Origin of the sequence: Pseudonocardia sp. NPDC049154 (assembly GCF_040648315.1) — a bacterium.
GTDB lineage: Bacteria > Actinomycetota > Actinomycetes > Mycobacteriales > Pseudonocardiaceae > Pseudonocardia.
In genome coordinates this window covers 1-57671 of sequence record NZ_JBEZDN010000003.1, presented here as the reverse complement: position 1 = coordinate 57671, position 57671 = coordinate 1, and the positions used below count along the sequence as shown (strand labels likewise).

Genomic DNA, 57671 nt, shown 5'->3' with positions numbered 1-57671 from the left:
GCGGACCCAGCGACTGCTCGAGGCCGAGGGCGTGCCGGCGAGCGCGCTCAAGGCCGTCGCGCAGGCCAGCTACTACCACGCGAACCGCACGCCGTGGGCCGTGGGCAAGGACCTGGTGCTCACCGACGAGCTCTACGACTCCTCGCGGCTGATCGCCGAGCCGATCCGGCTGTTCGACTCCTCCCGGGAGAACGACGCCGCCGCGGCCATCGTCTTCACCTCGGCCGAGCGTGCCCGGCACCTCACCGACAAGCCCGTGTACCTGCTCGGCGCCGCCTACGGTGCGCAGGGCCGCTGGGGCGAGATGGACGAGAACCACGAGCCGTACCACGCGTCGTCGCAGGCCGCCCCCGCCCGACGGGTCTGGGAGCGCACCGGTCTGACCGCCGCGGACGTCGACGTCGTGCAGCTCTACGTCAACTTCACCGGCCCGCCCGTCTCGGCGCTGATCGACCTCGGCTTCTGCACCCCGGAGACCGCGGGCGAGGTGCTCACCTTCGACAACCTCATCGCCCCCTCGGGCCGGCTGCCGATCAACACCAGCGGCGGCGACCTCGCCGAGGGCTTCCTGCACGGGATGGGCAACGCCGTCGAGGCCGTCCGTCAGCTGCGCGGGGAGTCGCCCAACCCCGTCCCCGGGGCGAAGGTCTGCCTGGTCTCCGGCGGCCCGATCTCCGAGCTCAGCAGCGTCGCGCTCTTCTCCACCGAGCAGGGCTGACCGATCCCGAACAGGAGCACGGCATGACCGTCACCGACGACCGCACGTCCGTCCTGCCCACCCGCCTCGTGATCGGCGACGCCCGCCTCGACAGCGCGTCCGGCGGTACCTACGAGCACGTCAACCCGGCGACCGGGGCAGCGCAGGCCGTAGTCCCGATGGCCGGCACCGCGGAGATCGACGCGGCCGTGGCCGCCGCCCGCGAGGCCCTGCCCGGCTGGCGGGCGTGGAACCCGGTCGACCGCCGCCGCGTGCTCACCCGCTTCGCGGAGCTGATCCGCGAACACGTCGACGAGCTGGCCACCATCGCCTCGCTGGAGATGGGCGGCCCGCGGGCCTACACGCCGTTCTCCGTGCACTACGGAGCGGACTGGATCGAGGAGGCCGCCGGCTGGGCCGACCGGCTCGCCGGCGACACCGTGCCGCTCACCGGTCGCGGCGTGTTCGAGTACACCGCCGTGGAGCCGGTCGGGGTGGTCGCCGGGCTGGCCACGTGGAACGGGTCGACCGGCGCGTACGGCATGACGATCGGCGCGCCGCTCGCGGCCGGGTGCACCGTCGTGGCCAAGCCGTCCGAGCTGGCACCGTTCGGCGCGATCCGGACCACCGAGCTCGCGCTCGAGGCGGGGTTGCCGCCCGGCGTGCTCAACGTCGTCACGGCGGGTGTCGAGGCGTCGTCGCACCTCGTGGCGCACGCGGGCATCGACAAGATCACCTTCACCGGCAGCCCGGCCACCGCCCGCCGGATCGCCGCGGCGGCTGCCGAGCGCCTGACCCCGTGCGTGTTCGAGCTCGGCGGCAAGTCGGCGAGCCTGGTGTTCGCCGACGCCGACCTCGACCGGGCGGTGACCTCGGCCCTGACCCTCACCGCCAACGCGGGCCAGGTCTGCACGCTCGGCTCCCGGCTGCTCGTGCACCGCTCCGTTCGCGACGAGTTCGTCGCACGGCTGACCACGGCCCTGGCCGGTGTCCGGCAGGGCGACCCGTTCACCGAGGGCGTGTCGTTGGGCCCGGTGATCAACCAGGCCGCGGTCGACCGGATCGTCGGGATGATCGACCGCTCCCGCACCTACGGGACCGTTCTGGCCGGTGGGCAGCGGGCGGGCGGCGAGCTCGCCGACGGCTACTTCGTCGACCCGACCGTCGTGGAGCTCCCGGACAACACCGTCGAGCTGGCCCGCGAGGAGGTCTTCGGGCCCGTCGTCGGGGTACAGACCTTCGACGAGGAGGACGAAGCCGTCGCCCTGGCCAACGACAGCGCCTACGGCCTGGCGGGTTATGTGTTCACCGCCGACGTCGGCCGGGCGCTGCGCGTTGCCGGTGCCCTGGACACCGGCAACGTCGGCGTCAACGGTGGCGGCGCCCCGGCGGGTCCGCACATCGGGTTCGGCGGCCGCAAGCAGAGCGGCTACGGCGTCCAGGGCGGCCTCGGCGGCGTCCGGGAGTTCGTGGCCGCCAAGACCGTGCAGGTGCTCCTGTGAGAGCAGAAGGGGGACGAGCGATGAAGCCGACGACCGGTGCGAGGCTAGGCAGCAGCGGGTGCACCACCCAGGTGATCGTGGTGCGGCCGCCCTCCGAGGACGTCGAGTTGACCTGTGGCGGCGTGCCGATGGTGCCGTTGCCCGTCGAGGCGGGCGACCCGACCGGGGAGGACGGGCCCGGCTCGCTCACCGGCAAGCGGTACGTGCACCCCGCCACCGGCATGGAGCTGCTGTGCACCAAGGCCGGAGCGGGGCAGCTGCGGGTGGGTGACGAGGTGCTGGGGATCAAGCAGGCGAAGAGCCTGCCGTCGTCCGACTGATCACCCCGGATCTGCATCACCGTAATACTTGCAAAGATAAACAGGTCATGTGAGACTCTGGCCCGGCGTGACCGCCGGCACACGGGAGGCCGTGCGCTCCGGACGGCCCCGACCCACCGACGGGACGCGGCAGGTGCCCGCCCAGAAGGAACTGCGGCACAGGAGGAGCAGCAATGCGTTTGGCGAACAAGGTCGCGGTGATCACCGGCGCCGGCTCGGGCCTGGGCCGGGTGTCCTCCCGGCTCTTCGCGCAGGAGGGCGCGAAGGTCGTGATCACGGACATCTCCGAGGAGCGCGCGAACGAGACCCTCAAGCAGGTGCTCTCCGACGGCAACGAGGCGATCGCCGTGAAGGCGGACGTCACCGTCGAGGCCGAGGTCGAGGCCGCCGTGCAGGCCGCCGTCGACACCTACGGGCGGCTCGACGTGATGTTCGCGAACGCGGGCATCCCGGCCAAGGACTTCGGGCTCACCCCGTTCGAGGACATCACCGAGGCCGAGTGGGACGAGACGAACGACGTCGTCCTCAAGGGCGTGTTCTTCGCGGTCAAGCACGCGGTGCGGGCGATGAAGAAGAACCCGGGCGGCCCCGAGGGCGGCTCGATCATCTGCACCTCGTCGGCCGCCTCGCTGGTCGGCTACCCCGGCTTCCCGCAGTACGGGGCGGCCAAGGGCGGGATCAACGCGATGGTGCGGATCTGCGCGGCCTGGGAGATCGGCCGCTACGGGATCCGGATCAACGCCATCTGCCCGACCCACGGCATGTCCGCCAACTTCATCCTCCCCGGCGACGCGCCGGTGCTGGAGAAGTCGCACGAGGAGATGGCGGGGGAGTGGGTCCCCGAGCACTCGCCGATCCCGCTCAAGCTGAGCCGCCCGCCGCGCATCCTCGACAACGCCTACCCCGCGCTGTTCCTGGCCTCGGACGAGTCGATGTACATCTCCGGCGTCAGCCTCCCGACCGCGGACGGCGGGACGCTCGCCCAGGTCGCCATCCCCTTCGGCGACAACTGGCGGGAGAACCTGAACGAGAACGCCCGCAAGGGCAACTTCAACGGCTGAGCGCGCCCACCACCACCTGCGGGAGTCACCGATGACCGAGAAGACCCTGGACGAGGTCAAGGCGGAGCGCCGCCACGACTACGACGTCTACCCCGGCGGCACCATCCAGCAGAAGCTGGACGAGATCGCCGAGCTCCGCGAGAAGTGCCCCGTCTCCTTCTCGGAGAAGGGCGGGTTCTGGGTGGCCACCACCTACGACGACATCTCGAGCATCCTGCGGCGCAACAACCGCGGCTTCGTCAGCTTCCCGAACATCCCGGACGGGAAGGTGGCGTTCGGGCAGAAGCAGCAGATCCCGATCGAGCTCGACGGCGACGTGCACCGGAAGTACCGCAAGCTGCTCGACCCGCTCTTCTCCCCGGCCCGGGTGCAGGAGATGGAGAAGCAGATCCGTGACGTCGCCAACGGGCTCATCGACGGGTTCGTGGCGACCGGGAAGTGCGACGTGGTGCCGCAGTTCGCCTTCCCGTTCCCGGGCACGGTCTTCCTGTCCATCATGGGCTGGCCGCTCGAGGATGCCGAGCGGATGAACGACTGGGTGAACATCTTCCTCCACGGCGTGCCCGGCGGCACCGAGGAGGAGACGATGCAGGCCCGGATCAAGGCGAGCGAGGAGTCCCGCGCCTACATCCAGGCCATCGTGGAGGACCGGCGGGCCAACCCTCGGGACGACATCACGAGCGTGATCGTCAACCAGGGGCTCGAGGGTGAGCCGATCTCGGACAGCGACCTCTCGGACTTGTTCGTGCTGCTGCTCATGGCGGGCCTGGACACCGTGCAGAGCGTGATCGGGCAGAGCATCGCCTACCTGGCCACCCACCCCGAGCAGTGGGAGGCGATGTTCGCGACGCCCGACGCGCTCGCCCCGGCGATCGAGGAGCTGCTGCGCTGGACCTCGCCCGCCATGCCCACCCGGAACGTCGCCGCCGCCTCGGCGCAGGTGGCGGACCTCGAGCTGCCGGAGGGCGAGCGGGTGTTCTGCCCCCTCGCCGCGGCGAACCGGGACCCGAAGTACTACCCGGACCCGGACACCGTGGACTTCACCCGGGAGTCGAAGCCCCACCTGTCCTTCAGCCTGGGTGCGCACCGGTGCGTCGGGGTGCACCTCGCCCGGCTGGAGCTGCGGATCGCGTTCGAGGAGCTGCACCGGCGGATCCCGTCCTTCCGGCTGCAGGAGGGCTGCACGCCGACGGAGCACCTGGGACTGACCTGGGCGATCGAGGACGTGCGGATCGAGTTCGAGCCGCGCCCGGCCTGACCACCGTGACGTCCCGCGCCTGAGCAGTACCCGCACGTCGAGAGGAACCCATGAGCCCGTCCCCGTCGACCGAGGAGGTCAGGTCGTTCGGCCTGCTGCAGCTGTGGGACGCCGTCGCCGACGGCGTCCCGGAGCGGGAGTGCGTCGTCCAGAGCGATCGCCGGCTCACCTGGGCGCAGGTGCGCGAGCGGACGACGAGGCTCGGGTGGTTCCTCACCGGCTGCGGGTTCGGGCCGCGGGCCGGGGTGACCGAGGACTGGCGGTCGCCGAACGACACGGTCGGGCTGCTGCTGCGCAACAGCCCGGAGTACCTGGAGGGCAGCATCGGGTGCTACCGCGCCCGGTGCGCCCCCTTCAACGTCAACTACCGGTACAAGGCCGAGGAGCTGGCCTATCTGCTCCGCGACGCCCGACCGGCGGCGATGGTGCTGCACCGCGAGTTCGGGCCGGTGCTGGAGCAGGCCCTCGCGCTGGCCGAGGACCTGCGGCCCGTGCTCCTGGTCGTCGAGGACGGCTCGGACGCGGTGCTTCCCGCCGGTGCGCAGGCCTACGAGGAGGCGCTCGCCGGTGCGCAGCCGCCGCCCGGGCCGGTCGTGCCCTCCCCGGACGACGTGCACGTGCTCTACACGGGCGGCACCACCGGGATGCCGAAGGGCGTGATCTGGCGGCTGCGCGAGCTCGCCGGCCGGCCCTGCGGGATCGCCGTGGAGTCGCTGGAGGCAGCCACCCGCGATGCTCCCCGTCGCGGGTGGCTGCGCGCCTTCGTCGCCCCACCGCTGATGCACGGCGCCGCCGCCTGGTTCTCCTACGGCGCCTGGTCGCGTGGCGGCACGCTCGTGCTGAGCGAGGACCACAGCTTCGACGCCGAGCGGGCGCTCGAGCTGTGCCGGCGGGAGAAGGTGACCTGGATGGCGATCATCGGAGACCCGTTCGCGCAGCCGCTGGTGAAGGCGCTGCGCGCGGGCGCCGAGCCGCCGCCGTTGTCCTACGTCTTCTCCAGCGGGGCCGCGCTGTCCCCGTCCGCCTGGTCCGAGTTGGACGCCTACTTCCCCGGGTTGAAGCTGGTCAACACGCTGGGCTCGTCGGAGACCGGGCCGCAGGCGATGCAGACCAGCAGCGCTCAGCCGGCGTTCAAGGCCGGGCCGCAGACCTTCGTGGTGTCCGACGACCACACCCGGCTGCTCTCCGCCGGGAACCCGGGCATCGGCTGGCTCTCCAACGCCGGCGAGCTCCCCCGCGGGTACCTCAACGACGAGGTGCGCACCGCGGCGACCTACAAGGTCGTCGAGGGCCTCCGGCTGTCCATCTCGGGCGACCGCGCGAGCGTCGACGACACCGGCGAGATCCGCTTCCTCGGCCGCGAGGCGACCGTCATCAACTCCGGCGGCGAGAAGATCTACGGCGAGGAGGTCGAGGGCGTGCTGCGCGCGCTGCCCGAGATCGCCGACGCGATCGTGTTCGGCCGCCCGAGCGAGCGCTGGGGCCAGGAGGTCGTCGCGTTGCTCGTCGCTGCGGGGCCCGAGCTGGACCGGGACACGCTCCGCGCCCGCTGCGGCGACGCGCTGGCCGGGTACAAGATCCCGAAGGCGGTGGCCTACGTGCCGGCGATCCGCCGCCACGACAACGGCAAGGCCGACTACGCCTGGGCGGGCGAGGCCTTCGCTTCGCTGGTCGCGGAGGTGAGCGCGTGACCGTGCTGGAGGGCGTCCGGATCGTCGAGCTGGCGTCGGGGATCGCCGGCCCCGTCGCGTGCCGGCTGCTCGCCGAGGCCGGCGCGGACGCCGTGAAGGTCGAGCCCGCGGGCGGGGACCCCGACCGCGAGGCGCGGCCGGTCGCGTTCGCGACCTGGAACCGGAGCAAGCGGTCGGTGGTCGGCGACCTGGAGCCGTTGCTGGCACGAGCGGACGTGCTGGTCCACGATCTCCCGGCCGGGACCGCCCGTGCCCGCGGCCTCGACCCGGAGACCCTGGCCGCGCGGCACCCGGGACTGATCGTGGCGACCGTGCCGAGCTACCCGGCTGGGCACCCGCTCGCCGACATCGCCGCGACGGACGCGATGGTGCAGGCCGAGCAGGGCTTCTTCGACGAGCAGCAGGGCAACCGACCCGGCCCGGTCTACATCCGGCTGCCCTTCCCGAGCTGGAGCGCCGCGTACCTGACCGCCGCGGGCGTCGTGGCGCGGCTGGTGCAGCGGGCCCGGACGGGTGCGGTGCTGCCCGTCGGGACCAGCGTGTTCCAGGGCGGGCTGGCCCCCGCGGCGTTGTACTGGCAGCGCTGGGAGCGACTGCCGGCCGGCCTCGACAAGCACACCCTGCCGAAGATCTGGCCCGACGCCGCCCTGTCGATCTTCGGGTGCGCGGACGGGCGGTATGTGCAGCTCGCCGGCGCGGTCGGCGGATGGATCGAGTCCCCGCCGGTGCTGGAAGCCCTGGCGCTGGCCGACCTCGTCGACCTGTCCGAGGTCGGGGTGACCCCGGAGAACTGGGAGACGTGGGACGGCGTGTTCCGCACCCGGACCAGCGACGAGTGGCGCGACGAGCTGGGCGAGGCCGACGTGCCGTGCATCGTCGTCCGTGAGCTGGGCGAGTGCTTCACCGACGAGCAGGTGCGGGTCAACGGCTACGTGGCCGAGGTCGACGACCCTGTCGTCGGGCGGGCGTTGCAGGCCGGCCCGCCGATCGAGACCAGCGCGCCGAGCCGGATCACCGGCCCGGCCCCCGCCGCGGGCTCGACCGAACTCGCGGAGGTGCTGGCCGGGTGGAACCCACGTCCTCAGGAGAGGGCCGCCCCGCCGGCCGACCCGCGGCCGCTCGCGGGCCTGCGGGTGCTCGACTTCGGGTCGGTCGTCGCCGGCCCCTTCGGCGCCCAGTGCCTCGGAGACCTCGGCGCCGACGTCGTGAAGGTGGAGCCGCCCGCGGGGGACCGCGGGCGCGGGCTCACCCAGTTCGCCGGCTGTCACCGGGCCAAGCGGTCGCTGGCGATCGACCTCAAGGCGCCCGACGCGCGCGAGGCCCTCGAGCAGCTGATCCGGTCCAGCGACGTCGTGCTGCACAACATGCGGCTCGGCCCCGCCGCCCGGCTCGGGCTCGACGGTCCCGGCCTGCGCGCGGTGAACCCGGCCATCGTGTTCAGCCACGTCAGCGCCTACGGCCCGCGCGGGCCGATGGCGCCGCTGCCGGGCTACGACCCCACCGCGCAGGCACTGACCGGCTGGGAGCACGCCAACGCCGGCGAGGGCCGCCCGCCGATCTGGCTGCGCAACTCGGTGTTCGACGTGCAGTCCGGCATGATCGCCGCCCTAGGCGCCCTGCTCGGCCTCTACCAGCGCGAAACCACCGGCACGCCCGGGGACGCGGGGACCTCCCTGCTGGCCGCGGGGATCACCGCGGCCTCCGAGGTCGCCGTCACCCTACCGGACGGAGCGATCACGTCGGCGCCGGTGCTCGACGCCGACCAGACCGGGTTCGACGCCGCGCACCGGATCTACCGCTGCGCGGACGGCTGGCTGCTGGTCGACGCGGCCGACGATCGGCAGATCGACGCGTTCGTCGTGCACCTCGGACCCGATGCGGCGGGAGCGCTGGCCGCTCGGCCCGTCGACGACGCGGTGGCGGACCTGGCGGCCGCCGGCGTGCGCTGCTGCCGGGTGGCCGAGGAGCGGCTCGACGCCTTCATGGACTCGGCGGTGCACGCCGGTCTCGGGGTCGCGCGCACCCTGCAGACCCGCGGCTACGGCCGGCTCGACCTCGTGGCCGGCTTCTGGGACGTCCCTGCCGCCGCCGGTGAGAGCGTGCCCGACCTGGGCGAACACACCCGCGAGCTGCTCGCGGAACTGGGCTACGACGACGCGACGATCGAGGGCCTCGCGGAGGGCGGCGTGGTCCGCCTGGCGGCCGTGCCCGTCACGTCGGGAGGAAGGGCATGAGCGAGCGTCCGACGATCGAGTTCGACCACCACACCCCGGAGTTCGGGCAGGACGCCCCGGCGAGGTTCGCCGAGCTGCGCGCCACGTGCCCGATGGGGTTCACCGAGGCGCACGACGGCTACTGGGTCGCCTCGACCTACGAGAACGCCCGGCGCATCCTCTCCGACCCCGAGAACTTCACCGTCGAGAAGAGCCCCGACGGCCTGCGCGGCGGCAAGCTCATCCCGACCGCCCCGCATGCCCCCGCGATCATCCCGGGCAGCCTCGACGGGCCCGCTCACGACCGCCTGCGCAAGCCGCTGCGCAACCTGTTCGCCAAGCGCAACATCGAGCAGAAGGTCGCGCCGATCGCGCGCGCGGCCGCCGACCGGCTGCTCGACGAGCTCGCGGACAAGCCCGAGTTCGACGTCGCGCAGGAGTTCAGCTTCCGGCTCACCGTGGCCACCATCAGCGAGTTCGTCGGGCTGGCGAGCGGCGAGATCGGCGACCCCGAGAAGGTCGTGCTGATGCTCGAGGACGCCTTCGCCATCGACCCCGAGGCCGGCGGGGACCGCGACGCCCTCGCCGCGCGGACCGCGGACAAGTTCACCGAGGTCCGCGAGCTCGTCGGGCAGGTCGTGCGGGCCCGGAAGGCCGAGCCGAAGGACGACCTGATCACCGCGATGGTCGACCCGACGACGGGGCTGACCGAGGACGAGGTGATCGACCTCGCGCTGTCGATGCTGCTCGGCGGCGTGCGGACGACCGCGGCGTCGATGGACAACATCGTGCTGTACCTGGCCGAGCACCCGGATCTGCGCCGTGAGCTGGTCGAGGACCCGGCGAAGATCCCCGACGCGGTGGAGGAGCTGACCAGGCTCGCCGCCGTCACCCCGCTCGTCGCCCGCACGGCGGTGACCGACCAGGACTTCGGCGACGTGCACGTCAAGGCCGGAGACCGGGTCGCGGCGCTGATCTGCTCGGCCAACCGGGACGAGGAGCGCTTCCCGGAGGCCGAGCAGGTCAAGCTGGGCCGCAAGGACGGCCTGCACCTCGCCTTCGGCGTCGGCATGCACTACTGCCTCGGGATCTGGCTGGCGCACATGGAACTGCGGGTCGCCGTCGAGGCCGTGCTGCGGCGGATCCCGGACTACCAGGTCGTCGCCGACCGGGTGCGCCGCTACGGCCTGGTCGGGGTCAACAACGGCTTCTCCGCCCTCCCGGTGCGCCCGCACCCCTGAGAGTCCGCTCCCGGAACGACCACGCGCCGCCGACCCCGGGGAGGTCGGCGGCGCGTCGTCGTTCTCGGGTTCAGTTCGCCAGAGTGAACAGCCGTCGCTCGCCCTCGGCCACGACGCGGCCGGTGCGCCCGATCGGGTCGGACTCCGGGTCGACCAGGGCGTTCAGGGTCGCCTGGTCCGACTTGGACACCCGCACCCCGGTGCGCGTCCCGGCCGGCGATCGGCCGATGACGTAGCCGCGGGCCGGGTTGCCCTCCCGGTCGAACTCCACCGTGAAGGTCTCGATCTCCAGCGGGCCGGTGAGGGTGTCGTCGACGGCGACCGGGCCGTGCTCGTCCGTGGTGGCCGTGGACCAGCGGAACTCGGGAACGGGCTCGCGGTCCAGGACCACGGCCGCGTGCTTCGTGAGGTACTCGCCGTTGGCGTACACCAGGCCGCTACCACCGCCCTCGCGCAGCCGCCGGACGACCGCGACCAGGGCGTGCGCGGAGTAGTTGTTGTGCGCCCCGCCGAACGAGGTCAGCCCGCCGGTCGCGGACAGCTCCCTGTCCCGGCCCAGCCCGAGGTGGAGCGCGCCGAGCTTCGGCACGATCGGGAAGCAGCTGTAGAGGTCGACGACGTCGAGCGCCTCCGCCGTGGTGCCGGCCGACCCGAGGACGGCGTCGAGGCTGCGCTCCAGGCCGGGGGAGCGCCCGTACGACTCGCGCTCCAGGACGTCCTCGCAGTCCTCGTCGACTGCCGCGGCCCGCAGGTACACCCGCTTGTCCGCGGGCACCCCGAGCCGGTCGGCCGCGGCCGGGCCGGCCAGGATCACGGCGGCGGCCTGGTCGACGCGGTTCAGCGCGTTCATCCGCAGCGGGTACGGGAAGCAGATCATCCGGTTCTTCGGGCCCACCTCGGCGATCTGGTCCGCGGTGAGCGCCTCGGTGTTCCACGCCGCCTCGTTGCCCACGGCGACCTCGCTGAAGCGCGAGTACATCTCCGCCGACCAGGCCTGTGACTCGGCGAAGCCCTGCCCGAGGTCGTGCCGCAGCCGGTTCTCCCACAGCGGGTAGATCCGGATCGGGCCGACCAGCCCGAGGTCCCACATGCGCTCGGTGCCCCCGGTCGCCCGCGTGAACGTGCCGGGGCCGCCGGGGGAGTGGCTCCAGTGCTCGGCCTTCTCCGGCTCCTTCACCGCGCCGAGCAGCTCCACCGAGGACTGTGCCTCGCCGCCGCACACCACGGCCAGCTCCGCCTCGCCGGTCGCGACGGACCGGGCCAGCTCGGTGAGCACCGCGACCGGCTGGTGCCCGCCCACCTCCGACACCGAGGTCTTCGCCCGCCGCGCGCCGACGGCCTCGGCGACCGCCGCGCCGGCGTCGTCGTAGTTCCAGGAGACGACCTGGACCACGCCGAGGGCGTCGACCTCGCCGAGCGCACCCTCGGGGAGGCCGGCGTCCGCGGCGGCCGCGAAGACCGCCCGCCGGATCAGCTCGACCGGTTCGAGGGCCTGCGCGGGGTCCTTCCCGCGGTTGTTCCGCAGCTGCCCGACGCCGATGACGACGACCGGACCACCGCTGCCCGCGCCGCTCATCGTCCCGTCCAGAGCGGGGCGCGCTTCTCCACGAAGGCCTTCATGCCCTCGGCGAAGTCCTCCGTCTCGCCCGCCGCGCGGACCACGGCCCGGTTGCGCTCCCAGGCCTCGTCCTCGTCGACCAGGTGCGTCGCCTCGAGCATCAGCTGCCGGGAGAGCTGCACCGCGACGGGTGCGTTCACCGTGATCCGCGCGGCCAGGGCGCGGGCGGCCTCGAGCGCCTTCCCGGACTCGGCCAGCTCGTTGACCAGCCCCAGCTCGGCGGCCCGCTCGGCCGGGTAGGCGTCGCCGGTCAGGGCCCACTCCATGGCGACGGCGAAGGGGATCCGCCGGCCGAGCCGGAACAACCCGCCCGCCCCGGCCACGACCGCCCGCTTGACCTCGGGGATGCCGAAGGTCGAGCCGCGCGAGGCCACCACGAGGTCGCAGGCGAGCGCCAGCTCGGTGCCGCCGGCCAGGGCGTACCCGTCGACGGCGGCGATGAAGGGCTTGCGCCGCTCCCGGCGGACGAACCCGGCGAAGCCGCCCCGCTTGGTGTGCAGCGTCTTGACCCGGCCCTTGCCGATCTCCTTGAGGTCGCCGCCCGCGGAGAACACCGGGGGGACGCCGGTGAGGATGCCGACCCAGATGCGGTCGTCCGCCTCGATGGCGTCGACGGCCTCCTCGATCCCCTGCGCGACCTCGGCGTTGACCGCATTGCGCGCCTCCGGGCGGTCGATCGTGATCACCGCCAGGTGGTTCTCGGGTTCGGGCTCGAATCGGACTCCCACGCGCTTCCTCCTACTCGTGCGGTGAACCGGGCAGCAGCGGTCAGATGTCGAGGACCAGCCGCGGGCACGCGGCCCGGGACACGCAGATCATCATCGTGTCGTTGGCGGCCTGCTCCTCGGGCGTCAGGAGCGAGTCCCGGTGCTCCGGCGTGCCCTCGACGACGACCGTCTCGCAGGTCCCGCAGGTCCCCTCGCCGCACGACGACGGCGCGTCGACCCCCGCCTCGGTGACCACGTCGAGGATCGACCGGTCCGGCGGCACGGTCAGGGTCAGGCCGGACTGCACGAGCTCGACCTCGAACGACTCGGCCTCGACCGGTCCGAGCGTCTTCGGCGTGAAGCGCTCGAGGTGCAGGGCGCCGACGGGCCACGGGTCCGTCAAGGCCGTGACGGCGTCGAGCAGCGGCTCCGGGCCGCAGACGTAGAGCAGCGTGTCGGCGCGCGGCTCGGCGAGCAGCGCGGGGAGGTCGAGCAGGCCGTGGGTGTCCTGCGGGGTCACGGTCACGCGGCCCCCGCCGAGCAGCGCGAGCTCCTCGCGGAAGGCCATGCTCGACAGCGTCCGGCCGCCGTAGAGCAGCGTCCACTCCGCGCCCGCGCGCTCCGCCTGCCCGATCATCGGCACGATCGGCGTGACGCCGATGCCGCCGGCCACGAAGACGTAGCGGGGCGAGGGTTCCAGCGCGAAGTGGTTGCGCGGGCCGCGGGCGCGCACCTCGGCGCCGACGTGCAGCTTGTCGTGCACGAAGCGGGAGCCGCCGCGGCTCTCCGGCTCCAGGAGCACGCCGATCCGCCAGACGTCGTGCCGATCGGGGTCGCCGCACAACGAGTACTGACGCGACAGGTCGGGGGTCAGCTGCAGGTCGACGTGGGCGCCGGGCTCCCAGGCGGGGAGGTCGGTGCCGTCGGCGGCACGGAGGTCGAGGACGATCACACCGTCGGCCGCGTCGACCCGGCCGGCGACGACCAGGTCGACGTCCACCTCGTCATGGGTGCTGCGCACGAACTCCTCCTCGGCGGCCAGCGGGGGTGCGGCAACGTCGTTTGACGGGCCGGAACCGCGATCCTAGCATCTGCACAATCTTTACCAGTATTCGTTGAGGTGTGGAGGCGTGGTCATGGCGGACAGCGGACGGGGAGATCTGCGGGACCGGGTCGCCTTCATCACCGGCGCCGCCCGCGGGCAGGGGCGCGCGCACGCGTTGACCCTCGCCCGTGAGGGTGCGGCGATCGTGGCCGTGGACATCTGTGCCCCCATCCCGACGGTGCCGTACGCCCTCGCGACCGAGGAGGACCTGGCGGAGACCGCCCGGCTGGTCGAGGCGGCCGGCGGTCGTTGTCTGACCGCCCGCGCGGACGTCCGCAACCGCGAGGAGCTGGTCGCGGCCGTCGGGAAGGCGACGGCGACGTTCGGGCGGCTCGACGTCGTCGTCGCCAACGCCGGTGTGGCGCAGGGCCTGCCGGAGGCCGAGGCGGCCACGATCGACGAGATCTGGGCCGACTACATCGCCGTCAACCTCACCGGAGCCTGGAACACCCTGCAGGCGACCCGGGACGCCCTCGTCGAGGGTGGCCGGGGCGGTTCGATCGTCATCATCAGCTCGACGTCCGGCCTGAAGGGCACCTCGCGGGGTGACGTCCGGGCGGACGCGTACACCGCGGCCAAGCACGGCCTCGTCGGGCTGATGCGCGCCTGGGCCAACGAGCTCGGGCCCCACGGCATCCGGGTCAACACGATCCACCCGACCGCCGTCGGCACCCCGATGGTGGAGAACCCCGCGATGGGGGCCTGGGTCGAGGCGAACAGGCACCGCGTGGCGGGCGGCTTCAACGACGCCATGCACCGGGGGCGGATCGGTCTGCAGGACGTGTCGGAGGCCGTGCTGTGGCTGGCCTCGGACCGCTCGGGCGCCGTGACCGGCGTGACCCTTCCGGTGGACAACGGCTTCGTCATCGCCTGAGCAATGACCATAATACTTGTAAAGATTACTTGTTCATGTCACGCTGCTGGGGTCTGACGACGGAGGTGTGACGGTGGAGTTCTCCGACTCCGAGAGCAGCGCAGCGCTGCGTGCGGAACTGCGGACCCTCGTGCGTGAGCACGTGCCGCCGACGTTCCTGGGTGCCTTCACCCGTGATCCGAAGGATCTGGAGACCGCCCAGGCGTTCTGCCGGATGCTGGCGGAGAAGGGACAGCTCACGCCGGCGTGGCCGGTGGAGTACGGCGGTTCGGCCTCCTCGCAGTGGGAGCAGGCCGTGATGCGCGAGGAGATGTGGGGCCACTTCGAGCCCCGTGGCGCGCAGTACATGGGCGTCAACTGGGTCGGGCCGGCGATCATGCGGTTCGGCACGGACGAGCAGAAGCGCGAGCACCTCGGCCGGATCGGCGCGGGCACGGTCATCTGGTGCCAGGGCTTCTCCGAGCCGGAGGCGGGGTCGGACCTCGCGTCACTGCGGACCGCTGCGGTCCCGCAGGAGGGCGGCGGCTGGCGCATCGAGGGGCAGAAGGTCTGGACCTCCTACGCCACGATGGCCGACTGGTGCTTCCTGCTCGCCCGCACCAACCGGGACGCCCCGAAGCACAAGGGCATCACCGTGTTCCTGGTGCCGATGGACCGCCCCGGGATCAAGGTCGTCCCGATCGAGGCGATGGTCGGCCCGCACCACCTCAACGAGGTGTTCTTCGAGGGCGTGCCGGTCACCGAGGCGGACGTCCTCGGCGAGGTCGACGCCGGCTGGTCGATCGTGCGCGAGGCGTTGGCCTTCGAGCGGGTCGGCATCGCCCGCTACGCCCGCTGCGACCGCTTGCTCAACCTGGCGCCCGCCGCGCTGGGTGACCGCTGGGAGACCCTGCCCGAGGAGCTCAAGGAGCGCTGGGCGACCGCGCTGATCCACGTCCGCCAGGCGCGGCTGCTGGCCTACCGCGTCGTCGAGAAGATCGAGGCGGGCGCCGTGGACCCGGCGGACACGGCGTCGTACCGGATCGCGGTGACCCAGACCGACCAGGAGGTCGCCGAGGTCCTGATGGACATGCTCGAGGAGCGGGCGGTGGGGGCGGCGGACCGTTCCGACCTGTTCGCCCGCGCCGTCGACGACCACTGGCGCTACGCGCAGGCCGCGACCGTGGCGTCCGGGAGCATCGAGGTGCAGCGGCTGCTGCTCTCCCGGTCGCTGCTGAAGACGAAGTGAGCGGGGAGAACGCTGCGATGAAGACGGAGCTCACCGACGACGCCCTGGAGCTCGGGCGCGTCATGGACACCGCGTTGGCCAAGGCCGGTGGCGCCGATCTCGCTCGGGCCGCCGAGGCCGGCACCGGGATCGACGAGGTCACGACGATCCTCGACCAGCTGGGCCTGTGGGACCTGCGGCCCCGCGAGTCGGCGGAGGACGGCGAGGCCGCCGCGGCCGCGTGCCGGTCGGCCGGCCGGGTCGCGCTGCCGTACCCGGTGGCCGAGCGGCTGGCGGCGGACCCCGACGCCGGGTTCGACGCGGTCACCGTCGCCACCGGCCCGGTCGCGCGGGTCAACCTGATCGGCCTCGCGCCCGAGCTGAGCTGGGTCGTCTCCGACGGCCGCGCCCGCCGCGCCCCGGTCGTCACGGCCGGTCCGGCGCTGGGCACCAAGCTCGGTCCGCTGGTCAGCGAGGTCGAGCTCGGGACCTGGGAGTCCGACGACTCCGCGCCGCTGGCCCTGCTACTGCCGTGCTGGACGCTGCTCGGGATGCTCGAGTCCGCGCTCGACAAGACCCGGCAACACATGCTGGACCGCAAGCAGTTCGACCAGCCGATCGCCTCCTTCCAGGCGCTGCAGTTCCGGCTGGCGGACACCACGACCACGCTGCAGGGCTTCCAGGAGCTGGCCAAGTACACGCTCTGGTCGGTGCTGAGCGGGCAGGCGGGGGCGGCCGTCGACGTGCTCGCCTGCCGGGTGTCGGCGCTGGAGACGGCCGAGACCGTCTTCCGCACCGCCCACCAGATGCACGGCGCGATGGGCTTCTGCGACGAGGTCGACCTGAGCTGGCTCTCCCGGCACAGCCAGGCGATCCGCCGGCTGCCGTGGGGGCTGTCGCAGACCCGCAAGCGGCTGCTCGACGGCATGGCCACGGTGCCCTTCGCCGGCCTGTACGGCGACGGCCTGGTCGGGGCCCGGGACCACGCGCCGCTCTGATCACCGCTCACGAGGGAAGACCGAGTCCGTGAACCTCACTCTCCTGCTCGAGATGGCCGCGGACGCCGCAGGCGACCGCGTGGCGGTCGGTCGCGCCGCGGACGGCGTCACCTACGCCGAGCTGCGCGACCGGGCCGCCCGCGTCGCCGGCTTCCTGCACAGCCGCGGCGCGACCCGGCTGGTGCAGGCGGGCCAGAACAGCGACGCCCTTCCGGTGCTGCTGTTCGGCAGCGCACTGGCCGGCGCCACCTTCACGTCGGTGAACTACCGGCTCACCGACGAGCAGCTGCGCGCGGCGCTGCAGCGGTGCAGCCCGGCCGTCGTCGTCCCGGACGACCGGACGGGCCCGCGGGTCGCCGGCATCGACGGCCTGGACGCCTGCCCCGGGCTGCTGTCGCCCGGGGACCTCGGCCCCGCCGAGGTCGATCCCGACCCCGCCGACGACGGCGAGGGCGTGGCGATCGCGCTGTTCACCAGCGGGACCAGCGGCCCGCCGAAGACGGTCCTGCTGCGCCACCGCAACCTCACGTCCTACGTCCTGGGCTCCACCGAGTTCCTGGGCGCGGAGGAGGACGAGGCGGCGCTGGTCAGCGTGCCGCCGTACCACATCGCCGGGATGGCGTCGGTGCTGTCGAACGTCTACCTCGGCCGGCGGATCGTGTACCTGCCGCAGTTCGACGCCGCCACCTGGGTCGAGTTCGCGAGGACCGAGGCGGTCACCCACGCCATGATCGTGCCGACGATGCTCGGCCGGATCCTCGACGTCGTCGAGGAGACCGGGGTGGACCTCCCGGCGCTACGGCAACTCTCCTACGGCGGCGGGCGCATGCCGTTGCCGGTGGTGCGCCGCGCGATGGAGCTGCTGCCGCAGGTCGGGTTCGTCAACGCCTACGGCCTCACCGAGACCAGCTCGACCGTGGCGCTGCTCGGCCCCGACGACCACCGCGTCGCCTTCGCCAGCGACGATCCCGTCGTGGCGGCCCGGCTCGGTTCGGTCGGGCGGGCGCTGCCCGGCGTCGAGCTGCAGATCCGGGACGTCGACGGCACGGTGCTCGGGCCCGGCGAGGTCGGCGAGATCGTGGTGCGCGGCGAGCAGATCGCCGGCGAGTACGAGGGGAAGGACGCCAAGGATCCCGCGGGCTGGTTCCCCACCAACGACCACGGCCGGCTCGACGCCGACGGGTACCTCTTCATCGAGGGCCGCGCCGACGACGTCATCGTCCGGGGTGGGGAGAACCTCAGCCCCGGCGAGATCGAGGACGTCCTGCTGCAGCACCCGGACGTCGAGGAGGTCGCCGTGGTCGGCGCTCCCGACGTGGAGTGGGGCGAGACCGTCGCGGCGTTCGTGGTGCCGCGGGACGGCCGTGAGGTGGAGCCGGACGAGCTGCGGGACTTCGTCCGCGCCAGGCTGCGGTCGTCGAAGACGCCGGCGCTGATCGAGTTCCGTGAGGCCTTGCCCTACAGCGAGACCGGCAAGCTCCTGCGCCGGGAACTGCGTCGCGGGTTCGCGACCACGTGACCGCGACCGCCTGAGAACGACGACGGGCCGCCCGGATCTGCCGGGCGGCCCCGTCGCGCGTCGGTGGGCCTCAGTGCGCGGTCCAGCCGCCGTCGACGACGAGGGTCTGGCCGGTGACGTAGCTGCTGGCGTCGCTGCAGAGGTAGAGGAGGGCGCCGTCGAAGTCCGAGACCTGCCCGTGGCGGGGCAGGATCGTGTTGCTCAGGATCCACTCCTGCACGCGGCGCTTGTGGATCACCTCGCTGGTCATCTCGCTCTCGAAGAATCCGGGGACCAGCGCGTTGACCCGCACCCCGTGCGGGCTCCATTGCGCGGCCCACTCGCGGGTGATCGCCTCCAGCCCGCCCTTCGACGCCGCGTACGTGGCCTGCGGGAACCACGCGATGCCGGCCCGCGCGACGATCGACGTGACGTTGACGATCACGCCCGCGCCCCGTTCCTTCATCGACGGGTAGATCCGCTGCGCCAGGGTGATCGGGGCGACGAGGTTGACCGCCAGCGTCTGCGCGATCTGCTCGGGCGTCTCGTCCTCCGCCTTGGCCCCGCCGGCGATGTACGCGGCGTTGTTGACCAGCACGTCGATCGGGCCGAGTCGCTCGACGGCGGTATCGACGAGGCCCGGGAGCTCCTCGACGCGGGCCAGGTCGAACGGCAGTGGCACGCAGCCGTCGTTCTCCTTGGCGATCTCCTCCAGCAGCTCCGGGCGGCGGCCGACGATGCCGACCGTGGCGCCGGCGGTGGCGAGGGTCTCGGCGAAGCGCCGGCCCAACCCGGCTGTGGCGCCGGTCAGCAGGACCGTGCGCCCCCCGAGGGAGAACAGTTCGGCGGCGGTCGTCATGGGCGTGCTCCTCAGGACGGCGACTGGCGTTATCCTTACATATCTTGTAAAGATAGCGGAGTAAAGCGACCCCTCGGCGAGGAGAGGCAGCGCGCATGCCCGACACATCGGTCTACGACACGGTCCTCGTGGACCGGGCGGACGACGGTGTCGCCACCGTCACGATCAACCGCCCCGAAGTGCTCAACGCCTTCAACGAGCAGATGCGCCGCGACTTCGCCCGGCTGTGGGCCGAGCTGCGCGCCGATCCTGCCGTGCGGGCGATCGTGCTGACCAGCGCCGGGGAGCGTGCCTTCTCCACCGGCCTGGACACCACGGAGCGTACGTCCGGCTCCGACTCGCCCTGGCTGGACACCGTGCAGCCGTGGGCCGAGTCGGAGGATCCGGGCCGCGAGCTCGGTCCCAAGTCGAACGAGGTGTGGAAACCGGTCGTCGCGGCCGTGCGCGGAATGTGCGCGGGCGGGGCGTTCTACTGGATCGGCGAGTGCGACATCGTGCTCGCCACACCGGAGAGCACCTTCTTCGACCCGCACGTCACCTACGGCATGGTCGCCGCGCTGGAGCCGATCAGCCTGAGCTACCGCATGCGGTACTCGGACGTGGTGCGGATGGCGGTCATGGGCCTGCACGAGCGCGTGACGGCCGAGACGGCGCGCGAATCGGGCTTGGTCAGCGAGGTCGTCGAGGCGGAGAGCCTGCTCGACCGGGCCCACGAGCTCGCCGCGACGATCGCGGGGCAGCCGCCGGCCGCCGTGCAGGGCACGGTCAAGGCCCTGTGGAGGTCTCGTGACCTCGGCCGGGAGCAGGCCATGGCGTCCGCGCTGATGTACACGCAGATCGGCAACCCGATCGGGGTCGACGGACTGGACTGGGCCGCGGCCAAGCCGAAGAAGTGGACCGCCCGATGAGCGAGTGCCGGCGAGCGAATCACGGGCACAGCGCCTGCGCGCAGCGCCGACCGAGCGTCAGCGAGGGCGAGCGATGAGCGCCGCGACGCTGGTCCCCACCACGGCGCCGGACACCGAGGAGGAGGCCGACCTCCGCGCGACCGCCCGCGACATCGCGCGCCGCTGCCGCGACACGGCGGGGGAGGACCACACCGCCTGCTGGGCGGCGCTCCACGGCGCCGGCTTCACCCAGCTCCGCGAGGCGGACGAGGACGGCTCGCCCCTCGCGACCGCGACCATGACCGCGATCGTGGTCGAAGAACTGGCGGGCGCGGTCTGCGGCGCGCCGCTGGTCGGCGCGCTGCTCGCGGGCGAGCTGGCGCGGCTCGGCGGGGTCTCCCCGGACGCGCCCGCCACCGTGCTGCTCGCCGAGGACCTGGCCGGGCTCGCCGACGACGGCGCCGGTCTCGCCTGGGACGCCGGGGCACCCCTCCGGCACGCACTCGCGCTGTCCGGGGACGGCCTGCTCGTCGTCGATCTCGGCGAGCCGACGGGGACCCAGGACCTGTCGCGGTTCGTCGCCCGCTCCTCCGGTGCAGCGCGCCGCCTCGGTGCCGCGCCCTCGGCGGACGCGCTGGAACGCTTCGCCTCCTTCGCGCGCCTGCTGCTCGCCGCAGACCTCCTCGGCACGGCCGGGCGGGTGTTCGCCGACGCGGTCGAGTACGCCAAGCAGCGGATCCAGTTCGGCGTGCCGATCGGGTCGTTCCAGTCAGTGCAGCACCTCTGCGGACGGGCGTACGCCGAGGTCGAGGCGTTGCGCAGCGCGGTGATCACCGCGGCCTGGGCGCTCGACGCGGGCGCGGAGCACCGGGAGACCTCGCTGGTCGCCAAGTCCTACGCCGCGCGGGCCGGGGTCGAGATCGTCGAGCACGCGGTGCAGGTGTTCGGCGGCGTCGCGATCACCTGGGAGTTCCCGGCGCACCGGCACCTGCGCCGCGCGTTGCTCGACGCCGAGGTGTTCGGCGGCGCCGAGGCCACCGCGGACGCGCTCCTCGCCCTCGTCGACCAGGAGGCCACCGATGGACCTGAGTGAGAGCCCCGAGCTGGTCGCCTTCCGCGACGGCCTGCGGAAGTGGCTGCGCGACAACGTCATCGAGCAGGGGCCGGACGAGCCGCGCGGGCTGTTCCTCAAGCGCTGGCACCAGGTCCTGTTCGCCGGCGGCTGGGTCGGGCTGTCCTGGCCGACCGAGTACGGCGGCCGCGGGCTGAGCAACGTCTACGACGTCGCGCTCAACGAGGAGATCGGCGCCCTCGGCGCACCCGACGCCCCACGCATCGGGTACATGGGGCGTGCGTTCCTGCAGTGGGGCACCCAGGAGCAGCGCGATCGCTACCTTCCGCGGCTGCTGAGTGGCGAGGACTACTGGTGTCAGGGCTTCAGCGAGCCGAACGCGGGCTCGGACCTGGCCAACCTCTCCACGCGCGCCGAGCGGACCGAGACCGGCTACCGGATCACCGGGCAGAAGGTCTGGACCAGCTACGCCGAGCACTGCGACTTCTGCATCCTGCTGGCCCGGACCGGGGAGCCGGGCGGGCGACACAAGGGCGTCTCGGCGTTCGTCGTGCCGATGCGCTCGACCGGGATCGAGGTCCGGCCGATCGTCGCCACCACCGGCGAGTCGGAGTTCTGCGAGATGTTCTTCGACGGCGTCGAGGTGCCCGAGGAGAACCGGCTCGGCGCCGAGGGCGACGGCTGGCCCATCGCGATGATGACCGTGGCCTACGAGCGGGGCGCCGCCGACGTCGGCTACCTCTCCAAGTTCGGTGCGGCGCTGGGCGAGCTCCGCGCCCTGCTCGGTGACCGGCTACGGACGGACGCCGCAGTGCGCCGGCGGGTGGCGGATCTCGAGGTCCGGTTCCGGATCCTCACCACGCACGTCCGGCGCCGGCTCGCCGAGCGCGACCTGGCCGACACCCTGCCCGGGCCGGAGATGTCGGTGGACAAGCTGCTCATGACGGAGGTCGACCAGGCGCTGCACCGCGCGGCGATCGACCTGCTCGGGGCGTCGGCCGTGCTGCCGGCGGAGTCCGACGCGGCGGGGGAGTGGATGCGCCGCTACCTCTACTCGCGGGCCGCGTCGATCTACGGCGGTTCCGAGCAGATCCAGCTGAACCTGCTGGCCCAGCGGGTCCTCGGGCTGCCCCGCTGAGCTGGCCTACGGGGGAGCGTCCGGCGGGCCCGCCGCCGGGGTCCTCCGCCGCGGGGCCGGGTCAGAGTGCGCTGGCCCAGCTCCGCGCCGGGTGTGTCTCCAGCTCGTGCAGGCGGGCGATCTCGGACTGTCGCGCCGTCTCGTCCCGCAGCCCGCGCACGGCGCGGGCCGACGAGGCGTCGACGACGCGGTCGCCGAACTGGGAGAGCATGTTCTGCTGCGAGGCCTCGAGGTGCGCGCGGGCGTACCGCTCGGCGCCCGCCGCGTCGGCGTCTAAGATCTTGTCGGCGATCCTCCGGTGCGCGGCGAGCACCTGCTTCTGTGCGTCGACGGTCGGGTACCGGCCGAGGTCGGTCGCCTCGTGCGCCCAGGTCTCCTCCTGCGTCGACCAGATCGCGACTAGGCTGCGCACGATGATCCGGGTCGTGGCGACCGGGGTCTGGGCCACCACGAGGTCGTGGAACTGGCGGGCGCGGTGGGTGAACGCCGGCCCGTCGCCGATGACCTCCTCGGTGAGCCGGAGGTTGCCCTCGACCAGCGGACGGAGGGCCTCCCGTGCCCCCTCGTCGGTGGCGCAGGTGGCCGCGCAGGCCGGCTCGAACATGAGGATCGAGCTGCCGAGGTCGCGCAGGTGCACCTGGTCGCCCTGCAGCGCCACCCCGATGGAGTGCGACACCGAGCCGCCGTCGGGCATGTGGATGAGCGCACCGCCGGCCTTCCCGCGGCGGACGGTGATCAGGCCCTCGCCCTCGAGGATCCGCAGCGCCTCCCGCAACGGCGGGGCACTGACCCCGAACATCGCGACGAGATCGTCCTGCTTCGGCAGCAGGCCGCTGGTGTGCACGCCGTTCAGGATCTGCTCGCGCAACTCCGAGGCGATGAGCTCGGCGAGCCGCGGCTGCACTCGAGCGCGCCGGGACAGACCCGGGGTTTCTGCCATGCTGGATCCCATCCGTCGGCCGCGAAGTCGATTCCTCGATAAGTTTACACTGATGAGCAGCGGACGGGCCGTGAACAGCGGGTTCCGACCCGGCGGGTCTTGTCCTCCGTTCTGGTGATCCACAGTGGAGTGTCGGACCGAGCCCACGTAGCGAGCGCTCCTCCGTGTCGAGCGCTCCGGCTGCTGCGGTCCGAGACCGTGTCTGATCCTGATGTTCGACGTCAGCGAGGCCGGGTGGCGATCAAGGCTGCGGACGTGGTGTGTGCTCGCAGGTAGTCGTGGAGCCGTAGAGCTCGAGTGCGGCGTTGCGATCGCCCTCGGTCGTCGCGAGGTAGACGGCGAAGCGCGGGGAGGACAGCCAGTCCTCGACCCAGCCGTCAGCCGTCATGCCTGACCTCCCACGAGCGCAGGTGCTACCCTGATGAGCGAATAGCCCCGGATGGCCCCTGACCTCTTTGGTCATGTCACCGGGGCTTTGATCTTTGCACGGGCCGGGACTGCAGCGACCCTGACGACAGTGGGTCGCCGGTTCGCGGCGACCTCCTCGCGGGAGGGGTCTCCGGTGTTGCGGAGGTCCGTCCCCAGGCGCGAGGCCGTAGAGCCACTCGTGGTGCAAAGCCGTGTTCGTGGTGCGAGTTGTGGAGGCTGTAGTAGTCGGCGCTGTTGTTGCGTCCCGTCCATGGCCCCGAGCAGCGCGGCCATCCGGGCGGGCAGCATCCGGCGCAGCTTCAGCAAGGCAGACAGGGCCGCCTGGTCGTCGCCGAGCACGCGGGACCGGGCGGCCTCCCGCAGCGCGACGGCGAGGGCGAAGGCGTCCTCGTCGTCGAGGACGAGGTGGATCGCCCGGCCGCCCCCGCCGAGCCGGTGCCCGCCGAACCGCCCGGATCGGACTCCACCGAGTACCCGATCTCGCGGAGGCGCGCGATGTCGCGGCGCACGGTCCGCTCGGTGACCTCCATCCGCGCCGCCGGCTCGGCCGCCGACCAGGACGGCCGCGAGGCCAGCAGCGAGACGACCTGGAGCAGACGGGAGGACGTGCCGGTCACACCCGTGGCTGCCGGGGAGCGACGTGCGCCGAGGGGGAGGGACGCGGGCGGCTGACGTAGCAGTCGGCGTGGAACCAGCCCGCGGACTCCTTGCCGGTCGGGTCGAGGCCACGGGAGCGGACGTCGGCGACGGCTGCGTCCTGCTCCGCCGCGTCGACGAAGCGGCGCTGGCGGACGGTGCCGGGCAGGCGGTGGGTGGCGAGGCCGTGCGCGTCGAGCACGCCGGTGATCTCGTCGTAGTCGAAGACGCGCAGCACGAACGCCACGAGCCGGACGTCCGACGGCAGATGCGTGAGCAGGCGGGTGAACGTCGGCGGGCCGACGTACCCGACGCCGCCGGTACACACCACCGTCCCCACCGTGGGGAGCGCGGCGGCGAGCCCGGGGGACGGGTCCGCGCGTTCGAGGTCCTCGGCGAACCCGCCGGCGAGCAGCCCGGCCCGGGACGCGTAGCCGACCGCGGGGGCGGAGGCGTCGAGGCCGAGGACACGCACGTCGGGGCGCTCCTCCCAGGCACGGAAGAACGCGGCGTCGGCGGCCGCGAGCGCGGCCGGGGACAGCTCGGCGAGGGCGGGATTGGTGTAGCGCGCCGCGAGCGCGCCGAGCCCCACGGAGGTGCGGAGCAGCGCCGCGTTGGTGCCGTAGGAGCAGCAGAGGTCGAGCACGGTCCGCGCCCGTGCGTCCCGGTCGGCTCCGTCGATCTCGGCGCGGACGACGGGCAGGGCGTGCGCGGGGACCTGGTACTCCAGCGGCGCGAGGGCGGCGAAGTAGGCCCGCGGGTCCGGCGCGGTGTAGATGCCGCTGAAGTCGGCCTTCGAGGTCGCGGTCCGCGCCCGGGTCATCCGGGAGCCTCCTCCGCGGCGAGGAGGGCATCGAGCTCGGCCACGGCCTCGCGGAGGCGGTCGGCGAAGACGTGCATCCGGTCGGCCACCGCGCGCGGGGTGGCGAGGTAGACGTCGAAGCGGTCGTGCTGCAGCCCGTACCCGACGCCGATGCAGGTGGGGCTGGTGGAGCCGAAGCCGAAGTACTGGATGCGGGGTGAGGGGACGGAGCTGGTGGAGAGATGGTCGTCGCGCAGGATCGTCCATCCCGGACTGTCGAAGAACGGCAGCTCCGGGCCGCCGCGGCGGCGCTGGATCCACTGGAGCTCCCAGAGGTGCTGCTCGGGGGCGTCGCCGGCCTGGCACTCCTTCGCCCGGCGCACGTGGGCCTCGGCGGCGGCGCGGAAGGCGGCCCGCCGGGCGTCGTCGTCCACGGCCGGGTCGGTCATCGCGTCGGCGAACGCGACGATCTCCGGGGTCACCACGCGCATGGCCTCGGTGCGGCCGTGGTGGAAGCGGCGGGTGGCGATCGACTCGTAGGTCGCGCCGGTGAGGCCCGTGGCGCGCCGGTGGGCGAGCTGGAAGGCCAGCTGGGCGAACGCGTCGGGGGAGCAGCGCAGTTCCTTGGCCCGCAGGCTGGTGAAGCCCTCGATCGTCAGGGTCGACGTGGCGCAGGCCGCGGCGAAGTCGGCGAACTCGGATGCGGCCCGGGCGATGTCGGCGCGCAGGGCGTCGTCGAGCCGCCAGCGGACGGGGGCGGCGGAGGCGGGGCCCGCGCCGGGGAGGTCCGGGGTCGGAGCGCCGAGGATCGCGTCGACGTAGCCGATGACGGTGGTGCCGTCGAGCTCGCAGTGCTCGCCGTTGAGCCCGGCCGTGCCGTCGCCGAACACGATCAGCGTGAGCGACTTGTCGAACCACCGGTTGCCGGAGTCGCCGTGCAGGAGGATGTCGCACGCCTCGCGCGGTTCGGCCGGGACGGCGTCCTCCAGGGCGATGCAGAACAGCGCGGTCTCGATCGTCTCGAGGGCGTCCGCGTTGTGCTCACGCAGCGCGTCGCGGCTCTCCGCCCAGGCCGCACGGGCCTTGGTCGTGAGGCTCCCGACGCCGTCGCCCCGCCCGGCGGTGGCCGCGACGACGGCGCGGAGGCCCTCGGCGATCTCCGCGGCCGAGTGCGGCGTCCCGTCCGGCGCGATCACGTCCAGCCTGACGACGTGGCCGCGGTGGAACACCACGACGTGCCGCTCGGTCGACGGTCCCGGCCAGGCGTCGGTGTAAGGGGTGCGGCTGGTGTCGATCTCGCGGCCGGGGATGCGACAGGCCGAGAACAGGTACTTGAGCTGCTCCATCGACAGCGGCGCACCGCGCTGGGTCGCCGGCGGGACCGCCTGGGCGTCGACGGCGAGCTTGTAGGCGACCGTGGCGGCGGTCAGCTCGGCGGCGCGCTCGATCCGGCCGAGGCCGGGGGCGTCCTGGAAGAGGAAGAAGAAGTTGGCGTTCAGCGCGATCCGGTCGCGGCGGCCGAGATAGCGGGAGCGCCAGAACGCATCCAGCCAGCTGTGCACGCCGGGCGTGGCGTCGTAGGCGCGCAGGGCGGCGTCGAGCTCCGGGGCCTCGGCGGCGAGGAACTCGTCGAGGGCCTTCTCGGTGCGGGCACGCTCGTCGTCGGTCAGCAGGGGCGCGCACCACTCCAGGAACCGCCGGGCCGTGTCCTCGAGGGAAGGCAGCGGCACCCGGGGCAGGGCGTCCTCGTTGCCGAAGGTCAAGGGGGAGAGGGTCACCGGGAGCCCTTCAGATCAGGAGCCGGTCGACGCGGCCGGCGCCGGCGGGGACGGAGTGGGCGGCGGTGACCCGGCCGAACAGCTGCCGGGCCCGGGCCGCGGTGCCGACCACCCCGGGCCGGCGGCTGTAGGCGAGGATCGCGCTGTGCCGGTCCCGGCCGCCCGCCACCGGACTGACCCGGTGCAGCGAGTACCGGCCGGCGAAGAGCTGCAGGTCGCCGGGGCGCAGATCCAGGGTGCGGACGGCGGTGTGGTCGCCGTCGAGGACGGCGGAGACGGCGTCGAGGTTCTCGGCCCGCGGCGACCGGATGCCGGGGCAGTACTGGAACACCCCGCCGGCCTCCGCGGCCTGGGTCAGCAGGCTGACGGTGAACTCGTTGGTGTCGAAGTGCCAGGGGTGCTCCCGGCCGGGGGCGACGACGTTGAGCACCAGGCCCGACAGCGGGTCGGCGAGCGCGAACACCTCGGGCAGGCCGAACGCGGCGGCGACGAACCGCTGCACGGCGCGGTCGGTGTGGAGCCGCTGGATCAGCGCGTCGGCCGGGATCCGGTCCCGGGCCACGAACGCGTTGCCCCGCTCCATGAGCCGCTGTGCCGGGTGCCCCGCCGGGAGCGTGGGGTCCGGGTCGGTGTTGTAGACGTTGACGACCTCGGTCTCGTGGTGGGCCAGCGGCGCCAGGGCCCGGCCCTCCTCGCGCAACGCCTCGACCTGCCCGGCCCGCACGAACCCGGGCAGCACGCAGCAGCCGGACTCGCGCAGGTCGGCCCGCACCCGGTCGACCAGGCCCGGATCGTCGAGCGGATAGCGGTCGGTGTCCACGATCGTCGGGTCCACGCGGCCCCACCCTTCACGTCGTCGTGCGAGCGTCGGTGTGCGGAACGTAGCGGCTCGCCGGGTGGACCAGAACTCTCCGACCGCAGGGTCCCCGGGGTGGTGCTCAGGTCTCGGGCAGGTTCTGCACGTGCTGGAAGCCGAAGCGGCCCTTGATGCAGAGGTGCCCGTGGGTCACGGAGTGGTCCGACGGGCTCGTCACGTTCACGATGCTGCCCTGCTGGACGTGCAGCTCCAGGTTGCAGCCGACCCCGCAGAACGAGCAGATCGTGGTGGTCACGGTCTCCGCCTCGGGATGCCAGTCCCCGTCCTCGCGGAGCTCGTGCTCGCGGACCGACTTCAGCGCGCCCGTCGGACAGACCCCGATGCAGTTGCCGCAGTACACGCAGGCCGAGTCGGGGAGCTCGCCGTCGTACTCGGTGGCGATGTGGGCGTCGAACCCGCGGCCGGCGGCGGAGATCGCGAAGGTGAACTGCGCGTCCGTGCCGCAGGCCTTCACGCACTTGTAGCAGAGGATGCAGCGGGCGTAGTCGCGCACGTAGAGGTCGTTGTCGACCTTGACCGGCTGGGCGACGTTCGCCGCCGTCGCCCCGTCCGGGGCGTGGTGGTGACCCGGCCGGCGACCCGCGCGGTCGTCCTCGGCGGGGGCGGGCGGCCCGTACCGGTCCGGGTCGACGCCGTACTCGACCATCCAGCGCTGCACGTCCGCACTCGCCTGGGTCATGTCGGTGGACGAGGCGAGAAGTTCCAGCACCATCCGACGGCTGTGGCGCACCTTCTCGGTGTCCGTGCGCACGACCATCCCGTCCTCGACCTTGCGGGCACAGGACGGCACGAGCACCCGGGAGCCCTCGACCTCGACCATGCACACGCGGCATGCGTTGATCGGCGTGAGGTTCGGCGCCCAGCACAGGGTCGGCGTCTCGACGCCCCGGTCGCGCAGGACGTCGAGGATCGTCGATCCCTCGGGGACGCGGACCTCGCGGCCGTCGACCGTGACGGTGACGAGCCGGGAGATCGAGCCGAGCAGCACGGTCACAGCAGCCCCAGTTTCAGTGCGGACATGACGGCGGCCGGGGCGGTCTGCCCCAACCCGCAGATGGACGCGTCCTGCATGACGCGGGCCAGGTCGTCGAGCAACGTCAGCTCCGGGCCCTTCGCGGCACCCCGGGTGAGCCGGGCCAGCGCCTCCTCCTGGCGGACGGTGCCGACCCGGCAGGGCACGCACTGTCCGCAGGACTCGTCCCGGAAGAAGGCCGCGATCCGGCGCAGCGTCCCGGTCAGGTCGGCCTGCGTGTCGAACGCCAGCACCACACCGGAGCCGAGGGTGGCACCGATCTCGCGCGCGGCCTCGAGCGTGAGCGGCACGTCGAGGTGCTCGGGCAGGACGAACCCGCCCGCCGCGCCGCCGAGCAGGACCGTCCGCAGCTCGCCGCGCACGCCCCCGGCCAGGTCCAGCAGCTCGCGCAGCGTGGTGCCGAACGACACCTCGTAGACGCCGGGCGTGCCGACCGCGCCGGACACGCAGAACAGCTTGGTGCCGGTCGAGCGGCCGCCGCCGACCCCGGCGAAGGCCTGGCCGCCGACGGCGAGCACCGGCAGGACGTTGTACAGCGTCTCCACGTTGTTGATCACGGTCGGCTTGCCGAACAGCCCGCTCGTGGCGGGGAACGGGGGCTTGTTGCGAGGCTCGCCGCGGTGACCCTCGATCGAGTTGAGCAGCGCGGTCTCCTCGCCGCAGATGTAGGCGCCGGCCCCGCGGCGCAGCTCGATGTCGAAGCGGAAACCGTCCCCCGCCACGTCGTCGCCGAGGTACCCGTGGGCGCGCGCGGTCGCGATCGCGTGCTCCAGGCGCCGGGTGGCGAGGGGGTACTCGCCGCGGATGTAGAGGTAGCCGCGCTCGCAACCGGTGGCGTATGCGGCGATCGTCATGGCCTCGATCAGCCCGAACGGGTCGTACTCCATGAGCACGCGGTCCTTGAACGTGCCGGGCTCCGACTCGTCGGCGTTGCACACCAGGTAGTGCGGACGGCTGGGGGCGCGCGCGACACCGTCCCACTTGACCCCGGTCGGGAACGCGGCCCCGCCGCGCCCGGTGAGCGAGGAGTCGGAGACCTCGCGGATGACCCGTTCCGCGCCGAGCTCGACCGCGCGCCGCAGTGCCTCGTAGCCGCCGTGGGCGCGGTAGTCGTCGATGCTCTCCGGGTCGACGACGCCCACCCGGCGCAGCAGGGTCAGCTGCGGCTGCCCGGCCTGCGGGACGCTCACGGTGACGTCGGCGAACGCGGCGTCGGCGGCCGGGACCTCCGTGGGCTCCTCGGTCGCGATCCGGTCCAGCTCCGCCCGCAGGCTCCCGATCGCCGCGGGCGCGACGCTCACGTCCGGCCGCTTGGCCAGCTGCAGCAGCACGGCCGGGGCCCGCTCGCACAGGCCCAGGCACGGGCTGCGCACCCAACAGACCTCCTTGCCCTCGCCCTCCTCGCCGAGGTCCTCGGCCAGCCCGGCGATGACGTCCTCGGCGCCGGCCGGCGCGCACGCCACGTCGTCGCACACGTGGACGACGTGCGGCGCCCGTGGCGCGACGCTGAACATCGCGTAGAACGTGGCGACGCCGTAGACGTCGGCGGGCGGCACCGACAGCACCCTCGCCACGTGGTTCAGCGCGCCCGGCGTGAGGTGCCCGACCTCGTCCATCACCGCGTGCAGCGCCGGCAGCAGGATGTGCCGACGGCCCCGGGCGGCGTGTCCCGCGTCGGGGAAGCGCACGTCGGCGCCCGGGACGTCGTCGGGCGACCGGTGCGCCGCGAACGCCGCGTCGACGGCGCGGCGCTCGGCCTCGGTCGGCGCGGTGCCGGACAGGCGCAGGTCCATCAGATCTTCTCGATGCGGATCGCCGTCGCCTTGAACTCCGACGTGCCCGACTTGGGGTCCCACGCGTCGTTGGTCAGGACGTTGATGTCGACCTCCTCGGAGAAGTGCGGCGTGAACGACGCCAATCCGGGCCGCAACGACGGGTCGAACGCCACCGGCGCCTCGACCGCGCCCCGGCGGGACACGACCCGCACCCGTTCGCCGTCGGCGATGCCCAGCTCCGCCGCGTCCTCGGCGTCCATCCGCAGCGACTCGCGCCGCCGCATCGGCGAGGAGTACCCGCCGCTCTGCACGCCGGAGTTGTAGGCGTCGAGGATGCGGACGGTGGTGAGCCGGATCGGGAAGTCCTCGCTGAGGACGTCGAGCGGGGCGGCGTGCTCCACCGGCATGAACGGCGCCAGGCGGCCGCGGTCCTCCGGATCCTCGGCCCACAGCCGGGTGTGCAGCGTCTGCGTGCCGGGATGGTCCTCGTCGGGACACGGCCACTGGATCCCGCCGAGCGCGTCCAGACGGGCGTAGGACATGCCGGCGTGCCAGTTCAGGGACAACGACCGCAGCTCGTCCCACACCTCCTCGGCGGTCGGCTCGCCCCAGGGGTGACCCATCCGCTCGGCGACGCCGCAGATGATGTGCGAGTCCGGCCGGGCCGACCCCGGCGGGTCGATCGCCTTGCGGACGCGCTGGACGCGCCGCTCGGAGTTGGTCACCGTGCCCTCGTACTCGCACCAGTCCGCCGCGGCGGGCAGGACGACGTCGGCCAGCTCGGCCGTGGCCGTGCGGAAGATGTCCTGGACGACGAGGTGGTCCAGGCCCTCCAGCAGGTGCCGGGCGTGCGTGGCGTTGGCCTCCGACTCGGCCGGGTTCTCCCCGATGCAGTACAGCGCGCGCAGCGTGCCGGTCTCCATCGCCTCGAAGATCTCGGACAGGTGCATCCCCGGCTTCGGCGAGATCGGCACGCCCCACGCCCGCTCGTAGCGGGCGCGTGCCACCTCGTCGCCGAGGTCGTAGCCGCCGGGCAGCTTGGCGGGGATGGCGCCCATGTCACCGCCGCCCTGGACGTTGTTCTGCCCGCGCAGCGGCACCAGCCCCGACCCGTAGCGGCCGACGTGCCCGGTCAGCAGCGCGAGGTTGATCAGGGCGAACACGTTGTCGGCGGCGTTGTGGTGCTCGGTGATGCCGAGCGTCCAGCAGATCTGGGCGCGGTCGGCGCGGGCGTAGGCGTGCGCCAGGCCGCGGATCAGGTCGGCGTCGACGCCGGTGATCTCCTGGGCGCGCTCGAGCGTGTAGGGCTCGACCGTGGCGCGGTAGTCCTCGAACCCGGTGGTCGACCTCTCGACGAACACCTCGTTGACCAGGCCGGCGTGGATGATCTCGCGCCCGATCGCGTTGGCCAGCGCGACGTCCGTGCCGACGTCGAGGCCCAGCCACCCGTCGGCCCACTGCGCGGTGGACGTGCGCCGCGGGTCGACCGACCACATCCGGGCGCCCTTCTTCAGGCCCTGCAGGACGTGGTGGAAGAAGATCGGGTGCGTCTCGCGCGCGTTGGAACCCCACAGGACCAGCAGATCGGCGTCCTCGGCCTCGACGTAGGCCGACGTACCGCCACCCGCTCCGAACACTGCCGTCAGACCGACGACCGAGGGAGCGTGTCAAGTGCGGTTGCAGGAGTCCACGTTGTTGCTGCCCATGACCACCCGGGAGAACTTCTGTGCGACGAAGTTCATCTCGTTCGTGGCCTTGGAGCAGCTGAACATCCCGAACGCCTCGGGGGCGACGCCGCGGAACCCGGCGGCGGCGCGGTCGAGGGCTTCGTCCCAGCTCGCCGGGCGTAGCACGCCGTCGTCACGGACGAGCGGCTCGGTGAGGCGGACGTGGCGGGGGCGGCGCGGCATCGGGCGACCTCCTGCTCGGACGGCGAGGACCAGCCGCGACCAGCCTAGTGAGAAATGTGACTCCGCACACGGGGGCGCGGGCAACTGGACCCGGCCGACCGGCCAGGGCCGCGTCGATGGTGCTGCGGTGATCCGCAGGCCCGTCCGGGGCGCGGGAGTGGCGCCGGACCGCATCGTCGCGGCGCCACCGGGCTCGACGGAGCGAGCCCGCAGGGCTCACTTCTTCTTCTTGCCCTTCTTCTTCTTGTCCTTCTTCTTGGCCATGGCGCACCTCCCCAGCTCCTCGGCGTAACCCCTCGTCAACGAACGTCAACCTAGCATTGACGGCGCGATCGTCAAGGGAAAGTTGACGATGGTCGTCCGCTCGAAGGGGTGGCCGGCGAGCCCGACGTCGTTCGTCCGGCCTGCACGCACCTCAAGGCCCTACCAAACGATTGTCTGGGCGGGTAGCGTCGGCCCGCGGCGGACCAACGGAGGTGTCGCGATGGACTTCGAGCTCACTGAGCAGCAACAGCTCTTCCGGAAGACCGTGCGGGAGTGGGTGGACCGCGAGGCGCCCAAGTCCTGGGCCCGGGAGCTCGAGCGCGACGAGCACCATTTCCCGCACGCGCTGTTCGACAAGTTCACGGCCGCGGGCTTCCACGGCATCGGGATCCCGGAGCAGTACGGCGGCCAGGGCGGGGACGTGCTGACCCAGATGATCCTGGCCCGCGAGCTGGCGCGGTCGCTGGCCGGGCTGACCTGGGTCTGGGGGATCACCTCCTTCGCGGGCGGCAAGTCGGTCGGGCTCTACGGCACCGAGGAGCAGAAGGCGGAGCACCTCCCGGCGATCGTCGAGGGCCGCGAGAAGTGGGCGATCGGGTTCACCGAGCCCGGCGGCGGCACGGACCTGCTGGGCGGCATGCGGACCCGGGCGCGGAAGGTCGACGGCGGCTGGGTGGTGACCGGGCAGAAGACCTGGAGCTCGGCCTCGCACGTGGCCGACTACATCCTGCTGCTGGCCCGGACCGCCGACCACGGCGAGAAGCGGCACCAGGGCGTCTCGCTGTTCATCCTGCCCGCGAAGGCCGAGGGCGTGACGATCCGCGAGATCCCCAAGCTGGGGATGCGTGCGCTCGGCTCGTGCGACGTCTTCCTCGACGACGTGTTCGTCCCGGACGCGAACCTGCTCGGCGAGCAGGACCGGGCCTGGTACATGCTGCTGCCCACGCTGAACAACGAGCGGATCATGCTGTCCTCGTTCTGCGTGGGGATCATGGACGGGGTCCTCGAGGACGCGCTGCGGTACATGCAGGAACGGGAGGCCTTCGGCGGGCCGATCGGCCGGTTCCAGGCGCTGCAGCACCACGTCGCCAACATCGCGATGTGGCGCGACCAGGCCGAGCTGATGGTCTACCGCGCGGCGTGGCTGCAGTCGTTGGGCCGCCCGTGCGGGCAGGAGGCGAACATGGCGAAGGTCGTGGCCTCCGAGCTGGCCGGGCAGGCGGCCGACCTGGGGCTGCAGATCCTCGGCGGCATGGGGTACTCGGCCGAGACGGACATGCAGCGCTACTGGCGCGACGTGCGGTTGTTCCGGATCGGACCGGTCACGAACGAGATGGCCCGCAACGGCATCGCCGAGGGGCTGGGCCTGCCGCGGTCGTTCTCGTGAGCGCTGTGACTCCGGGGCTGACGATCCCGGGCCTGGTCCTGCGGGCGGCCCGCGAGCACCCCGACTCCGACGCGTTCGTCTTTCCCGAGGCCCGGCAGACCTACCGCGAGCTGCTCGCCTCGGCGACCGAGGTCGCGCGGGCGCTCACCGCGCTCGGGGTGGGACCGGGGGACGCGGTCGGCACCCTGATGCCCAACGGGCTCGCCTTCGCCCACGCGATGATCGGGACCGCGATGACCGGGGCGCTGTTCGTGCCGGTCAACGCCCGGCTGGCGCCGCGGGAGATCGCGCACGTCGTCCCCGACTCGGGGATGACGGTCCTGCTCACCACCGACGCCGTCGACGAGCACGTGGACTACGTGGCGCGGCTGCACCAGGCCTTCCCCGAGCTGGCCGCAGCCAGGTCCGGGAGCACGCCGGCCCTCGCGGGCGCGCCCGCGCTCGAGACGGCGGTGGTGCTCGGGACCCGCGCGGCACCCGGCTTCCGCACCGGCGCGGACTTCCTCGCCCTCGGCGCGGCGGTCGACGAGGCCACCGCGCTGGCGGCGGCCGAGGCCGTCACCCCGGACGCGCCCTACATCATGATGTACACCTCCGGGACCACGGCCGAGCCGAAGGGCTGCCCGCTCACGCACCGCTCCGTCGTCGGGCTGGGGCGGGCGGTCGGCGAGGAGGCGTTCGCGCTCACCGCCGCCGACCGGATGTGGAACCCGCTGCCGATGTTCCACGTCAGCGCGCAGGCGCCGATGGTCGGTGTGCTCAACGCGGGCGCCGCCTGGCTCTCCATGACCCACTTCGAGGTCGACGCCGCGATGGACCAGATCGAGCGCGAGCGCGCCACGATCCTCTACCCGGCCTATCCCACGCTGACCGGCCCGCTGCTGCGCCATCCCTCGTACGGCCCGGACACCTTCCGGCGGGCCCGCGCGATGCTCACCGTCGGCCCGCCGGACCTGCTGCGCAGCTTCCAGGAGCAGCTGCCGCACACCGCGCACGTCAGCTGCTACGGGTCCACGGAGACCGGCGGGGTCGCCATCATGGGCCGGCTCGACGACCCGCTGGAGGCGCGGCTGACCTCTGGCAGGCCCTTCACCGGCGTCGAGGCGCAGGTCCGGGACCCGCTGACCGGCACCGCGCTGCCGCCGGGGGAGACCGGGCCGCTGTGGATCCGCGGGTTCAACCTCTTCCAGGGCTACCGCAACGACGCGGCGAAGACCGCCGCGAGCTTCGACGACGAGGGCTGGTTCCACACCGGCGACCTCGCCTCGATCGACGCCGCGGGCAACCTGACCTTCCGCGGCCGCACCAAGGACATGCTCAAGGTCGGCGGCGAGAGCGTCGGCTGCCTGGAGGTCGAGGCCCATCTGGCCGCGCACCCGGACGTGCAGGTCGCGGCGGTCGTCGGGGTCCCGGACCCGAAGTACGGCGAGGTGCCGGCGGCGTTCGTCGAGCTGCGGCCCGGCGCGGCGCTGACCGAGGAGGAGGTGCTCGCGCACTGCCGCGCGGGCCTGGCGAAGTACAAGGTGCCCCGGTACGTCCGGTTCACCGCCGACTGGCCGATGTCGGCAACCAAGATCCAGAAGTTCCGCCTGCGGGACCGCCTGCTCGACGAGCTGTCGGCCGGGGTGTGACCGGCCGTGCGGTCGACGAGGTGGTGAACAGGAGGAGGGCGCCGCGCACCGGCACCGCGCCGCCCTTCCGCGCCGACGACGGCCGCTGGCAGGAGCTGCTGGAGATCGCGGCCCGGATCTTCGCGCGCAAGGGCTACCGGTCGACCACCCTGCAGGACATCGCCGACGAGTTCGGCGTGCTGAAAGGGAGCCTCTACCACTACATCCGCAGCAAGGACGAGCTGCTGTTCGAGGTCGTCCGGTCCGTCTACGGGGCCGGCCTGGCGAACCTGCGCGCGCTGGCCGCGGCCGACCTCGATCCCGTCGAGCGGCTGCGGGCGGTGATCCGCGGCCACGTGCTCTACCTGACCGACAACCTCGTCGGGACGACGGTGCTCCTGCACGAGTTCGACCAGCTCTCCGAGGAGCACCGGGCGCGGTTGCCGATCCGCGAGTACCAGGCCGTGGTCGCCGACCTGGTCGCCGGCGCGCAGACCGATCCGCGGGTCAAGCCGGACCTCGACCCTCAGCTCACTGCCCTCGCCGTGCTGGGGGCGGCCAACTGGGTCTACCGCTGGTACCGGTCGGACGGGAAGCGCTCGCCGGAGGAGATCGGCGAGGCCTACGCCGACCTGCTGGTCGACGGCATGTTGACCCGAACCCTGGCGGGGGAGCCCGCGGCGCCTTAGACGACGATCAGCGCGGAGGCAGCGGTGCCGATGCTGCGGAAGAAGATGATCATCGCCTGGAAGGCGTTGCCGACCGCTGCTCCTGCTGCCGCCGGGTTCGGGATCACCCAGATCAGCAGGACCAGCACGATGATCAAGCCCCATGCCCACCGTGGCATGACTCGATGGTGGCATCGTGCAACCGACCTGCACCAGGGGCGGCGCTGGTCGATCTGGGGGCAATACGCTCTCTGGCGACGACCGGACGCCGACTCGTTGGACCGTTCGGCCGGACGTCCGGCCGACACGCGGCCCTGGCCCCGCCCGTCGGGGTTCGGCGCGGTGGAGGGCCGATCGTCCCTTGCGCTCCGGACGCGACCATGCCGGTCGACCGGGAGGCGCACGGCGTCTAGCGTCCCGGCCCATGCCGATGAACGCCGTCCATCGCCGGTTGTGCCGCTCCGCGGGCTGGGCGGAGCGGATGCACGGCCAGGTCATGCCGTGGGCGCTCGACGGCGTGGCGCTCACCGGCGAGGTACTGGAGATCGGCCCGGGCTACGGGGTGACGACACGGTGGTTGGCCGAGCGCGCCGGACGCCTCATCGCCGTGGAGGTCGACCCGGTGCTCGCCGCCGACCTGCGGTGGGATCTCGCCGGCCGGGTCGAGGTCAGGACCGGCGACGGGGCGGACCTGCCCTTCCCGACCGAGAGCGTCGACGTGGTGGTCTGCTTCACGATGCTGCACCACGTCCCCTCGGCGGCGCAGCAGGACCGGCTGTTCGCCGAGGCCGCCCGGGTGCTGCGGCCCGGCGGGACGTTCGCGGGCTCGGACAGCCGGGTCTCGCTCCGGTTCCGGCTGCTGCACGTGCGCGACACCATGGTGCCCGTCGACCCGGCGACCCTGCCCGACCGGCTCCGTGCGGCAGGCTTCGGCGAGGCGGAGACGGGCCTGGGAGGGCGCTCCTTCCGGTTCAGCGCGACCACGCCCCCGTAGGGCCGCCTGCGGTCGACCTCCCGCTACCGGTCGGGGCGACGCACACTTCCGGATTCGTGATCGCCGAGGGTGTGCGCTGAGGGCTCGCCACCATCGCACAGCATCGCCGATCAACGGTGCCGGCCGCAGCTCGTAATCGCGAAGTTGCTGCACGGGCGACTCAGAGCGCGCCGGCGGCGGCGTGCAGGTTCTTGGCCGCCAGCGCGAGGCCTCGCCGAGTCGCAGGCCTGTACGCGGGCCGGGCGACGGTGCTGGAGGCCGCCCGCGCCTACGACGCGGGCGAGGACGTGACGCTGGCCCCGTCGTCGGCCAAGCTGTTCTGCAGCGAGATGCTCGGGCGCGTCGCCGACCGGGGTGTCCAGGTGCACGGCGGGATGGGGTACATGCGCTCGGTCCCGGTGGAGCGGTTCTACCGCGACGCCCGGCTCTTCCGGATCTACGAGGGCACGAGCGAGATCCAGAAACTGATCATCGCCCGGCGGCTGCTGGCCGGCGTGGCGGGCTGAGGAGGACGTCATGGAGCTGCTGGCAGGGCGGGCCGCCGTCGTCACCGGTGGGGCGGCCGGGATCGGGCTGGCGATCGCCCGCACGTTCGCCGCGCACGGGGCCTCCGTGGTGATCGGGGACCGGGACGGCGAGCCCGCCGAGTCGGCCGCGAAGGAGCTGGGCGAGCGGGTCACCGGCGTGGCGTGCGACGTGCTGGTGCCCGAGGAGGTCGACGCGCTCGTACGGACCTGCGTCGACCGGCACGGGTCGCTCGACGTGATGGTCAACAACGCCGGCATCCTCCGGGACGGCACGCTGCGCCGGATGACGCTCGAGGACTTCGAGGCCGTCGTCGACGTGCACCTGCGGGGCTGCTGGCTCGGCGTCCGGGCGGCCTCGCTGGTCATGCGCGAGCAGCGCCGCGGCGCGATGATCAACATGTCGTCGATCTCGGGCAAGGTCGGGATGATGGGCCAGACCAACTACAGCGCCGCCAAGGCCGGCATCGTCGGGCTGACCAAGGCCGCCGCCAAGGAGCTGGGCCACCTGGGCATCCGCGTCAACGCGATCCAGCCGGGCATCATCGCCACCGCGATGACCGCGGACCTGCGCGAGGACATCCTCGAGGCGAAGCGGGCCGAGGTGCCGCTGGGCCGGATCGGGGAGCCGGACGAGGTCGCGAACGTCGCGCTCTTCCTCGCCTCGGACCTGTCCAGCTACATGACCGGCACCGTGCTCGAGGTGACGGGCGGCCGGCACATCTGAGCCTCCCTACGCTGAGGTCGTGGAGCTCCGGCAGGCCAGGTACTTCCTCGCGGTCGTCGAGCACGGCGGGGTGGCCGGGGCCGCCGCGGCGCTCGGGCTGGCGGGGCCGTCGGTCTCGCAGGCGGTGCGGGCGCTGGAGCGCGAGCTCGGCGCGGAGCTGTTCCACCGGATCGGCCGCGGGATGGTGCTCACCGCGGCCGGCCGGGCGTTCGTCGGGCCGGCGCGGCGGATCGTCCGCAGCGCCCTCGCCGCCGACGGGGCCGCGGTCGGCCCGGGCGGTCCGGTCCGGGGCAGGCTCGACGTCCTGGCCTCGACCTACGTCGCGGTCCATCCCGTCGCCGGGATCGTCGGGGCCTTCCGCCACGCGCACCCGGAGGTCGCCGTGCGGATCGGTGCCCTCCCGGACGACGACGACTGCGCCGCCCTTTGAGGGTCTCCGCACCCCAGGCCCGCCACCTCGAGGAACGCGGCGACGGCGGGGGAGAGCGGCCCCGGGCGGTGGGCGACGACGACCGGGCGGTGCAGCGGCGGGTCCAGGCCGACCGTCCGTGCACCGGGCAGCTCCCGCGCGGCCCCGGCCCGGGAGACCAGGGCGGCCCCGGCGCCCGCGCCGACGAGCTCCCACAGCGCCTGCCGGTGCGCGCACTCCACGGCGGTGCGCGGCTCGCCCAGCTCGGCGCGCAGCCAGCTGTCGCCCAGCTCCGTGACGAGCGGGACCTCGGCGAGCCGGGACCGGGGCAGCGGATCGGGCAGGTCCTCCGTACCGGTCGTCACCTGCACGATCTCCCGCCCGCCGGCGTCGTGGCGGCAGAGCGGGTCCCGGTCCGCGGGCGGGCCGTCGGTCAGCGCCACCTCGCAGCGGCCCGCGCGCAGGTCGGCCTCGACGCCCTCGGCGGTGCCGTCGAGAAGCACGAGCCGGACGCCGGGCAGGCGCCGGCGCAGGGCCGCGGCCAGCTCGGGCAGCGGATCGACGGCGAGCGCCGGCACCGCGGCGATCACGAGCTCGCCGGCCCGCAGCGCGACGACCTCCTCGACGGTGCGCCGGGCCCGCTCGACGTCGGCGACGATCCGGCGGGCCGGTTCGACCAGGGCCCGACCCGCGGGGGTGGGGACGAGGCCGCGGCCGGACCGCTCGAACAGCACGACGCCGAGCTCCTCCTCGAGCCGCCGGATCGCCTCCGACAGCGACGGTTGCGCGAGGTAGAGCGCCTGGGCCGCCCGGGTGACCCCGCCGTGCTCGACGACGGCGAGGAAGTACTCGGCCGCCCGCGGTTCCACGGCCCGACCCTAGGGGCCGGTCAGGCGTCGAGCTCCTGCAGCCGGGCGGCCAGCTCGCGGCGCGAGGAGAGGCCGAGCTTCGCGTAGATGTTGCTGAGATGGAACGCGACGGTGCGGCCGGTGATGAACAGGGTCGCGCCCGTCTCGCGGTTGGTGCGCCCGGCGGCCACGGAGCGGGCCACGGCCAGCTCCTGCGGGGTGAGGCCCAGCGCGTCGCCGGACGAGGGCGGGTGCAGCCCGGCGGAGCGGAGCAGCTCGACGCACTCGGCCAGGAAGGGGGCGGCACCGAGGCGGGCGAGGCGGTCGTGGGCGGTGCGCAGCAGGTCCACCGCCGGGCGCCGCTCGGGGCCGGCCAGGAGCAGCCGGCCGAGGGCGACCTCCAGGCGGGCCCGGCCGAGAGCCGCACCGACGTCGTCGGCCGCCGCGAGGCCCTGCCGGTAGGCGTGTTCGGCCGCCCCACGATCCGCCCGGAGCTCCTCGCGCAGGCCGCGCAGCCGAGCGGCCTCCACCTTCGGCCAGCCGGGCGGGCGGCCCGCGATCCGGGCCTCCAGCGCGCGCAGGGCGTCGTCCGCCTCCTGCTCGCGGCCCAGCCCGAGGAGGGCCTCGGTGCGCAGCGCCCGCCAGCCGACGGTCCCGAGGTTGTCGGTCAGCCGGGCGAGCGCGGGATCGTCGTAGGGCCGCAGCGCCTCGAGCATCGCGCCGTGGTCGTGCTCGGCCTGCGCGAGCGTCGCGGCGGCGAGGGCGGCGTACGCGCGGCCGCCCCACCAGGGCAGCGCCTGCGCGACGCCGGCCGCCGCGGCGGTGTGGGCGCGCGCCGTCTCCCGGTCGCCCCGGCCGGCCGCGACGTAGGCGGCGATGGCCCGCACCACGCCGCTGCCCATCACCACGCCCGCGTCGCGGGCGAGCGAGATCGCCAGCTCCGCCTCGACGGTCGCCTCCTGCCAGTCGCCCGTCCGGTAGTGCGCCTCGGCGAGGTAGCCGAGGGTGAGCAGGCGGCCCTGCATCGGCAGCTGCTGCGCCCGGTCGTCGACCACCTCCGACAGGATCCGGGCGGCTCCGGCGGCGTCGCCGGCCCACAGCGCGAGGATCCCGCGCAGCGCCCGCGCCTCCACGGACACGGGACCGGACCGCCCGGCGTCGAGCACGGCGTCGGCGTCCGCGTGCCGGCCCTCGGCGGCCAGCGCGACGACCAGCACGAACCGTGCCGTCGCCGCGACGTCGGAGGCCTCGTGGGCGGCCAGCGCCTCCTCCGCCGAGGTGACGGCCCGGGCGGTGTCGCCCTCGATGAGCGAGACGAGCGCGAGGTGGGCCGCCGCGGCCGGCCGCCGGGGGTCCTGCCGGCCCCCCTGCTCGACGGCGGCCGTGAGCTCCTCGCGGGCCACCGCGAACCGGCCGGTGAACGCGGCGAGCTGGCCGAGGACGCGGCTGCGGCCGGGGCTCGGCTCCGCCGCGCGCACCTCCGGCTCCGCCCGCACCCCCGCGGCGAGGTCCCCGCCGGCGAGCATCGACTCCAGCGCCCCGACGAGCCGGGCCGACCGCTCCCGGTGGGTGGGGCTGAGATCGGCCGCGGCGAGCAGGTGCGCCGCCGAGTCCCGCCACCGCCGCCCCGCGCGCTCGGTCTCGCCCAGCTCCTGCAGTTCCGCCGCCAGGACGGCGTCCGGCCCGACGGCGGCGGCGATCCGGTGTTCGAGCGCGGCCGCGCCGCCCAGGCGCTCGGCCGCGGCGGCGTGCAGGGTGTGCCGCCGCTCGGGGGAGAGGTCGGCGTAGACCGCGGCCCGGATCAGCGGATGCCGGAACACGACGTCGGGCCGCACGCCGGCCGGCACCTCCTGCAGCACCCCCGCCGCGACGGCCTCGCCGAGCGCCGCGAGCGGGTCCGGCACCCCGGCCAGGGCGGCCACGTCGGACAGCGCGGCCCGCACGCCCAGCACGGCCGCGGCCAGCACGACCTCCTGCGCGGGGCGCGACAGCGCGGCCACGCGGACGAGGACCAGCGAGCCGAACGAGCGCGGTGCGGGCAGGGTGACGGCGAGGTCGAGCAGGTCGGCCGGGGGGATCTCCTCCAGCAGCGCCCGGACGTGCATCGGGTGCCCCTCGGTGTGGCCGCGCAGGCGGCGCGCGGCGGCGGGGGGCAACTCGGGTCCGCCGAGGGCGGTGGAGAGGGCGCCGACGTCGTCGGGGTCCAGCCCGGTGAGCGAGATCCGGCGGAGGAGGGGCTCCTGGGCGAGGACGCGGCCCCAGGCCGGCGACGGCGTGTCCTCCGCGCGGATCCCGGCCACGAGCAGGACCTGGTCCCGGCGGAGCCGCCGCACCACGAACACCAGCGCGCGCACGGACAGCTCGTCGGCCCACTGGGCGTCGTCGACGACCATCAGGACCGGGCCGGCGGACTGCAGCGCGCTCAGGACCTCCAGCAGCGCCGCCCCGACGTCGACCGGGTCGGCCCCGGAGGCCGGCCCCGCGGCGAGGACGGGCAGGTCCGCGACCAGCTCGGCCGGCACGTCGGCGAGGAGCTGCCGCAGCAGGCCGTACGGCATGCCCGCCTCGGCCTCGTCGCCGGCGACCCACAGCACCGTCCCCGCGCCGGCCCGGTCGCGGAAGCGGTGCAGCACGGAGGTCTTGCCGATCCCGGCCCCGCCGGTCAGCCACACCACCCGCGCCTGGCCGGCCCTGGCCCGGTCGAACTCCTCGGCCAGCACGCGGAGTTCCTCGCGTCGCCCGACGAACTCGTCCGGCGCGGTCATGGTGGCAGTGTGCGCGCGATCACGTCGGAAGTCGATGGAGGACGGCCGGTCGGTCCACGGTGGTCACGCCGCCGGGCCGGATGGCGGCGCAGCGTCAGGTGAGGTCCGGGGTCGTGCGGAGCGGTGGGTGATCGCAGCCTGCGTGCGTTGGGGAGCGTGTGTGCGCGCGGTCGTTGATCATTCCGGCCGACCAGCGTCATGATCGCGGGCTGCGTGGGGTCGGGGCGTGTCCGCCGGCCGTCGGCGCACCCTGATCTCGTGTCCGCTCGGGCGTGATCACCCGGTTGTCGCGAAGCAAGCACGTAACGCTGTTGTCGCGCAACCCCATATACAACTTCCGAGTGAATTCTCGACCGGTGTGAAACAGACGGGTCCTCCGGAGGGATCTACCTGCACAACTCGCCGCAAGGGCGCGGCGGGGCACTGATCGGCGGGGCATGGGGGTGCCGTCGCCGGTCGGGAAGGGGGGAACCTTGACCGCTCGCAACGACATCAGGAGAGCGACGTCGGTGACGTCCCGGAGGCGGCGATCCCGCCGGCCACCGGGGCTCGCGGCCGCTGTACCCGTGCGGCTCCCACCCGGTCCACGCTGACCGGTCACCGACCACTCGAATGCCGATTCCCGGGACGGACCACCCCGCACGACGCGGGACCCACCCGGCACACCGGCCGCCCTCGCGCCCCGCGCGACGGCCGAAGATCCACCCGGGTCCGGAGGGTCGCGCCGGCGCGCCCGCGGACCGGAACCCCGAACCTCCGTCGTTCTCCATCACGGTCTCGCCGGCGCGACCGCGCCACGGGCGAGCAGTCAGACGAGGAGGGCCACAGTGCCCGTCATCTCCGAGCCCCATCAGTACAACGAGGATGCGCTGTACGTCGATCTGGCCGCGATCGTCGACCAGCCGCTGCACCTCAAGTGCGAGGGGTTCAACTTCGCAGGATCGATCAAACTCAAGGCGGCCACCGAGATGGTCGAGGCCGCCGAGCGGCGCGGCGTGATCCACCCGTGGTCGGTGCTGGTCGAGTCGTCGTCGGGCAACCTCGGGGTCGCGCTCAGCCTGCTCGCGGCCAGCAAGGGTCTGCGGTTCGTGTGCGTGACCGACTCCCGGTGCAACCTGGCGACCCGTCGGATGATGGAGGCGCTGGGGGCCGAGGTGCACGTGATGACCGACCCCGACCCGGAGGAGGGGCTGCTCGGGGCCCGGTTGCGGCACGTGCGCGAACTCCTCGCCTCGGACGAGAAGTACGTGTGGCTCAACCAGTACGGCAACGCCGACAACTGGCGTGCGCACTACCGGCGGACCGCGCCGGAGATCCACCGCGAGTTCCCGGACCTCGACGTGCTGTTCGTGGGCGCGGGCACGACCGGAACCCTGATGGGATGCGCGCGCTGGTTCCGCGAGTACGCGCCGGAGGTGCGGATCGTGGCGGTCGATGCAGCGGGATCGGTCACCTTCGGCGATGCGCCGGGGCGGCGGATGATCCCGGGGCTCGGCAGCAGCGTGCCGTCGCAGTTCCTGCAGCGGTCCCTGGTCGACGACGTGGTGCGCGTCGAGGAGGCCGACACCGTGCGGATGTGTCACCGGCTCGCCCGCCGCGGGTTCCTGTTCGGTGGCTCGACCGGCACGGTCGTCAGCGGTGCGACCCGCTGGCTGGCCGAGCACGGCACGCCCGGGACCGTGTCGGTGGCCCTGGCCCCCGACCTCGGTGAGCGCTACCTGGACACCGTGTACCAGAGCAACTGGGTCGAGGCGCTCTACGGCGACGAGGTCCTCCGGGACGAGGAGGACGCGGTCCCGACGCAGCGCGCCTGCTCGGCCTGACCGTCACGGCCCGTCGATCGAGCACCTCACACCGCCGGCGGTCGACGTCGGCGCGGGGGTGCTGTCGTGCTGCGCCTCCGCGTCGGCGAGCCGGCGCGCGGTCGGCCGGCCCGCCGCGGAAGGGCGCACTCGACGCGACCCGCGTCGCGGCGTCGCAGGAGCGCACCCTTGCGCCCGAGGCGATGGTCGCCCCGCCGCGGCGCAGGATCTCCGACGCGGTGGAGCGGCGCGCGGCCGTCCGGCCCCTGTGCCACGATCTGCGGCATGCCGGTGGACGACGACACGAGCGACGCCGGTGCTCCCGCCGACGTCCTCGGCGCGTTCGAGTCGGTCCCCGCGATCATCTGGGCCTTCGAGGGCCCCGAGCTGCGGGTCGTCGCGGCCAACACCGGTGCCCGCGCCTCGGCCGGGTTCCGGCCCGGGATCGTCGGGCGCCCCATCCGCGAGGTGCTGCCGGAGCTCGAGGGGCAGCAGATCTTCGAGATGATGGAGGAGGCCTACTCCGAGGGCCGCCCGGTCTCGGCCGAGCACCGCCGGGTGCTCGTCGACCGGGACGGCGACGGCCGGCTCGAGGAGGGCTTCTTCACCTACACGTTCCTGCCCACGCACCACGCCGACGGCGCGGTCCGCGGGCTCGTCGTGCACATCGCCGAGACCACCGCGCAGGCCCTGCGCCAGGAGGAGGCCGAGCTCGCGGCGGCGGCGTCCGAGCGGCGCTACCGGCACGCGTCGGAGATCGTGCTGGAGCTGCAGCGGAGCCTGCTGCCCACCGGCGTGCCCGTGCTCCCCGGCCTCGTCACCACCGCGCACTACCGGGTCGCCGGCGACGAGCTGGCGGCCGGCGGGGACTGGTTCGACGTGCTGGTGCTGCCCGACGACCGCGTCGCGCTGCTGGTCGGCGACGTCGTGGGCCACGGCGCGGGCGCGGCCGGCGCGATGGGGCAGCTGCGGGCCGTCGCGCTCGACGCGCTGCACGCGGGGGAGACCCCGGCGGCCGCGCTGGAGCGGCTGGACCGCTTCGCCGCGCGGCAGCGGGCGACCCGCGCCGCGAGCGTGTGCGTGGCCGTGCTGGACCCGGCGACCGGGGAGCTCGAGGTGGCCGCGCACGCCCACCCGCCGCCCGTCGTCGTCGGGCCGGACGGGTCCCGCCGGCTCGCGGTGCCCGCCACGACGCCGCTGGGCACGGGAGGTCCCGCGGCCGCGTGGGTCCGGGACCGGGTCGAGGTCGGCGAGACGCTGCTGGTCTACAGCGACGGGCTCGTCGAACGGCCGGGCCGCCCGCTGGGGGAGACGGTCGCGTCGCTGGCCGGGACCGCGGCCGCGGCGCGCCGCGACCTCGACGACCGGGTCCTGGACGACACGACGCTGCCCGACTCGGGCGTGGAGCGGCTCGCCACCGTGGTCACCGAGCGGATGGGCTTCCTCGGCGAGGGCTACGAGGACGACGTCACCCTGGTGCTCGCCGAGCGCCGCACGCCCCCGCCGAGGTTCGTGCTGGATCTGGACGCCGAGCCGGCAATGCTGGCGGTGGTCCGCCGCGGGCTCACGGGCTGGCTGGAGGAGGTCGGCGCGGGCGACGACGACGTCGACTCGCTGGTCTACGCGGCGGTCGAGGCGCTCTCCAACGTCGTCCGGCACGCGTACGCCGGGGCGGACGGGCCGGAGCGACCGGTGCGGTTCGAGGCGGAGCTGGGTCCGGACGGCGTCGTCCGGCTCGCCGTCGCCGACGCCGGACGCTGGCGGCAACCGCCCCCCGGACCGGTGGTGGGTGGGCGCGGGGTGCTGATGATGCGCGAGCTGACCGACGACACCGTGATCGACCATGGCCCCGCGGGCACGACGGTGCGGCTCGGCCGCCGGCTGGGTCGCCCGGTCACGATCGGGGTGCCGCCGCCGGCTCCGGAGCCGCGGCCGCGGGACGACAAGCTCGCCGTGGACCTCGACGAGGTCGCCGGCGTCGCCACGGTGTCGGGTCCCGTCGACCTGACGACCGTGGACCAGCTGCGGGCGCAGCTGCTGCACGCCGCGCGCGGCGGGACCCGCCCGCTGCGGGTCGACCTCGACGGGGTCACGGTGCTGTCCAGCGCCGGCGTCCAGCTGTTCCACGACCTCGCCCGGCTGCTGCCCGGGCTGCGGCTGCGCGTCGACCCGGACGGGGTCGCGGGCGCCGTCGTCGCGCTGACCGGGCTCGCCGACCGGCTGGCCTGACTCAGGCCCCGATCCCGCGGAAGAGGTTGTCGACGAGCGCGTCGGCGGTCGCGTGGTCGAGGGGCAGGTCGGGCACGAGGAGCCGGTGGTAGCAGGCGCCCCACAGCTGGTCGACGACCGTCTCCGGGTCGAGGTCGGCCCGGAGCTGCCCGGCGGCGCGGCCCCGCTCCATGCGCTCGACCGCCAGCCGCCGCCGCGGGGAGGAGTAGGTGCGCAGGTAGGCCTCGCGCAGCTCCGGGTCCGTCTGCGCGTGCCCGATGAGCTCGGCGACCGTGCGCCCGGCCGTGGTGGTGGTCAGCAGGTCGACGAAGGCGTGCAGCTGGGTGCGGAGGTCGGCCTGCACGTCCCCGGTGTCGGGGAACTCCAGCGCCGCCTCGACGGTGCTGAAGTAGCCCTCCAGCGCGAGCGTGCCCTTGGACGGCCAGAGCTTGTAGATCGTCACCTTGCTCGCGCCCGAGCGCCGCGCCACCTCGTCGACGGTGAACCCGGCCATGCCCCCGTCGAGCAGCAGCGCGCCCGCCGCGGCCAGCACCTCGCCGCGCACCTGCTCCGTCGGACGGCGCCCTCGGCCCACGGGTCCTCCTTATTGAACTCGTCGTACACATATGGTTTTATGAACTCATCGTACACATCAAGGAGGACGACATGACCACCGCCCACGACACCCGCGTCGCGCTCGTGACGGGCGGCTCCGGCGGCATCGGACGGGCCGTGGCGGAGCGGCTCGGCGCCGACGGGTTCGCCGTGGCCGTGCACTACGCCGGGAACGCCGAGCGGGCGAAGGAGGCCGCGGCCGCCGTCGAAGCCGCAGGGGGCCGCAGCCTCGTCGTCGGCGGGGACGTGGCGGACGAGCAGGCCGTGGCGGCGATGTTCGACGAGGTGGAGCGGGCCTTCGGCGGCGTCGACGTCGTGGTCCACACCGCCGGGATCATGCTGCTCGCGCCGCTGGCCGAGCTCGATCTCGACGACTTCGACCGCATGCACCGCACCAACGTCCGCGGCACGATCGTGGTCGGCCGCGAGGCGGCGCGCCGGGTGCGGACCGGCGGCGCGATCGTGACCTTCTCCAGCTCGGTCGTGAAGCTCGCGCTGCCCACCTACGCCGGCTACGCCGCGAGCAAGGGCGCGGTCGACGCGATCACGATGATCCTGGCCAAGGAGCTGCGCGGCCGCGACGTCACGGTCAACGCCGTGGCGCCCGGCCCCACGGTCACACCGCTGTTCCTCGACGGCAAGCCGCAGGAGGCCGTCGACCGGCTCACGTCGATGTCGCCCCTGGAGCGGCTGGGGGAACCCGTCGACATCGCCGAGGCCGTGGCCTTCCTGGCCGGGCCTGCGCGGTGGGTCAACGGGCAGGTCCTCTACGTCAACGGTGGGGTGGCCTGACCTCGCCTGCACGGGGGACGCCGGCGACCGGCCGGCTCCCCGTGCGGTCCTCGGCTCGGTCTCCTGACGGCGCGGTGAGCACGATCACCCGAGCAATAACTTGCATGGTGCATACATCAGGTTATCGTTGCATGTAGCAATCAAACACGAGGACGAGGAAGACACCGTGTCCATCACCCACGCCGAGGCGGCGCCCCGGGCCCGGACGGGGAGCAGCACCCCCGACGGGGCCGCCGGCGGCGCCGGCATGACCCACCGCCAGATCGTGCAGGCCCTGACCGGCATGCTGCTGGCGCTGTTCACCGCGCTGCTGTCGTCGACGATCGTCTCCAACGCACTGCCGACGATCATCACGGACCTGCACGGCTCGCAGAGCCAGTACACCTGGGTCGTCACCGCGACCCTGCTGGCCTCGACCGCCAGCACGCCGATCTGGGGCAAGCTCTCGGACCTCTTCTCCAAAAAGCTGCTGGTCCAGATCGCGATCGTGCTCTACATCGGCGGGTCGATCCTGGCGGGCTTCTCGCACTCCGTCGACATCCTCATCGTCTGGCGCGCGGTGCAGGGCCTCGGCCTCGGTGCCCTGCAGTCGCTGGTCATGATCGTGATCGCGGCGATGATCAGCCCCCGCGAGCGCGGCCGCTACACCGGCCCGATCGCCGCGGTGATGTCCCTGGCCACCGTGGCCGGCCCGCTGATCGGCGGCGTGATCGTGGACAGCTCGCTGGGCTGGCGCTGGTGCTTCTGGGTCGGCGCGCCGGTCGCGATCGTCGCGCTGGTCGTCGTGCAGCGCACCCTGAACCTGCCCGTGGTCAAGCGCCCGGTGAAGATCGACTATCTGGGTGCGGCCCTGATCGCCGCCGGTGTCTGCGACCTGCTGGTCTGGGTCACCCTCGCCGGCAACGACTTCGCCTGGACCTCGGGCACCTCCTGGTCGCTGCTCGCGATCGGCGTCGTCCTGCTGGGCCTGGCGGTGTTCGTCGAGTCGCGCGCCGCGGAGCCGATCGTGCCGCTGCGGCTGTTCAAGGACCGTACGACCACCCTCGCCACCGTCGCGAGCGTCGCGGTCGGCGTGGCGATGTTCGGCAGCGCGGTCTTCCTCGGCCAGTACTTCCAGATCGCGCGCGGCTACTCGCCGACGGCCTCGGGCCTGCTGACCCTGCCGATGATCATCGGCTCGACGGTCTCGGCCACCCTCTCCGGGCAGCTCATCTCGCGCCTGGGCAAGTGGAAGGGCTTCCTGGTCGCCGGCGCGGTCCTCATGATCGGCGGCTTCGGCCTGCTCGCCACGATCGACCACGCCACGAACATGGTCCTGGTCGGCACCTTCCTCGCCGTCCTGGGCCTCGGCATGGGCACGACGATGCAGAACCTGGTCCTCGCGGTGCAGAACTCCGTGCAGGCGAAGGACCTCGGCGCAGCGTCGTCGACGGTGACCTTCTTCCGGTCGCTGGGCGGCACGATCGGCGTCTCGGTCCTCGGCTCGATCCTGGCCAGCCGGGTCTCCAGCCTGACCACCGAGGGCCTGGCCGACGCCGGGGTCGCGGTCCCGGCCGGCGGATCCGGTGAGGTCGGGATCGGCTCGCTGAACCAGCTGCCCGGGTTCGTCGCCGACATCGTCCGCGCCGCCTACGGCGACGGCACCGCCACGATCTTCCTGGTCTCCGCGGTCCTGGCCGTGGTCTCGCTGCTCGCGATCGTGTTCATCAAGGAGGTGCCGCTGCGCACCCAGAGCGGCATCGAGCAGCAGCGGCAGGAGGGGGACGGCGGTGTCGCCCCCGCGGCGGTCGCCGCGCAGGCCGCAGCGATCGAGCCCGCCACCACGCCGATCCCCGTCGTGCGGAACGAGCGCGCGGTGCCCATCGCGCCCGCCGCGCCCGCCGCGCCCGCCGCCGTCGCGCCGGCAGGGGACTGGTCGCACGGCCGGCACGCCCGGCCCCAGCAGGCCCTCCGGCCATCCCCGCGGCCCCGGCCGCGTCCGGTGCAGGACCCCGGCGGCGTCGGCCCGGCGGTGTACGGCTTCGTGACCGGCGTCGGCGGGACGGGGATCCGCGACGCCGCCGTGACCTTGACCGGGGCCCGCGGCGAGCAGGTCGCCCGCACCACCACCGCGCCCGACGGCGGCTACGAGTTCCACCTCCGCACCGGCGGCACGTACCTGCTGGTCGTGTCCTCGGGGTCGCTGCGGCCCTCGGCGTCGATGGTCGCCGTGGCCGACCGACCGGCCCGGCACGACGTCACCCTCGCGGGCGGCGGCCGGGTCTCCGGCACCGTCGACCGAGGCGCCACCGAGCCCGCCCCCGGCGCGGCCGTCACGCTGATCGACGCCCGGGGTGACGTCGCCGGTGCCGCCCGCGCCGACGAGACCGGCGACTACGCGATCGACGGCGTCCCGGCCGGGACCTACACCCTCACCGCCGCGCTGGCCGGCCACCAGCCCGTGGTCACGACCGTGCGGGTCGCGGACGGCGAGGCGGCGACCGTCGACCTGCAGCTCCCGGTCCGGGCCGAGCTGCGTGGCACGGTCACGGCCGCACGCACCGGCCGGGTCGTGGCCGAGGCCGTCGCGACGCTGATCTCGCCGGAGGGCGAGGTCGTCGGCACCGCCACCACGGGGGCCGACGGCGGGTTCGCCTTCGCCGACCTGCCCGCCGGCACCTACACGCTCACCGCCGCCGGGTACGCGCCGGACGTCCGCAGCGTGCGGGTCGAGCCCGGCACCACCACGGAGGTGCGGGTCGAGCTCGGTGCGCCGGCACCGTGGGACGGCGCCGCCGGTGTCGCCCCCGCCGACGGCCGGAGGTTCGACCCGGTCGCGGGGGACTGACCGCTCCTACCGGCAGGAACGCGACCGCCGGCCGCCGGGACCTCCCGGCGGCCGGTGGCCGTGTGTACGAGCTGCACGATCGCCGGGTGTGACCGTTCCGCGCCGGTTCCGTCGGCTTCGCGGTCGCAGGTGACCGTCACGGCGGCGTGATCACCATTCGGGACACTTCGAGGCCGCTGGTGGCCGTGTGCGGTCCCGGTCAGCGATCACGATCAGAGGTTCTGGAGCTGCGGGCGGCGGCGGTTGATTCATGATCGCCATCTGGGACCGCTCGCCGCGGTCGCGCGGCCCGCTGACCGACCGGGGCTCCCGCTATCTCAGGAAGCTTGATACGGTGCCGTGGCGCACCGAAGCGGAACCCCGGAGGACACGTGAACATCGACCGGTTGGTCGCGATCGACGTGCACACCCACGTCGAGCAGGACGGACACGGCTGCTTCTCGCTGGACCAGGAGCTGATGGACGCCTCGGCGCAGTACTTCCGCGCCGACCAGGACCGCACCCCGACCGTCGCGGCGATCGCGGAGCACTACCGCGAGCGCGACATGGCCGCTGTGGTGTTCACCGTCGACGCGGCCTCGGGCACGGGGCACCCGGCGTTGTCCAGCGAGGAGATCCTCGACGGCGCCGCCGAGTTCCCGGACGTGCTGATCCCGTTCGGCTCGGTGGACCCGCACGCCGGCAAGGCCGCCGTCACGCGGATCCGCGCGCTCGTCGAGCGCGGCGCCCGCGGGTTCAAGTTCCACCCGTCGCTGCAGGCCTTCGAGCCCAACGACCCGCAGTACTACCCGCTCTACGAGGCGATCGCCGAGGCCGGCGTGCCGGCGCTGTTCCACACCGGGCAGACCGGGATCGGGGCCGGCCTGCCGGGCGGGCACGGGATCAAGCTTCGGTACTCCGCGCCGATGCTGCTCGACGACGTCGCCGCGGACTTCCCCGACCTCACGATCGTGATGGCGCACCCGTCCGTGCCGTGGCAGGACGAGGCCATCTCCATCGCCACGCACAAGGCCAACGTGTTCATCGACCTCTCCGGCTGGCGGCCGAAGTACTTCCCGCCGCAGCTGGTGCGGGCGGCGAACACGATGCTGCGGGAGAAGGTGCTGTTCGGCTCGGACTTCCCGGTCATCACCCCGGACCGGTGGCTGGCGGACTTCGCGAACCTGGAGATCAAGGACGACGTCCGGCCGCTGATCCTCAAGGACAACGCCGTGCGGGTCCTCGGGCTCGGCTGATCACGGCACCCGGTAGAGGGCGCGGGCGTTCCCACCGGCGATCATCGCGGCGATCCGCCGGACGTCGTCCTCGGCGGCCTGGTCCTCGGCGACCCAGCCGCCCAGCACCCGGTGGGCGGCGCGACGGAACGCGCGGGCCGCGACCAGGTACAGCTCGGGCAGCCCGAAGGCGTCGGAGGAGTACAGGAGCCTGCCGAACGGGGCCAGCTCCAGCGCCTCGGCGAGCACCTCCGCCGCGCGGTGCCCGACGTAGGTCGAGGCCAGCCCGACGTCGAACCACACGTGCGGGAACACCTGCGCCAGCCAGGCGGCCTCGCGGTGGTACGGGTAGCAGTGCAGCAGCACGATCGGCGTGCCGGTGTCCGCCGTGGCCCGGCAGAAGGCCGTGAGCAGCACCGGGTTCGCCCGGTGCAGGTCCTCGTCCGGGTCGCCGAAGCCGGTGTGCAGCTGCACCGGCAGGCCGCGGTCCACGCCGCACCACAGTGCGTGGCGCAGCAGGACCGGGTGGGCGAGGCGGCCGCCGGTGCGCGCCCACTCCGCGGCGGCGGCCGCGACCTCGGCCGGCGCGGGCCGGCCCGGTGGGACGTCGAAGCCGTGCCGGTAGGCCAGGATCGACTTGCAGGCGACGGCGCCCGCGGTGCGCCGGGCGAGCTCCTCGACGAGAGCGTCGGCGTAGTCGGCCGGGCGCACCCCCGAGCGTGCGACGTCCTCGGCCACGGCCTCCAGCCGCACGACCTCGGCGACGGGCGCGCCCGCCGCCGCGGACAGCGCGTCGAGCCCGAGCAGGTCGGGGGCGCGCAGGCCGTGGTCGACGAGCAGGGCGTCCGTGCCGGTGGCCGCCAGCAGCCGTCGGGTCACCTCGGCCGCGCCGAGCTCCCGGCGGCGGGCCAGGTAGTCCGCCGGCGGGGCGTGCCGCGGGAGATCGACGACCGGGGCGCACTCGCGGCGCACCGCGAGGCCGAGCATCGAGTCCCACGGGTCGCCGGCGGGTGCGGGTGCCTCGGTGAGCAGCCCGGCGAAGCCGGTGGCGTCGAGCTCGTCGCCCACCACGCTGTGGCAGTGGTGGTCGACCAGCCGCAGCTCCTCGGCCCACGCGGTCACCACCGCCACCGGGTGGCGGCGATGATCTCCGCGGCGGTCCGGCCTGTGAACGCGTCGGCCTCCGCCCGGCGCACGGCGAGCAGGGTCTCGGTGAGCGCCGGGCCGAACGCGTCGGTCAGGGCCGGCTCGGCCTCGAACGCCGCGACGGCGGTGCCGAGATCGGTGGGCAGGCGCTCCACCCCGAGCCGCGTCCGCTCGTCGTCGGACAGGCCGGCCGGGTCCGCGTGCACCGGCTCCGGCAGCGTGCGGCCCTCCGCCAGACCGGCGAGCCCGGCCGCGAGCACGCCGGCGACCACGAGGTACGGGTTGGCGGCCTGGTCGACGCACTTGACCTCGACGTTGGCCGCGGTCGTCTCCTCGCCGTGCGAGCCGGTGACCAGCCGGACCGCGGCCTCCCGGTTCTCCCGGCCCCAGCAGGCGTACGCCCCCGCCCAGTGCGAGGGCAGGAGCCGCAGGTAGCTCGCGACGCTGGGGGCGCCGACGGCCAGCAGCGCGGGCAGCCGCCCCAGGATCCCGGCGGTGAACGCCTCGGCCTCGGGGGTGAGCCCGAACCGGCCGTCACCCCCGGAGAAGACGTTGCGGCCGTCGCGGTCGAGGGAGATGTGCAGGTGGCCGCCGTTGCCGACGCCGGGGTCGGCGACGCTGGGCGCGAAGGAGACCGCGAGACCGTGCCGTGCGGCGACCGCGCGGATCGTGGTGCGCACGAGGACGGCGGTGTCGGCGGCCGCGACGGGCGACTCCGGCGCGACCGACAGCTCGAACTGGCTCGGGGTGTACTCGGGATGGAACTGCCGCACGTCGACGCCCTCGGTGGCGAGCGCGCGCAGCAGGTCGACGCCGTAGTCCGACAGCTCGACCAGCCGGGTCATGCCGTAGGCCGGGCCGGTCACGGCGGGCTCCGGCTCGCCGTCCCCGGCCCGGTACACCACCCACTCGACCTCGAAGGCGGCGCGCGCGCTGAGCCCGGCTCCGGCCAGGCGGTCGACCGTCCGGGCCGCGAGGAGCCGGGCGCAGCCGGGATGCGGCTCGCCCTCCTGCGTCCACCGGTCCGCCGGCGCCCACGCCCACCCGGGCTGGGCGGCGAGGGCGACGAGCCGGTCCAGGTCGGGGAGGAGCCGCAGGTCCCCGGTCGGGTTCGCCACCGCGGTGGCGGCGATCGAGTCGTCGACGCCGAACGCGTCGAACACCGGGGTGGCGCCGACGCCCCACGCCGCCGCGTGCTCGAACGCCGCCAGCGGCACACCCTTGGCCCGGGTGATGCCGGCGGTGTCCACGAAGGTCAGCGCGATCGCGGCGATCCGTTCGGCGGCCATCCGCTCGACGAGGCTGCGCGCCCGCGCGGCCCGCTCCTCGCGCCCGGCGGCGTCCAGCTGTGCGGTGTCCATGCCCGACGATCGTGCCAGCTCGGGGGCGGCGGCCGGGAGATCCGGCCGCCGCCCCGTCGTCCCCCCAGGACCGGACCTCAGGGACGGATCTCGTAGACCGCGTTGAACGCCGTCTCCGCGGCCTTGCGGAACCGGGTGAAGCCGGCCTCCGCGGCGATCTGCCGGATCGGGAACTCGCCCGCCTGTGCGCCGAGCGCGTAGCCCCCGGGCTGGGAGAGCGCGTTGGGCACGCAGAGGAACGTCGAGCCGCTGTAGTAGAGCCGGCCGACCGGGTGGAGGTTGTCCGCGACGGTGTCGCCCGCGGCGGGCTCGACGACCATCCAGGTCCCGTCCGGTGCCAGCGCCTCCCGGACCCGGCGGGCGGCCCCGACCGGGTCGCCCATGTCGTGCAGGCAGTCGAACATCGCGACCAGGTCGTACCCGGTGCCGGTGAACCCCTGCGCGGAGGCGACCTCGAAGGTCACCCGGTCGGCCACGCCGGCGTCGGCGGTGCGTTTGCGCGCCTCGACGATCGACTCCGCGTGGTAGTCCGAGCCGGCGAACGTGCTGCGCGGGAAGGCCTTCGCCATCAGCAGCGCGGACTCGCCGAGCCCGCAACCGACGTCGGCGACCCGGGCGCCGCCCTCCAGCTTCGCCTGCACGCCGTCGAGTGCGGGGATCCAGTTCTGCACCAGCTCTGCGACGTACCCGGAGCGGTAGAACGCGGCGCAGCCGTGGAACACGTCCTCGTCGTGCGCGTCCCAGGGCACCCCGGTCCCGGTGCGGAAGCTCTCCGCGATCTTCTCGTCGGCCCGGAGATAACCCAGCACCAGCCGGTACGCCGCGGAGATGTTCGGCCCGTCCGGGTCGACGAGGCAGTAGGCCTGCTCCTCGGTCAGCGAGAACTCGCCGGTCCGGGGCTCGTAGGTGATGTAGCCGCCCGCGGCCTGCCCGCGCAGCCACTCGGTGAGCGGGCGCTCGTGACAACCGGTGCGTGCGGCGAAGGCCGCCGGTGTCGCCGGGCCGTCGGCCAGCGCGGTGTAGAGGCCGAGGCGGTTCCCGACCGCGACCGACCCGGCGGCGCCCGTGGCGCCGATCTCGGTGACGAAACGCCCGAGGAACTCGGCCACCCTGTCCTGATCCATCCCCTGCTCCTTCCGTCCGCCCGGCTCGGGTGCCGGTCGACGACGACCGTGCGCGCCGGGGCTTGCACGGGCCTGGCTCCGGCTGTCCGGGCGCTGACAACGCGTCCGCCGCCCGGGCATGCTGTCGGCGGAGGTGGGGGATGGGCGGCGTCCGTGTCGAGGTGCTCGGGCCGTTGCGCCTGCTCGTCGACGGGACGCCGGTCGAGGTCCCGGGCCCGAAACGCCGCGCCGCACTCGCCCTCCTCGCGCTGGCCGGGGGCCGCACCGTGCCCGTCGACCACCTGCTCGACGCCCTGTGGTCCGGCGGCGTCCCGGACTCCGGCCGGCAGGCCCTGCACACGCACGTCTCGCGGCTGCGCACACTGCTGGGCCCGGCGGCCGATCGGCTGCGGACCCTGCAGGACGGGTACCGGCTCGAGCTGGCGGCCGACGAGTTGGATCTGGCCGAGGCCCGGGCGCTGCTGGCGCGGACGAAAGGCCTGGACGACCCGGCCGCCGCCCTCCCGCTGCTGCGGCAGGCGCACGCCCTCTGGCGCGGCCCCGTCCTCGCGGACCTGACCGACGTCCCGCCGATCGCCGTGGCCGTCGAGGAGCAGGAACGGCTCCGGCGGGAGGTGACGGACGCGCTGGTCGACCGGGCCGTCGACGCGGGTGACGGCGCCGGCGTCGTCGGGCAGGCGGCGGCGGCCCTCGCGGCCGACCCGCTCCGCGAGCCCGGCGCGGTGCTGCTGATGCGGGCGCTCGCGGCGAGCGGACAGCCGGCCGAGGCGCTGCGGGTGGGTCGGGAGTTCCGGCGGATGCTGGCCGACGAGACCGGGCTCGACCCGTCACCGGCGCTCGGCGAGGTCGAGCGGGCCGTCGCGGCCGGGGCGGCCGGGCCCGCTCCCGCCGCGCCCGGACGTCCGACGCCGGCGACCCGGCTGATCGGCCGCGAGGAGCAGGTGAGCGCGCTGCGCCGGCTGCTCGCCGAGGAGCGGCTGGTGACCGTGGTGGGCCCGGGCGGGGTGGGCAAGACCCGGGTCGCGCTGGAGGTCGCCGGCCGCGGCGAGGCGCCCGTGGTGCTGCTGGCACCGGTCACCGACCCCGCCGGCCTGCCGCACGCCCTCGCCGCCGCCCTCGACCTGGAGGTGTCCCGCGGCGACGTCCTGGCCTCCTGCCTGGCGCTGCTCGGCGACCGGACGGGCCTGCTCGTCGTCGACAACTGCGAGCACCTGCTCGCCGGCGCGCGCGAGCTCGTCGAGGCGCTCCTCGCGGCCTGTCCGCGGCTGTCCGTGCTGGCCACGAGCCGGGAGCGGCTGGGACTGGCCGCCGAGTACACCTACCGGCTGGCCCCGCTGCCGGTCCCGCAGCCGGGTGGTGAGGTGGCCGCGTCGGCGTCGGTCGCGGTGTTCCTCGAGCGGGCCCGCCGCGCGCGGCCCGGGCCGCCGCCCGGTCCGGCGGAGCTGCGGCTGGTCGCGGACATCGTGCGCCGGCTCGACGGGCTGCCGCTGGCGATCGAGCTCGCCGCGGGCCGGCTGTCCAGCCTGTCGCTGGCCGACCTGCACGCCCGGCTGGACCGCTCGCTCGACCTGCTCGGCGGTGCGCGGACCGGCAACGCCCGGCACCGCACCCTGCGGGCGACGGTCGAGTGGTCGTACCAGCTGCTTACGGACGACGAGCAGCGGCTGTTCCGCCATCTCGCGCTGTTCGCCGACGGCGCCGACCTCGACACCGCCGAGCAGCTGGCCGCCGACCTCGGCCTCGGCGGGGACCCCGGCGGCCTGCTGGCGCGGCTCGTCGACGCCTCGCTGCTCGACGCCGACTTCGCCGACGTGACCCGGTACCGGATGCTGGAGACGTTGCGCGCCTTCGGGTCCGACCGGCTCGTCGCGGCCGGCGAGGCGGACGCGGCCGAGGCGCTCCTGGTCCGCTGGGCGGTCGGGCTGACCGAGCGGATCCGGGCGGGGCTCGACGGCGCGGACGAGGCCGAGGCGGACACGACCCTGCGCCGCGAGATCGCGAACCTGCGCGTGGCCTGGCGGCTGGCCCGGCGGCGCGGGGATCTCGACGCCGCGGCGGCGATCGTGATCGCCCTGTTCGAGGCGATCGGCTACCGCGACCTCGTCGAGCTGCGGGGGTGGGCCGAGGAGCTCGCAGCCGACCCGGCACTGGCCGCGCATCCCCGCGCGGCCGCGGTGCTGGGCGTCGCGGCGGAGGCGGTCTACCACCGTGGCGACGCGACCGGCGCGGAGCTGCTGGCCCGGACCGGGCTGGAGCGCGG

The 57671-nt window shown here is 73.9% G+C and carries 47 protein-coding genes and 1 pseudogene (1 of these 48 running past the window's edge); 28 read left to right on the top strand and 20 right to left on the bottom strand.

What is annotated here, in order from left to right; genetic code table 11:
- The 8 genes from AB0B41_RS03015 to AB0B41_RS02980 form a co-directional block, all read left to right on the top strand.
- Positions 1-718: the 3' portion of a transporter gene (locus AB0B41_RS03015; RefSeq protein WP_358198297.1), read on the top strand. Its footprint begins 440 nt before the window's first position; only the last 718 of its 1158 coding nucleotides appear in the window; the start codon falls outside the window, past its left edge; it ends in the stop codon at positions 716-718.
- Positions 719-741: 23 nt separating this feature from the next.
- Complete coding sequence (locus AB0B41_RS03010) at positions 742-2199, top strand: aldehyde dehydrogenase family protein (RefSeq protein ID WP_358198295.1); 1458 nt, start codon at positions 742-744, stop codon at positions 2197-2199.
- A gap of 20 nt (positions 2200-2219) precedes the next feature.
- Positions 2220-2519 carry a hypothetical protein gene (locus AB0B41_RS03005; protein WP_358198293.1) on the top strand — a complete coding sequence of 100 codons (300 nt, stop codon included), beginning with the start codon at positions 2220-2222 and terminating at the stop codon, positions 2517-2519.
- 173 nt (positions 2520-2692) lie between these two features.
- On the top strand, positions 2693-3580 hold the full coding sequence (locus AB0B41_RS03000; protein ID WP_358198291.1) for an SDR family NAD(P)-dependent oxidoreductase: 888 nt from the start codon (positions 2693-2695) through the stop codon (positions 3578-3580).
- Between the two features lie 31 nt (positions 3581-3611).
- Entirely contained in the window at positions 3612-4838 is a 1227-nt protein-coding gene (locus tag AB0B41_RS02995) for a cytochrome P450 (RefSeq protein ID WP_358198289.1), read from the top strand.
- A 50-nt stretch (positions 4839-4888) separates the two neighbouring features.
- The gene (locus tag AB0B41_RS02990) at positions 4889-6529 is read left to right on the top strand and encodes an AMP-binding protein (RefSeq protein WP_358198287.1); all 1641 of its coding nucleotides are present in this window, start codon (positions 4889-4891) and stop codon (positions 6527-6529) included.
- Positions 6526-8763 (top strand): CoA transferase, encoded by a 2238-nt coding sequence (locus tag AB0B41_RS02985; protein WP_358198284.1) that lies wholly within the window; start codon positions 6526-6528, stop codon positions 8761-8763. Before AB0B41_RS02990 ends, AB0B41_RS02985 begins: the two co-directional genes overlap by 4 nt.
- Positions 8760-9983, top strand: a complete 1224-nt coding sequence (locus AB0B41_RS02980) for a cytochrome P450 (RefSeq protein ID WP_358198282.1) — start codon at positions 8760-8762, stop codon at positions 9981-9983. Before AB0B41_RS02985 ends, AB0B41_RS02980 begins: the two co-directional genes overlap by 4 nt.
- Positions 9984-10053: 70 nt before the next feature.
- Here the strand turns inward: AB0B41_RS02980 and AB0B41_RS02975 are convergent, their stop codons facing one another.
- The 3 genes from AB0B41_RS02975 to AB0B41_RS02965 are packed head-to-tail and all read right to left on the bottom strand — an operon-like array spanning position 10054 to position 13329.
- A complete protein-coding gene (locus AB0B41_RS02975; protein WP_358198280.1) occupies positions 10054-11559 on the bottom strand; it encodes an acetyl-CoA acetyltransferase in 1506 nt (501 codons plus the stop codon).
- Positions 11556-12329, bottom strand: a complete 774-nt coding sequence (locus AB0B41_RS02970) for a crotonase/enoyl-CoA hydratase family protein (RefSeq protein WP_358198278.1) — start codon at positions 12327-12329, stop codon at positions 11556-11558. The genes AB0B41_RS02975 and AB0B41_RS02970 overlap by 4 nt, the downstream gene beginning before the upstream one ends.
- 40 nt (positions 12330-12369) lie before the next feature.
- Positions 12370-13329 carry a PDR/VanB family oxidoreductase gene (locus AB0B41_RS02965; protein ID WP_358198276.1) on the bottom strand — a complete coding sequence of 320 codons (960 nt, stop codon included), beginning with the start codon at positions 13327-13329 and terminating at the stop codon, positions 12370-12372.
- 115 nt (positions 13330-13444) lie between these two features.
- Here AB0B41_RS02965 and AB0B41_RS02960 point away from each other — a divergent pair, with 115 nt between their 5' ends.
- From AB0B41_RS02960 to AB0B41_RS02945, 4 genes are all read left to right on the top strand, one after another.
- A complete protein-coding gene (locus AB0B41_RS02960) occupies positions 13445-14287 on the top strand; it encodes a mycofactocin-coupled SDR family oxidoreductase (protein WP_358198275.1) in 843 nt (280 codons plus the stop codon).
- A 73-nt stretch (positions 14288-14360) separates the two neighbouring features.
- A complete protein-coding gene (locus AB0B41_RS02955) occupies positions 14361-15515 on the top strand; it encodes an acyl-CoA dehydrogenase family protein (RefSeq protein WP_358198273.1) in 1155 nt (384 codons plus the stop codon).
- Positions 15516-15532: 17 nt separating this feature from the next.
- Entirely contained in the window at positions 15533-16492 is a 960-nt protein-coding gene (locus tag AB0B41_RS02950) for an acyl-CoA dehydrogenase family protein (protein ID WP_358198271.1), read from the top strand.
- 28 nt (positions 16493-16520) lie between these two features.
- Complete coding sequence (locus AB0B41_RS02945; RefSeq protein WP_358198269.1) at positions 16521-18011, top strand: AMP-binding protein; 1491 nt, start codon at positions 16521-16523, stop codon at positions 18009-18011.
- A 70-nt stretch (positions 18012-18081) separates the two neighbouring features.
- Here the strand turns inward: AB0B41_RS02945 and AB0B41_RS02940 are convergent, their stop codons facing one another.
- Complete coding sequence (locus AB0B41_RS02940; RefSeq protein WP_358198267.1) at positions 18082-18849, bottom strand: SDR family oxidoreductase; 768 nt, start codon at positions 18847-18849, stop codon at positions 18082-18084.
- A gap of 95 nt (positions 18850-18944) precedes the next feature.
- On the opposite strand from AB0B41_RS02940, the gene AB0B41_RS02935 reads away from it, so the two are divergent.
- From AB0B41_RS02935 to AB0B41_RS02925, 3 genes are all read left to right on the top strand, one after another.
- On the top strand, positions 18945-19757 hold the full coding sequence (locus tag AB0B41_RS02935) for an enoyl-CoA hydratase/isomerase family protein (RefSeq protein WP_358198264.1): 813 nt from the start codon (positions 18945-18947) through the stop codon (positions 19755-19757).
- A 73-nt stretch (positions 19758-19830) separates the two neighbouring features.
- Positions 19831-20829 carry an acyl-CoA dehydrogenase family protein gene (locus AB0B41_RS02930; RefSeq protein ID WP_358198262.1) on the top strand — a complete coding sequence of 333 codons (999 nt, stop codon included), beginning with the start codon at positions 19831-19833 and terminating at the stop codon, positions 20827-20829.
- The gene (locus AB0B41_RS02925; RefSeq protein WP_358198260.1) at positions 20816-21946 is read left to right on the top strand and encodes an acyl-CoA dehydrogenase family protein; all 1131 of its coding nucleotides are present in this window, start codon (positions 20816-20818) and stop codon (positions 21944-21946) included. The genes AB0B41_RS02930 and AB0B41_RS02925 overlap by 14 nt, the downstream gene beginning before the upstream one ends.
- Positions 21947-22007: 61 nt before the next feature.
- Here the strand turns inward: AB0B41_RS02925 and AB0B41_RS02920 are convergent, their stop codons facing one another.
- From AB0B41_RS02920 to AB0B41_RS02880, 9 genes are all read right to left on the bottom strand, one after another.
- Positions 22008-22886: a GntR family transcriptional regulator gene (locus tag AB0B41_RS02920; protein WP_358198258.1), complete on the bottom strand. Its 879-nt coding sequence runs from the start codon at positions 22884-22886 to the stop codon at positions 22008-22010.
- 241 nt (positions 22887-23127) lie between these two features.
- Complete coding sequence (locus AB0B41_RS02915) at positions 23128-23274, bottom strand: hypothetical protein (protein ID WP_358198255.1); 147 nt, start codon at positions 23272-23274, stop codon at positions 23128-23130.
- 340 nt (positions 23275-23614) lie between these two features.
- Positions 23615-23932, bottom strand: coding sequence for a helix-turn-helix domain-containing protein (locus tag AB0B41_RS02910; protein WP_358198253.1), 318 nt, complete (start codon positions 23930-23932; stop codon positions 23615-23617).
- On the bottom strand, positions 23929-24774 hold the full coding sequence (locus AB0B41_RS02905; protein ID WP_358198251.1) for a class I SAM-dependent methyltransferase: 846 nt from the start codon (positions 24772-24774) through the stop codon (positions 23929-23931). Before AB0B41_RS02905 ends, AB0B41_RS02910 begins: the two co-directional genes overlap by 4 nt.
- The gene (locus AB0B41_RS02900; protein ID WP_358198249.1) at positions 24771-26531 is read right to left on the bottom strand and encodes a choline/carnitine O-acyltransferase; all 1761 of its coding nucleotides are present in this window, start codon (positions 26529-26531) and stop codon (positions 24771-24773) included. The genes AB0B41_RS02905 and AB0B41_RS02900 overlap by 4 nt, the downstream gene beginning before the upstream one ends.
- Before the next feature lie 10 nt (positions 26532-26541).
- The gene (locus AB0B41_RS02895) at positions 26542-27366 is read right to left on the bottom strand and encodes an arpA protein (RefSeq protein ID WP_358198247.1); all 825 of its coding nucleotides are present in this window, start codon (positions 27364-27366) and stop codon (positions 26542-26544) included.
- A 103-nt stretch (positions 27367-27469) separates the two neighbouring features.
- The gene (locus AB0B41_RS02890) at positions 27470-28402 is read right to left on the bottom strand and encodes a 2Fe-2S iron-sulfur cluster-binding protein (RefSeq protein ID WP_358198244.1); all 933 of its coding nucleotides are present in this window, start codon (positions 28400-28402) and stop codon (positions 27470-27472) included.
- Positions 28399-30234, bottom strand: coding sequence for an NAD(P)H-dependent oxidoreductase subunit E (locus tag AB0B41_RS02885; protein ID WP_358198242.1), 1836 nt, complete (start codon positions 30232-30234; stop codon positions 28399-28401). Before AB0B41_RS02885 ends, AB0B41_RS02890 begins: the two co-directional genes overlap by 4 nt.
- Positions 30234-32126 (bottom strand): molybdopterin-dependent oxidoreductase, encoded by a 1893-nt coding sequence (locus tag AB0B41_RS02880; RefSeq protein WP_358198240.1) that lies wholly within the window; start codon positions 32124-32126, stop codon positions 30234-30236. Before AB0B41_RS02880 ends, AB0B41_RS02885 begins: the two co-directional genes overlap by 1 nt.
- Before the next feature lie 484 nt (positions 32127-32610).
- Here AB0B41_RS02880 and AB0B41_RS02875 point away from each other — a divergent pair, with 484 nt between their 5' ends.
- Genes AB0B41_RS02875 through AB0B41_RS02865 form a run of 3 tightly spaced genes read left to right on the top strand, consistent with a single transcriptional unit; the run spans position 32611 to position 36076 of the window.
- Complete coding sequence (locus tag AB0B41_RS02875) at positions 32611-33777, top strand: acyl-CoA dehydrogenase family protein (protein ID WP_358198238.1); 1167 nt, start codon at positions 32611-32613, stop codon at positions 33775-33777.
- Positions 33774-35408 (top strand): AMP-binding protein, encoded by a 1635-nt coding sequence (locus AB0B41_RS02870; protein WP_358198236.1) that lies wholly within the window; start codon positions 33774-33776, stop codon positions 35406-35408. Before AB0B41_RS02875 ends, AB0B41_RS02870 begins: the two co-directional genes overlap by 4 nt.
- Positions 35405-36076 carry a TetR/AcrR family transcriptional regulator gene (locus tag AB0B41_RS02865; protein ID WP_358198234.1) on the top strand — a complete coding sequence of 224 codons (672 nt, stop codon included), beginning with the start codon at positions 35405-35407 and terminating at the stop codon, positions 36074-36076. The genes AB0B41_RS02870 and AB0B41_RS02865 overlap by 4 nt, the downstream gene beginning before the upstream one ends.
- Here the strand turns inward: AB0B41_RS02865 and AB0B41_RS02860 are convergent.
- On the bottom strand, positions 36073-36234 hold the full coding sequence (locus AB0B41_RS02860; RefSeq protein WP_358198232.1) for a hypothetical protein: 162 nt from the start codon (positions 36232-36234) through the stop codon (positions 36073-36075). The genes AB0B41_RS02865 and AB0B41_RS02860 overlap by 4 nt on opposite strands.
- 245 nt (positions 36235-36479) lie before the next feature.
- Between AB0B41_RS02860 and AB0B41_RS02855 the strand changes: the two genes are divergently transcribed.
- The 4 genes and pseudogenes from AB0B41_RS02855 (at position 36480) to AB0B41_RS02840 (ending at position 38730) form a co-directional block, all read left to right on the top strand.
- Positions 36480-37049, top strand: coding sequence for a class I SAM-dependent methyltransferase (locus AB0B41_RS02855; protein ID WP_358198229.1), 570 nt, complete (start codon positions 36480-36482; stop codon positions 37047-37049).
- Positions 37050-37273: 224 nt separating this feature from the next.
- Positions 37274-37555: pseudogene (locus AB0B41_RS02850) on the top strand (acyl-CoA dehydrogenase family protein); the annotation flags it as partial.
- Positions 37556-37565: 10 nt separating this feature from the next.
- Positions 37566-38300, top strand: a complete 735-nt coding sequence (fabG, locus tag AB0B41_RS02845) for a 3-oxoacyl-ACP reductase FabG (protein ID WP_358198227.1) — start codon at positions 37566-37568, stop codon at positions 38298-38300.
- A gap of 19 nt (positions 38301-38319) precedes the next feature.
- Positions 38320-38730 (top strand): LysR family transcriptional regulator, encoded by a 411-nt coding sequence (locus AB0B41_RS02840; protein ID WP_358198225.1) that lies wholly within the window; start codon positions 38320-38322, stop codon positions 38728-38730.
- On the opposite strand, the gene AB0B41_RS02835 is transcribed toward AB0B41_RS02840, so the two are convergent.
- Positions 38616-39578 carry a LysR family transcriptional regulator gene (locus AB0B41_RS02835; RefSeq protein WP_358198222.1) on the bottom strand — a complete coding sequence of 321 codons (963 nt, stop codon included), beginning with the start codon at positions 39576-39578 and terminating at the stop codon, positions 38616-38618. The genes AB0B41_RS02840 and AB0B41_RS02835 overlap by 115 nt on opposite strands.
- Before the next feature lie 20 nt (positions 39579-39598).
- A complete protein-coding gene (locus tag AB0B41_RS02830) occupies positions 39599-42322 on the bottom strand; it encodes an AAA family ATPase (protein ID WP_358198220.1) in 2724 nt (907 codons plus the stop codon).
- An 827-nt stretch (positions 42323-43149) separates the two neighbouring features.
- Here AB0B41_RS02830 and sbnA point away from each other — a divergent pair.
- Together sbnA and AB0B41_RS02820 are read left to right on the top strand one after the other, a co-directional pair.
- Positions 43150-44145 (top strand): 2,3-diaminopropionate biosynthesis protein SbnA, encoded by a 996-nt coding sequence (gene sbnA / locus AB0B41_RS02825; protein WP_358198218.1) that lies wholly within the window; start codon positions 43150-43152, stop codon positions 44143-44145.
- 264 nt (positions 44146-44409) lie between these two features.
- Positions 44410-46353, top strand: a complete 1944-nt coding sequence (locus tag AB0B41_RS02820; RefSeq protein ID WP_358198215.1) for a SpoIIE family protein phosphatase — start codon at positions 44410-44412, stop codon at positions 46351-46353.
- A gap of 1 nt (position 46354) precedes the next feature.
- Here the strand turns inward: AB0B41_RS02820 and AB0B41_RS02815 are convergent, their stop codons facing one another.
- Complete coding sequence (locus AB0B41_RS02815; protein WP_358198213.1) at positions 46355-46927, bottom strand: TetR/AcrR family transcriptional regulator C-terminal ligand-binding domain-containing protein; 573 nt, start codon at positions 46925-46927, stop codon at positions 46355-46357.
- A 71-nt stretch (positions 46928-46998) separates the two neighbouring features.
- On the opposite strand from AB0B41_RS02815, the gene AB0B41_RS02810 reads away from it, so the two are divergent.
- From AB0B41_RS02810 to couO, 3 genes are all read left to right on the top strand, one after another.
- Positions 46999-47739 carry an SDR family oxidoreductase gene (locus AB0B41_RS02810; RefSeq protein ID WP_358198211.1) on the top strand — a complete coding sequence of 247 codons (741 nt, stop codon included), beginning with the start codon at positions 46999-47001 and terminating at the stop codon, positions 47737-47739.
- 166 nt (positions 47740-47905) lie between these two features.
- The gene (locus tag AB0B41_RS02805; RefSeq protein ID WP_358198209.1) at positions 47906-50566 is read left to right on the top strand and encodes an MFS transporter; all 2661 of its coding nucleotides are present in this window, start codon (positions 47906-47908) and stop codon (positions 50564-50566) included.
- Between the two features lie 371 nt (positions 50567-50937).
- Positions 50938-51801: a 4-hydroxyphenyl-beta-ketoacyl-CoA hydrolase gene (gene couO, locus AB0B41_RS02800; RefSeq protein WP_358198206.1), complete on the top strand. Its 864-nt coding sequence runs from the start codon at positions 50938-50940 to the stop codon at positions 51799-51801.
- Here couO and AB0B41_RS02795 read toward each other — a convergent pair whose 3' ends face one another.
- The 3 genes from AB0B41_RS02795 to AB0B41_RS02785 all read right to left on the bottom strand — a co-directional run bounded on the left by AB0B41_RS02795 (position 51802) and on the right by AB0B41_RS02785 (position 55411).
- The gene (locus tag AB0B41_RS02795; protein WP_358198204.1) at positions 51802-52902 is read right to left on the bottom strand and encodes an amidohydrolase family protein; all 1101 of its coding nucleotides are present in this window, start codon (positions 52900-52902) and stop codon (positions 51802-51804) included.
- Complete coding sequence (locus AB0B41_RS02790; protein ID WP_358198202.1) at positions 52899-54287, bottom strand: glutamine synthetase; 1389 nt, start codon at positions 54285-54287, stop codon at positions 52899-52901. Before AB0B41_RS02790 ends, AB0B41_RS02795 begins: the two co-directional genes overlap by 4 nt.
- Positions 54288-54364: 77 nt before the next feature.
- The gene (locus AB0B41_RS02785) at positions 54365-55411 is read right to left on the bottom strand and encodes a class I SAM-dependent methyltransferase (protein WP_358198200.1); all 1047 of its coding nucleotides are present in this window, start codon (positions 55409-55411) and stop codon (positions 54365-54367) included.
- A gap of 140 nt (positions 55412-55551) precedes the next feature.
- On the opposite strand from AB0B41_RS02785, the gene AB0B41_RS02780 reads away from it, so the two are divergent.
- Positions 55552-57671: BTAD domain-containing putative transcriptional regulator (locus AB0B41_RS02780; protein ID WP_358198198.1), on the top strand; the 2120-nt coding region annotated here is incomplete at its 3' end.

Excerpts from the sequence above, each read along its gene's own strand:
- AB0B41_RS02975 (WP_358198280.1), bottom strand. The coding sequence starts at position 11,559 with ATGAGCGGCGCGGGCAGCGGTGGTCCGGTCGTCGTCATCGGCGTCGGG.
- fabG (WP_358198227.1), top strand. The coding sequence starts at position 37,566 with ATGGAGCTGCTGGCAGGGCGGGCCGCCGTCGTCACCGGTGGGGCGGCC.
- AB0B41_RS02820 (WP_358198215.1), top strand. The coding sequence starts at position 44,410 with ATGCCGGTGGACGACGACACGAGCGACGCCGGTGCTCCCGCCGACGTC.
- AB0B41_RS02830 (WP_358198220.1), bottom strand. The coding sequence starts at position 42,322 with ATGACCGCGCCGGACGAGTTCGTCGGGCGACGCGAGGAACTCCGCGTG.
- AB0B41_RS02785 (WP_358198200.1), bottom strand. The coding sequence starts at position 55,411 with ATGGATCAGGACAGGGTGGCCGAGTTCCTCGGGCGTTTCGTCACCGAG.
- AB0B41_RS02885 (WP_358198242.1), bottom strand. The coding sequence starts at position 30,234 with ATGGACCTGCGCCTGTCCGGCACCGCGCCGACCGAGGCCGAGCGCCGC.
- AB0B41_RS02860 (WP_358198232.1), bottom strand. The coding sequence starts at position 36,234 with ATGCCACGGTGGGCATGGGGCTTGATCATCGTGCTGGTCCTGCTGATC.
- AB0B41_RS02875 (WP_358198238.1), top strand. The coding sequence starts at position 32,611 with ATGGACTTCGAGCTCACTGAGCAGCAACAGCTCTTCCGGAAGACCGTG.
- AB0B41_RS02940 (WP_358198267.1), bottom strand. The coding sequence starts at position 18,849 with ATGACGACCGCCGCCGAACTGTTCTCCCTCGGGGGGCGCACGGTCCTG.
- AB0B41_RS02855 (WP_358198229.1), top strand. The coding sequence starts at position 36,480 with ATGCCGATGAACGCCGTCCATCGCCGGTTGTGCCGCTCCGCGGGCTGG.
- AB0B41_RS02915 (WP_358198255.1), bottom strand. The coding sequence starts at position 23,274 with ATGACGGCTGACGGCTGGGTCGAGGACTGGCTGTCCTCCCCGCGCTTC.
- AB0B41_RS03010 (WP_358198295.1), top strand. The coding sequence starts at position 742 with ATGACCGTCACCGACGACCGCACGTCCGTCCTGCCCACCCGCCTCGTG.
- AB0B41_RS02905 (WP_358198251.1), bottom strand. The coding sequence starts at position 24,774 with ATGACCCGGGCGCGGACCGCGACCTCGAAGGCCGACTTCAGCGGCATC.
- AB0B41_RS02960 (WP_358198275.1), top strand. The coding sequence starts at position 13,445 with ATGGCGGACAGCGGACGGGGAGATCTGCGGGACCGGGTCGCCTTCATC.
- AB0B41_RS03005 (WP_358198293.1), top strand. The coding sequence starts at position 2,220 with ATGAAGCCGACGACCGGTGCGAGGCTAGGCAGCAGCGGGTGCACCACC.
- AB0B41_RS02935 (WP_358198264.1), top strand. The coding sequence starts at position 18,945 with ATGCCCGACACATCGGTCTACGACACGGTCCTCGTGGACCGGGCGGAC.
- AB0B41_RS02980 (WP_358198282.1), top strand. The coding sequence starts at position 8,760 with ATGAGCGAGCGTCCGACGATCGAGTTCGACCACCACACCCCGGAGTTC.
- AB0B41_RS02810 (WP_358198211.1), top strand. The coding sequence starts at position 46,999 with ATGACCACCGCCCACGACACCCGCGTCGCGCTCGTGACGGGCGGCTCC.
- AB0B41_RS03000 (WP_358198291.1), top strand. The coding sequence starts at position 2,693 with ATGCGTTTGGCGAACAAGGTCGCGGTGATCACCGGCGCCGGCTCGGGC.
- AB0B41_RS02920 (WP_358198258.1), bottom strand. The coding sequence starts at position 22,886 with ATGGCAGAAACCCCGGGTCTGTCCCGGCGCGCTCGAGTGCAGCCGCGG.
- AB0B41_RS02930 (WP_358198262.1), top strand. The coding sequence starts at position 19,831 with ATGAGCGCCGCGACGCTGGTCCCCACCACGGCGCCGGACACCGAGGAG.
- AB0B41_RS02995 (WP_358198289.1), top strand. The coding sequence starts at position 3,612 with ATGACCGAGAAGACCCTGGACGAGGTCAAGGCGGAGCGCCGCCACGAC.
- AB0B41_RS02950 (WP_358198271.1), top strand. The coding sequence starts at position 15,533 with ATGAAGACGGAGCTCACCGACGACGCCCTGGAGCTCGGGCGCGTCATG.
- AB0B41_RS02990 (WP_358198287.1), top strand. The coding sequence starts at position 4,889 with ATGAGCCCGTCCCCGTCGACCGAGGAGGTCAGGTCGTTCGGCCTGCTG.
- AB0B41_RS02925 (WP_358198260.1), top strand. The coding sequence starts at position 20,816 with ATGGACCTGAGTGAGAGCCCCGAGCTGGTCGCCTTCCGCGACGGCCTG.
- AB0B41_RS02790 (WP_358198202.1), bottom strand. The coding sequence starts at position 54,287 with ATGGACACCGCACAGCTGGACGCCGCCGGGCGCGAGGAGCGGGCCGCG.